Origin of the sequence: Prevotella sp. CAG:255 (genome assembly GCF_000431195.1) — a bacterium.
Lineage (GTDB): Bacteria > Bacteroidota > Bacteroidia > Bacteroidales > Bacteroidaceae > Prevotella > Prevotella rara.
This window is the reverse complement of the sequence record NZ_HF986815.1, coordinates 58,563-102,734: the sequence shown is the minus strand read 5'-3', so window position 1 is coordinate 102,734 and position 44,172 is coordinate 58,563. Positions and strand designations below refer to the sequence as shown.

The 44,172-nt window shown below is 40.3% G+C and carries 41 protein-coding genes; 30 read left to right on the top strand and 11 right to left on the bottom strand.

Annotated features, from left to right (window positions below):
• Positions 1 to 356: 356 nt before the first annotated feature.
• Positions 357 to 617, bottom strand: coding sequence for a hypothetical protein (locus QVO66_RS08180; protein WP_288172742.1), 261 nt, complete (start codon positions 615 to 617; stop codon positions 357 to 359).
• Between the two features lie 882 nt (positions 618 to 1,499).
• Positions 1,500 to 2,534, bottom strand: a complete 1,035-nt coding sequence (gene hisC / locus QVO66_RS08175; RefSeq protein WP_021854980.1) for a histidinol-phosphate transaminase — start codon at positions 2,532 to 2,534, stop codon at positions 1,500 to 1,502.
• 271 nt (positions 2,535 to 2,805) lie between these two features.
• On the opposite strand from hisC, the gene QVO66_RS08170 reads away from it, so the two are divergent.
• Positions 2,806 to 4,026 (top strand): transglycosylase SLT domain-containing protein, encoded by a 1,221-nt coding sequence (locus QVO66_RS08170; protein ID WP_418874797.1) that lies wholly within the window; start codon positions 2,806 to 2,808, stop codon positions 4,024 to 4,026.
• Positions 4,027 to 4,352: 326 nt separating this feature from the next.
• Here the strand turns inward: QVO66_RS08170 and QVO66_RS08165 are convergent, their stop codons facing one another.
• The 5 genes from QVO66_RS08165 to ileS are packed head-to-tail and all read right to left on the bottom strand — an operon-like array spanning position 4,353 to position 10,067.
• Positions 4,353 to 4,574, bottom strand: a complete 222-nt coding sequence (locus QVO66_RS08165; protein ID WP_021854978.1) for a hypothetical protein — start codon at positions 4,572 to 4,574, stop codon at positions 4,353 to 4,355.
• Positions 4,575 to 4,607: 33 nt separating this feature from the next.
• Complete coding sequence (locus tag QVO66_RS08160; protein ID WP_021854977.1) at positions 4,608 to 5,594, bottom strand: DUF4296 domain-containing protein; 987 nt, start codon at positions 5,592 to 5,594, stop codon at positions 4,608 to 4,610.
• Positions 5,591 to 6,223, bottom strand: coding sequence for a lipoprotein signal peptidase (locus QVO66_RS08155; RefSeq protein WP_021854976.1), 633 nt, complete (start codon positions 6,221 to 6,223; stop codon positions 5,591 to 5,593). The genes QVO66_RS08160 and QVO66_RS08155 overlap by 4 nt, the downstream gene beginning before the upstream one ends.
• Positions 6,224 to 6,604, bottom strand: coding sequence for a TraR/DksA family transcriptional regulator (locus QVO66_RS08150; RefSeq protein ID WP_021854975.1), 381 nt, complete (start codon positions 6,602 to 6,604; stop codon positions 6,224 to 6,226).
• A gap of 31 nt (positions 6,605 to 6,635) precedes the next feature.
• Positions 6,636 to 10,067: an isoleucine--tRNA ligase gene (ileS, locus tag QVO66_RS08145; RefSeq protein WP_021854974.1), complete on the bottom strand. Its 3,432-nt coding sequence runs from the start codon at positions 10,065 to 10,067 to the stop codon at positions 6,636 to 6,638.
• Between the two features lie 235 nt (positions 10,068 to 10,302).
• Here ileS and QVO66_RS08140 point away from each other — a divergent pair, with 235 nt between their 5' ends.
• The gene (locus tag QVO66_RS08140; RefSeq protein WP_288172741.1) at positions 10,303 to 11,325 is read left to right on the top strand and encodes an esterase-like activity of phytase family protein; all 1,023 of its coding nucleotides are present in this window, start codon (positions 10,303 to 10,305) and stop codon (positions 11,323 to 11,325) included.
• A 690-nt stretch (positions 11,326 to 12,015) separates the two neighbouring features.
• On the opposite strand, the gene QVO66_RS08135 is transcribed toward QVO66_RS08140, so the two are convergent.
• Together QVO66_RS08135 and QVO66_RS08130 are read right to left on the bottom strand one after the other, a co-directional pair.
• Positions 12,016 to 12,882: a glycoside hydrolase family 25 protein gene (locus tag QVO66_RS08135; RefSeq protein ID WP_288172744.1), complete on the bottom strand. Its 867-nt coding sequence runs from the start codon at positions 12,880 to 12,882 to the stop codon at positions 12,016 to 12,018.
• Positions 12,883 to 12,976: 94 nt separating this feature from the next.
• The gene (locus QVO66_RS08130; RefSeq protein ID WP_021854968.1) at positions 12,977 to 14,617 is read right to left on the bottom strand and encodes a diphosphate--fructose-6-phosphate 1-phosphotransferase; all 1,641 of its coding nucleotides are present in this window, start codon (positions 14,615 to 14,617) and stop codon (positions 12,977 to 12,979) included.
• Between the two features lie 203 nt (positions 14,618 to 14,820).
• Between QVO66_RS08130 and QVO66_RS08125 the strand changes: the two genes are divergently transcribed.
• The 6 genes from QVO66_RS08125 (at position 14,821) to QVO66_RS08105 (ending at position 21,364) form a co-directional block, all read left to right on the top strand.
• The gene (locus QVO66_RS08125; protein WP_021854967.1) at positions 14,821 to 15,090 is read left to right on the top strand and encodes a hypothetical protein; all 270 of its coding nucleotides are present in this window, start codon (positions 14,821 to 14,823) and stop codon (positions 15,088 to 15,090) included.
• A 16-nt stretch (positions 15,091 to 15,106) separates the two neighbouring features.
• Positions 15,107 to 15,658 (top strand): 1-acyl-sn-glycerol-3-phosphate acyltransferase, encoded by a 552-nt coding sequence (locus QVO66_RS08120; RefSeq protein ID WP_021854966.1) that lies wholly within the window; start codon positions 15,107 to 15,109, stop codon positions 15,656 to 15,658.
• 3 nt (positions 15,659 to 15,661) lie between these two features.
• On the top strand, positions 15,662 to 18,319 hold the full coding sequence (locus QVO66_RS13715; protein ID WP_021854965.1) for a golvesin C-terminal-like domain-containing protein: 2,658 nt from the start codon (positions 15,662 to 15,664) through the stop codon (positions 18,317 to 18,319).
• Between the two features lie 8 nt (positions 18,320 to 18,327).
• On the top strand, positions 18,328 to 18,666 hold the full coding sequence (locus tag QVO66_RS08115; protein WP_021854964.1) for a hypothetical protein: 339 nt from the start codon (positions 18,328 to 18,330) through the stop codon (positions 18,664 to 18,666).
• On the top strand, positions 18,659 to 20,584 hold the full coding sequence (locus tag QVO66_RS08110) for a YgiQ family radical SAM protein (protein ID WP_021854963.1): 1,926 nt from the start codon (positions 18,659 to 18,661) through the stop codon (positions 20,582 to 20,584). The genes QVO66_RS08115 and QVO66_RS08110 overlap by 8 nt, the downstream gene beginning before the upstream one ends.
• 237 nt (positions 20,585 to 20,821) lie before the next feature.
• Positions 20,822 to 21,364, top strand: a complete 543-nt coding sequence (locus tag QVO66_RS08105) for a hypothetical protein (protein ID WP_021854962.1) — start codon at positions 20,822 to 20,824, stop codon at positions 21,362 to 21,364.
• A gap of 140 nt (positions 21,365 to 21,504) precedes the next feature.
• Here QVO66_RS08105 and prmA read toward each other — a convergent pair whose 3' ends face one another.
• On the bottom strand, positions 21,505 to 22,395 hold the full coding sequence (gene prmA, locus QVO66_RS08100) for a 50S ribosomal protein L11 methyltransferase (protein WP_021854961.1): 891 nt from the start codon (positions 22,393 to 22,395) through the stop codon (positions 21,505 to 21,507).
• A gap of 192 nt (positions 22,396 to 22,587) precedes the next feature.
• On the opposite strand from prmA, the gene QVO66_RS08095 reads away from it, so the two are divergent.
• Entirely contained in the window at positions 22,588 to 23,460 is an 873-nt protein-coding gene (locus QVO66_RS08095; RefSeq protein WP_288172740.1) for a hypothetical protein, read from the top strand.
• 44 nt (positions 23,461 to 23,504) lie between these two features.
• Positions 23,505 to 25,079 carry an OmpP1/FadL family transporter gene (locus QVO66_RS08090; RefSeq protein ID WP_021854959.1) on the top strand — a complete coding sequence of 525 codons (1,575 nt, stop codon included), beginning with the start codon at positions 23,505 to 23,507 and terminating at the stop codon, positions 25,077 to 25,079.
• A gap of 444 nt (positions 25,080 to 25,523) precedes the next feature.
• On the opposite strand, the gene QVO66_RS08085 is transcribed toward QVO66_RS08090, so the two are convergent.
• Positions 25,524 to 26,774 (bottom strand): DUF5103 domain-containing protein, encoded by a 1,251-nt coding sequence (locus QVO66_RS08085; RefSeq protein WP_021854957.1) that lies wholly within the window; start codon positions 26,772 to 26,774, stop codon positions 25,524 to 25,526.
• Between the two features lie 816 nt (positions 26,775 to 27,590).
• On the opposite strand from QVO66_RS08085, the gene QVO66_RS08080 reads away from it, so the two are divergent.
• The 20 genes from QVO66_RS08080 to QVO66_RS07985 all read left to right on the top strand — a co-directional run.
• The gene (locus QVO66_RS08080; RefSeq protein ID WP_021854956.1) at positions 27,591 to 28,097 is read left to right on the top strand and encodes a DMP19 family protein; all 507 of its coding nucleotides are present in this window, start codon (positions 27,591 to 27,593) and stop codon (positions 28,095 to 28,097) included.
• 13 nt (positions 28,098 to 28,110) lie between these two features.
• Entirely contained in the window at positions 28,111 to 28,590 is a 480-nt protein-coding gene (gene smpB, locus QVO66_RS08075; RefSeq protein ID WP_021854955.1) for an SsrA-binding protein SmpB, read from the top strand.
• 20 nt (positions 28,591 to 28,610) lie between these two features.
• Positions 28,611 to 29,243 carry an HAD family hydrolase gene (locus tag QVO66_RS08070; RefSeq protein ID WP_021854954.1) on the top strand — a complete coding sequence of 211 codons (633 nt, stop codon included), beginning with the start codon at positions 28,611 to 28,613 and terminating at the stop codon, positions 29,241 to 29,243.
• Positions 29,244 to 29,336: 93 nt separating this feature from the next.
• Positions 29,337 to 30,200, top strand: coding sequence for a type I methionyl aminopeptidase (gene map / locus QVO66_RS08065; protein ID WP_021854953.1), 864 nt, complete (start codon positions 29,337 to 29,339; stop codon positions 30,198 to 30,200).
• Positions 30,201 to 30,209: 9 nt separating this feature from the next.
• On the top strand, positions 30,210 to 31,235 hold the full coding sequence (gene tsaD / locus QVO66_RS08060; protein ID WP_021854952.1) for a tRNA (adenosine(37)-N6)-threonylcarbamoyltransferase complex transferase subunit TsaD: 1,026 nt from the start codon (positions 30,210 to 30,212) through the stop codon (positions 31,233 to 31,235).
• An 11-nt stretch (positions 31,236 to 31,246) separates the two neighbouring features.
• On the top strand, positions 31,247 to 31,771 hold the full coding sequence (locus tag QVO66_RS08055) for a CinA family protein (RefSeq protein ID WP_021854951.1): 525 nt from the start codon (positions 31,247 to 31,249) through the stop codon (positions 31,769 to 31,771).
• 199 nt (positions 31,772 to 31,970) lie between these two features.
• Positions 31,971 to 32,234 carry a 50S ribosomal protein L28 gene (gene rpmB, locus QVO66_RS08050; protein ID WP_021854950.1) on the top strand — a complete coding sequence of 88 codons (264 nt, stop codon included), beginning with the start codon at positions 31,971 to 31,973 and terminating at the stop codon, positions 32,232 to 32,234.
• Positions 32,235 to 32,239: 5 nt separating this feature from the next.
• A complete protein-coding gene (gene rpmG, locus QVO66_RS08045) occupies positions 32,240 to 32,428 on the top strand; it encodes a 50S ribosomal protein L33 (protein ID WP_021851691.1) in 189 nt (62 codons plus the stop codon).
• A 25-nt stretch (positions 32,429 to 32,453) separates the two neighbouring features.
• Positions 32,454 to 32,612, top strand: coding sequence for a DUF4295 domain-containing protein (locus QVO66_RS08040; protein WP_006950479.1), 159 nt, complete (start codon positions 32,454 to 32,456; stop codon positions 32,610 to 32,612).
• Between the two features lie 102 nt (positions 32,613 to 32,714).
• The gene (gene ftsY / locus QVO66_RS08035; protein ID WP_021854949.1) at positions 32,715 to 33,674 is read left to right on the top strand and encodes a signal recognition particle-docking protein FtsY; all 960 of its coding nucleotides are present in this window, start codon (positions 32,715 to 32,717) and stop codon (positions 33,672 to 33,674) included.
• On the top strand, positions 33,671 to 34,972 hold the full coding sequence (gene rimO, locus QVO66_RS08030) for a 30S ribosomal protein S12 methylthiotransferase RimO (protein ID WP_021854948.1): 1,302 nt from the start codon (positions 33,671 to 33,673) through the stop codon (positions 34,970 to 34,972). The genes ftsY and rimO overlap by 4 nt, the downstream gene beginning before the upstream one ends.
• 93 nt (positions 34,973 to 35,065) lie before the next feature.
• Positions 35,066 to 35,353, top strand: coding sequence for an HU family DNA-binding protein (locus QVO66_RS08025; protein ID WP_021854947.1), 288 nt, complete (start codon positions 35,066 to 35,068; stop codon positions 35,351 to 35,353).
• Positions 35,353 to 36,813 carry an HU family DNA-binding protein gene (locus QVO66_RS08020; RefSeq protein ID WP_021854946.1) on the top strand — a complete coding sequence of 487 codons (1,461 nt, stop codon included), beginning with the start codon at positions 35,353 to 35,355 and terminating at the stop codon, positions 36,811 to 36,813. The genes QVO66_RS08025 and QVO66_RS08020 overlap by 1 nt, the downstream gene beginning before the upstream one ends.
• A gap of 417 nt (positions 36,814 to 37,230) precedes the next feature.
• A complete protein-coding gene (locus QVO66_RS08015) occupies positions 37,231 to 38,226 on the top strand; it encodes an AAA family ATPase (RefSeq protein ID WP_021854945.1) in 996 nt (331 codons plus the stop codon).
• Positions 38,226 to 39,095: a DUF58 domain-containing protein gene (locus QVO66_RS08010; protein ID WP_021854944.1), complete on the top strand. Its 870-nt coding sequence runs from the start codon at positions 38,226 to 38,228 to the stop codon at positions 39,093 to 39,095. The genes QVO66_RS08015 and QVO66_RS08010 overlap by 1 nt, the downstream gene beginning before the upstream one ends.
• Before the next feature lie 40 nt (positions 39,096 to 39,135).
• The gene (locus tag QVO66_RS08005) at positions 39,136 to 40,203 is read left to right on the top strand and encodes a BatD family protein (protein WP_021854943.1); all 1,068 of its coding nucleotides are present in this window, start codon (positions 39,136 to 39,138) and stop codon (positions 40,201 to 40,203) included.
• 13 nt (positions 40,204 to 40,216) lie between these two features.
• Positions 40,217 to 41,215 carry a vWA domain-containing protein gene (locus QVO66_RS08000; RefSeq protein WP_021854942.1) on the top strand — a complete coding sequence of 333 codons (999 nt, stop codon included), beginning with the start codon at positions 40,217 to 40,219 and terminating at the stop codon, positions 41,213 to 41,215.
• A gap of 18 nt (positions 41,216 to 41,233) precedes the next feature.
• Positions 41,234 to 42,250, top strand: coding sequence for a vWA domain-containing protein (locus QVO66_RS07995; RefSeq protein ID WP_021854941.1), 1,017 nt, complete (start codon positions 41,234 to 41,236; stop codon positions 42,248 to 42,250).
• A gap of 29 nt (positions 42,251 to 42,279) precedes the next feature.
• Positions 42,280 to 42,966 (top strand): tetratricopeptide repeat protein, encoded by a 687-nt coding sequence (locus QVO66_RS07990; protein ID WP_021854940.1) that lies wholly within the window; start codon positions 42,280 to 42,282, stop codon positions 42,964 to 42,966.
• Between the two features lie 26 nt (positions 42,967 to 42,992).
• A partial coding sequence (locus QVO66_RS07985) for a BatD family protein (protein WP_288172739.1) occupies positions 42,993 to 44,172 on the top strand: 1,180 nt, incomplete at its 3' end.

The following is a 44,172-nucleotide window of genomic DNA, read 5'->3' as shown; positions in this document are numbered from 1 at the left end:
TCTGCCGGAATTAAGTATAAGGATTTTAATCCGCTTGCTTCCTATTTTGATTAATAGGTATGAATTTCTAATCAAAAAAATAGCTATTAAGGTATGAATCTCGGATCACAGATCCTGATACTTAATGCTGTCGGATAGCATATCCGACAGAACAATAGTCTTGTTGCTTCTTTTCGTCCTGTGCAACCGATATGAACCAACAAAGCTAATGTGCCGGCAGATTTGTAATCTGCCGGAATTTAATATAAGGATTTTCAATCCGCTTGCTTTTGCTTCCTATTTTGATTAATAGGTATGAATTTCTAATCAAAAAAATAGCTATTAAGGTATGAATCTCGGATCACATATCCTGATACTTAATGCTGCCGGATAGCATATCCGACAGAACAATAGTCTTGTTGCTTCTTTTCGTTCCAAGCCGCAAATTCTTTGGATTTCCTTTTATCAGCAGTCCTTGCTTTAAGTAAAAACTTAGGACAAAATATTTTTTCAATCTGGAAAACAAAAAGATAACGGATGTTAATTGCATGGCGCGAAAACGCTAAATGGTTAACATTCGTTTGCTTATCAGGATGGATAATGAGGCAAAAAACATGGATTTTGAGCTGTAAAAGCATGGTTTTAGAGTGATTAAAGGGTGCTTTTGAGAGTATAAGTCGGCCACTTTGGGAGCGTAAACGGCAGAGTAATATTTTTTAACTATTGAAGTTTTGAGCCCGGAACGGCATAAGACATTGAATGACAGAGACTTAACCATAAAGTCTGATTTTTGCCGTTTTTCACGCCAAATCACAACATTGCGATGAACATCGCTATTCTGAGAGCGTCAAACGGACAGAAAATGTCAGAAATATTTACAAATAAAGAAATGTTATTAAGTGAAAAACGAAAAGGGAAAAAGTGAAAAATCTGATACTCTTGAGGATTTTTGTTTGGGATTAAAGTGGTTAAAGCCAAATCTGTCATTAGACAGCACATTGCTTTAACAATTTAGTGCCTTTATACTTTGAGCCGTATTTTGGTTTTCTATTGGCGCAAGGAGCTAAGAGAAATTAAAAATTAAAAGTTAAAAATTAAAGATGAAAAACGCCTGACGGAAGTGAAGAGAAGGCGCAAAAGCGCAACTAAAAATGAGAAATTAAAAATTAAAAGTTAAAAATTAAAGATGAAAAACGCCTGACGGAAGTGAAGAGAAGGCGCAAAAGCGCAACTAAAAATGAAAACTTAAAAATTAATAGTTCCGTAAGCATCCGTATTAAATTGGTAAATTGTTATTCGTCTTTAAGAATAAAAAAAGCAGGATGGTATAAGAGTTGGAAGCTGTAGGGCGTCTGAGGCCATGTATCTATTCGTGAAATAAAAGCGGACAGGCATCGGCTAAATGCAGCCTGACGCCTGTCCGTATTATCTGTAGTTGTTATGCCTATTTAATAAAAATCATTGTTCATTTAAGCGATGTTGCATATTGATTGACGCGTACATCAGGCCTGAGTATCCGGTTAATATTGTCTCAGGGCCGACAGCAGTTCGTTGTTTTCGCTCTTGCTGCCTATGGTTATGCGCAGGCAGTTGTTGCAAAGATGCACGTTGGCTCTGTTTCTTACAATCACGCCATTGCTTTTGAGATAGTCGTAAATGGCCTGCGCATCGTTCATCTTGGCAAGGAAGAAGTTGGCATCAGTAGGGTATATCCGTTCGCAGAAGGGCAGCAGTCTGAATGCCTCAATCATTCTGCCCCTTTCAAGCAGTATGGTCTTCACCCATTTGTCTACCTCGTAAGGCTCTTTGAGTGCTTCGATGGCCTGCCTCTGCGTCAGTGTGCTTATGTTGTAAGGATGTTTCACCTTGTTGAAGATGTCTATTATATCCTTTTGCGCAAAAGCCATGCCGAGCCTTATTGCCGCACATCCCCATGCGTTGCTGAAGGTGTTGAGCACAACAAGGTTAGGATACTTGGCAATATCGAGCCGCAGCGGCCGCTCTGAAGAGAAATCAGAGTAAGCCTCGTCGACCACTACAATGCCCTGAAACTCATTTATCACTTTGACAACCTCATCGCGCATGATGTTGTTGCCGGTAGGATTGTTGGGCGAGCATATCCATATAAGCTTAGTGGTGTCGCTGCATGCATGGAGCAGCCTGTCGGCTGTAGTCTGATAATTTTGGTCAAGTTCAACCGTGCGGTATTCAACATCGTTGATGTCGGCGCAGACTTTATACATGCCGTATGTAGGTTCTATGGCCACAACGTTGTCTCTGCCAGGGCATGTAAAGCAGCGATAGAGCAAGTCGATGGCCTCGTCGGAGCCGTTGCCGAGAAAAATCTGCTCGGGCCTTACGCCTTTTATTTTAGACAGTCGGGCTTTGACTTCGGACTGCTGCGGATCAGGATATCTGTTGTAAGGCGAGTTATAAGGATTTTCGTTGGCATCGAGAAATACCTTTGCTGCTGTTGCGCCGCATTCGTTGTGTGCGCTGCTGTAAGGTTTCAGGTTCCATATATTTGGCCGAGTTAATTCTTTTAATGGCTTCATGGCTAATTTTGTCTTATGTTCTTTATTATTATTGTGATGGCATCATGTGTGCGTTTGTTTGAGCTTATCCTGGTGTATGATAGGTCAGGCAGATTTATAGTATCGTCAAACAGGCGGCTTTAGACAATGCTGCAACTCACAATATAATTTATAAATTAATTAAAAATACATGGCAAAATTACTTCTTTTTAAGCATATCTGCAAAAATCGTTGTACTTTTGTATCCGATTTGCTGCAGATTGAATTTTATCTGCGTTTTTATTATGAAAATATGTACCAACCGTTAAGATTATTACTGACAGCCTTGCTTGTGGCGGTGATGCTATCGTGCGCAGAAAAGAAGAAAGAACCCCTTGTTACGCCATGGGGCGAGGTGCAGACAGACACAATATTGCCTAATGACAACTTTACTGTAAGCGACATTGTCGGCAACGGTGAACTTATAGCACTGACGCTGACCGGTCCGGAGACATACTATGATTATCGTGGCAGAGGTATGGGCGCGCAATATCTTTTGTGTGAGAAGTTTGCACAAAAGCTTGGAGTGTCGCTGAGAGTTGAGGTGTGTAAGGATACGGCAGAGATGGTTAAGCGTCTGCTTGCTGGCGACGCAGACCTTATAGCTTTTCCGTTGCCTAAGAAGCTGGCACAGAAAAACAGGCTTATTGCCTGTGGCGCCGGTGTTGACTCTCTCGGTGTTCAGTGGGCGGTAGACACGGGAAACAAGGAGCTGGCAGACAGTCTGAACAGCTGGTACAAGCCAAACATGCTTGCCGACATAAAGAAGGAAGAAAGCTATCTGCTGTCGTCAAAAAGCGTAAAGCGACATGTATATGCCCCCTTCCTTAACAGGGCCGGCGGCGTGATATCTCATTATGACCCGTTGTTCAAGAAATATGCTCCTGTTGCAAGATGGGACTGGCGCCTGATGGCTGCACAGTGTTATCAGGAGTCGTGCTTCGATCCTCAGGCCAGGTCGTGGGCCGGTGCCCGAGGACTGATGCAGATAATGCCCGGTACGGCTTCGCATCTCGGACTGGCAATGTCGGATATTCATGATCCGGAGAAAAACATAAGTGCGGCAGCGCGCTATATAAGCGAGCTAAACGGATATTTCAGAAATATCCCGAGCGCAGCAGAGCGGCAGTTGTTTGTACTGGCTTCATATAATGGCGGATATTTCCATGTTCAGGATGCTATGGCTCTTGCACGCAAGAACGGGAAGAGTCCTCACAGATGGCGCGACGTGGCGTATTATATTCTGGCCCTCGAGCAGCCACAGTATTATAACGATCCTGTGGTGAAGCATGGATATATGCGAGGCTCGGAGACGGTTGATTATGTCGACCGCATCCGCCAGCGTTATGCACAATATAGAGGAGTGCCTTATGGAGGAGCTTCTGTCAAGGGGTGGAGTGGCGGATCTTCGGCTCCGTCATTCAGTCCGATGACTCCACGTAAGGCAAAGAAACGCCATCGGTTTCATATCTGATGCAGTAGAAGTGAAGCAATGCTAAGCCGTAATTATACGGCAAAGGCTTGCCTTTGCCTGTTCTTTTGCCGAAAACAGTTATCAGGCAGCATGCGGATCAATGACTGATTGGGGGTAAATCCAGTGTGAGGATATCTATGGTTGAAAGTCTGATTTACTGATATCTGCTGTTATCAGAATGGTTTCATGATATCTGTAAATCCTTGGGAATGAGAGATAATGGTTTTATAAGAATTTGTGTGGCAAATGACGTCAATGATTATTTGTCTGCAAGTGATAAAGCTAGTCAATCATATAGCCTGCAATAAATATATTTCATCTATGGTTCAGTAGCTGTCTTGTGTCAGCAGTTTTCCGTCCTTGTACGCCCTTATACATCCTTCAGCGTCGTTAGACAATGTTATTGTGCCTCCGAGCCATTCGGTAAACGGCAGTTCTTCTGTGAGCGGGTAATAGTCTTTTACAATGCAGCCTTCAATCTCGATGGCATATTGTATAAATTCCTTGCTGCCGAATATAATTCTGTTTGCTGCTATTCGCCTTGGCATATATGTAAGGATGTAAATTGTTTTGTTCTACAACTATTGTGCTTTAAGCTTTTGCGGTGTAGGTGCAATGCGTCTCATTTGCACAGGCTCGTTGGAAATTGAGCGTACAGGGATTGCCGGTTGGTTGGCCGGCTGTTTCGGCTTGCTTACAGAGTCGGCGCGTTTTACCGTATTAGTTCCATTTACTCTTTTTAGAGTGTCTCTGTCTGTTACGCTATTGTTGCTTGTACTTTGCGGTTTAGTGCGTCCGTTGTTGCGCATGCGTATGAGTCTTATTCTGTCTATAGCCAATAGGTTAAGGGCATTTTTGTTCTGATCAGATAAAGATTTGTTCAGATACACAAATCCCCTTATGGCTTTAATTCCGTTATTCTCAGTATCAGCAATGCTGATGCTGTAATTGTTGTTTGATGACAGATGAATAACGCTACTTGCTATGCTGTCGTTCTTGAACTGTACGGCAAGCATGGCAACTCCGTCTCTGACACCTTCTTTAAAGATAAAGTTGCTGTTGAAGCTGAAAATGAGCTTGTCGCCTTCATGATACGTGCTGTCTGCCGTAATCTCGAACGACATCGTGTTGTACGGAGCGTTAGGCATCAGAACGCACGACGACACACCTCTCCACATGTTAGATGTATCTTTTACAGATGTCAGGTCTCCATATTTGCTGATGTCGTTAGCTGACGCTCCTAGTGCCAGGGCTTCATCGCTTAGGCGCTTAGACAGATTTTCGTATATTTTGTGCAGTCTGTCAGCATGCCGTACATAATAGACAAGCGAAGAATCGAACTCGGCCTGAGTTATTCCGTATTTCTTTAATACAGCCTGACGGTATAATGTCACTTCATACTTTTTCTCGTCTGAACCGTCATTGTTGACCATTGCATCCGCTAAATGGTAATCATACAATATATCCTCGAACTCGTCTGGCTGAAGGTATTTCCCAGGTACTTGAGGCTTGCATGAAAAAATTATCAGCAAGAGAGATATCAGCAGGAAACTTGTATTGATTTTCATTTTCGGCTAAATGATATTTGTGAGAGTTCTGTACGGCAAAACAGCAGAAGCAGAATTACGCCAACGCTGATGCAGGCGTCTGCAAAGTTAAAGACAGGACTGAAAAAGATAAATTCGTCTCCACCCCAAAATGGAACCCATTCGGGCCATGTCGTTACTATCAGGGGGAAATAGAACATATCAACCACCTTACCCATAAGGAATGGAGCATAGCCATGGCCAAACGGAACCATGTATGATACATAATAGGGTGACGAGGCGTTGAATATCAGCCCATAAAACATGCAGTCGATAAGATTGCCTATGGCACCGGCAAGCACCAATACCAAGCAGGCAAGATAAAATGTCCTGACATTCTTTTTTATCTGCCTGTAGATGTAGACGCCCAATACGCTAATTGCTACAATACGAAAAAGGCTGAGAACCAATTTGTTTATTATAGTCATCCCATAAGCCATACCGTTGTTTTCGATAAAGCTTATATAAAACCAATCAGTAATCCTGATGCTTTCATGCAGGCACATACTGGTTTTGACCTCAATTTTGATTATTTGGTCAATAACGAGAAGTATAATAACTGCAAATATGGCTATCAGCCCTTTTCTCTTATGTGTACTAATACTTTTCATTTAGTGATTTCTGGCATTCTTTGATGCAACGCTTAACGTCGCATGAGGAACGGCACGCAGGCGTTCTTTCGGTATAAGCTCGCCTGTTATACGGTCTATGCCATACGTTTTATTTTCTATTCTTATCAGTGCTGCTTCAAGTCCCTGGATGAACTTCTGCAGGCGACTGGCTTGCTGAATAAGCTCTTCCTTGGTCTGTGTGGCACTTCCTTCTTCCAATATCTTGTAAGTAGGAGATGTGTCCTCAACGTCATTACCGTCGGCATTCATCAGCGTTTTCATCATTTTGCTGTAGTCGCGGCGTGCCAATTTGAGCTTATCGTTAATTATGCTTCTGAACTCTTCGAGCTCTTCATCGCTATAACGTGTCTTTTCTGCCATAATATATAAATTTTAAAGTTAATATTTGAGGTTAAACTTTCTCAACCTTGATGTTTGCGTCAAAGTCATCGAAGTTAGTGTTCACACCGTCATTATCAGCCAATGTTATTGAATCGGCCAGTACTTGTCCCTTGATGTAGTCGGCAAAAGCCTTGACTGCTGTCTCGATTTGGGCGTTTGGAGCAATAGTGACGTTAATTCTGTCAGTTATCTCCAAACCGCAGTCTTTGCGCAAGTTCTGAATGCGGTTGATCAGTTCGCGGGCCATACCCTCGTTCTTAAGCTCTTCGTTAAGTTCTATTTCAAGAGCTACAGTGAGGTTGCCTTCGTTTGCGACAAGCCATCCCGGAATGTCCTCACTTATAATCTCAACGTCAGTAGCTTCAACAACAACCTCCTGCTCGTCGACATTTAATGTGATTTTTCCTTCTTTCTCAAGAGATAAAATTTCTTCCTGGCTCAGATTTCCCATTTGGGCTGCAATGCCTTTCATGAGTTTACCGAATTTCTTTCCCATTGTACGGAAGTTGCACTTAACTTTCTTGACCAGAACGTCTGAGCTTTCTACAAACTTGAGCTCTTTTACGTTTACCTCATTGATTACAAGGTCTTTAATTGCCTCGATGTGTCTTCTTTGACTTTCATCTGTTGCAGGTATCATTACAGACTGTAGCGGCTGGCGAACCTTTATGTTGACCTTACGACGGAGAGCCAAAACCATAGAGGTTATCTTTTGTGCCATCTCCATTCTAGCCTCGAGGTCTTTGTCAATAAGACTTTCGTCAGCAACAGGGAAGTCTGTAAGATGTACTGACTCGGCTTTATCACGTCCGGTAGCATTCTCAAGATCTTTAAACAGCTGGTCTGAGTAGAAGGGTGAGAATGGTGCCAGAAGCTTGGCTATTGTTTCCAGACAGGTATATAATGTCTGGTAAGCAGACAGCTTGTCGCTGTCCATCTCCTTGCCCCAGAAACGTTTGCGGTTAAGACGAACGTACCAGTTGCTCAAATCATCATTTACGAACTCGTCAATCATACGGCCTGCCTTTGTCGGCTCATAGTCAGCCAATGAGGCGTCTACGCCTTTTATGAGAGAGTTGAGCTCAGACAATATCCAGCGGTCTATCTCCGGACGTTCTGCAACCGGAATTTCTGCCTGTGAATAGTCGAAGCCGTCAACGTTGGCATACAGGCTGAAGAATGAATATGTGTTATATAATGTTCCGAAGAACTTTCTGCGCACTTCGTCTACGCCATTGGGATCGAACTTAAGGTTGTCCCATGGAGCTGAATTGGTCAACATATAGAAACGTACTGCATCAGTGCCATATTTCTCGAGTGTTTCAAATGGGTCAACAGCATTACCGAGACGCTTGCTCATCTTGTTGCCCTTAGCGTCGAGCACAAGACCGCTTGAAATGACGTTCTTAAATGCAACGTTGTCAAACACCATAGTAGCTATTGCGTGCAGAGTGAAGAACCATCCACGTGTCTGGTCTACACCTTCATTGATAAAGTCGGCAGGGAATGCCTGATTCTTGTCTATCATGTCTGCGTTTTCAAACGGATAGTGAATCTGTGCATAAGGCATACTTCCTGAGTCAAACCAAACGTCTATAAGGTCGGTTTCGCGCTTCATAGGCTTGTTGGTCTTACTGCAAAGTATAATGTTGTCGACATAAGGCCTGTGCATGTCTATCTTGTCATAGTTGTCCTGTGAATAATCACCGGGAACAAAACCTTTGTCCTTTAACGGGTTGCTTGCCATGAATCCTGCTGCAACGCTCTTTTCTATTTCGTCATAAAGCTCCTGCAATGAGCCTATGCATATCTCGTTTCCGTCCTCATCGCGCCATATTGGGAGCGGGGTACCCCAGAAACGGCTGCGGCTCAGGTTCCAGTCGTTAAGGTTCTCAAGCCAGTTGCCGAAACGTCCTGTACCGGTGCTTTCGGGTTTCCAGTTGATAGTTTTGTTCTTTTCAACCATGCTCTCCTTGCATGCAGTTGAACGTATGAACCAGCTGTCAAGAGGATAATACAGCACGGGTTTGTCTGTACGCCAGCAATGCGGATAGCTGTGTACGTGCTTTTCTATCTTGAACGCCTTGTTGGCAGCCTTTAAGTCCATGCAGATAGATATGTCGAGAGTCTCGTCTTTATCTGTAAGATTCTCGTCATAAGCATTCTTTACATATCTTCCGGCGTATTTGCTCCATGAATCCTTGTTGACAAATTTCTCAACGAAGTCAGTGTCTAAGTCGTCAATAACGTAGTATTTGCCTTCGAGGTCTACGATAGGGCGATGTTCGCCTTTCTTTGTTATTAGCACTATTGGCGGCACACCGGCTTTTTTAGCTACATTAGCATCGTCGGCACCAAAGTTAGGAGCAATATGAACGATACCTGTACCGTCTTCAGTTGTTACGTAGTCACCAGGGATTACACGGAATGCACCATCAGTCATAGGCTTGATCATGGGCAGAAGCTGTTCGTATTTCATGCCGACGAGATCAGAACCTTTGTAATGGGCAACTATCTTATAAGGTATAACTTTGTCACCTTTTTTGTAGCTTGCCAAATCGTTGTTCTCGTTCTTTGTATTGAAGTATGAAGGAACAAGAACCTCTGCCAATACAACTGTCTCCGGTTCACCCGTGTATCCGTTGTATGTCTGTACGGCAACGTAGTCGATATTCGGGCCTACGCACAATGCTGAGTTTGCGGCAAGTGTCCATGGAGTAGTAGTCCATGCCAAGAAATACGGCTTACCCCATTCTGTCATTTCAGGCTTCGGGTCAATGATAGCAAACTGAGCTGTTACTGTGGTGTCCTTAACATCGCGGTAGCATCCTGGCTGATTGAGCTCGTGACTTGACAGACCGGTGCCCGCAGCCGGTGAATAAGGCTGAATGGTGTATCCCTTATATAGAAGGTCTTTGTCATAAAGCTGTTTCAGAAGCCACCAAAGAGTTTCTATATATTTGTTGTCGTATGTGATATAAGGATTGTCAAGGTCAACCCAATAACCCATCTTCTCTGTAAGTTCTCTCCATTCTGCCGTGAACTTCATGACGTTCTCACGGCATTTCTTGTTGTAATCTTCAACAGAGATGTATTTCTCAGATTCCTTGTTGTCGATGTCTGCTTTGGTTATGCCAAGTTCTTTTTCAACTCCAAGCTCTACTGGAAGTCCGTGGGTGTCCCATCCGGCCTTGCGGTGAACCTGAAATCCTTTCATGGTCTTATAGCGGTTGAAAGTGTCCTTTATAGTACGTGCAAGGACATGATGTATACCCGGATGTCCGTTTGCCGAAGGGGGACCTTCAAAGAATACAAATTGTGGACATCCCTCACGCTCTGTTATAGATTTTTGAAATACGTTATTCTTGTTCCAACTATCAAGCACAACCTTGTTCGTTTCTGTCAGATTCAGACCGTTGTGCTCGGCAAATTTTTTGGCCATATTGATTCTGTTATATAGTTTACTATTTGAGGCGCAAAGTTATATAAAAAAATTGTCATAACAAAGAATTATTTTAAAGTTTCATTTTATTTATAGTGCTTTTATACAAGATTTTAATATAGCATTTTGTCAACTTAAAGAATTTTTCTTGTTACATTTGCACTTGATTATAGTCTTCTTGAATTGATTGACTAATTGGCATTGTGCCGTGTGGTAAATATAATTAAGATTAAAGATGATGAGTAGAAGATTGATTTCAGTAATACTGATGACTTTGTGTCCGGCATTGTTTTGGGCTCAGACAGAGTTTGTTAAAGACTGTGGGCAGAAAGCTTTTCCGATGAAGGTCCCTGCCGGAAATTACAGCGGAATAACACCTGTGGGCGGCAATGAATATGCTGTCGTTTCGGATAAGTCTGCAACAGACGGATTCTTTGTATTTCGAATAGATGTTGATTCTGTATCTGGAGAAATTAAGGATGTTACGAATTTGGGCTTCAAAGGCGACTCTTTACGTAATGCTGACTGTGAGGCTATTGCGTATGTTCCTTCAACGGGAACGTTTTTCATTAGCAGAGAGTCTGATAATGTTATTGGTGAATATACGGCTGACGGCAAGGCTACAGGCCGCAGTCTGAATATTCCGGATGATTATAAAAAATGTGTAGGCAACTATGGCTTTGAGTCATTGGCGTATGATGAGGAGGCACACTTGTTTTGGACCATAAATGAGAGCACAATGAATGGTGACGGTGAGTGTGCCACTTCGCTGAATAAGGTACGTAACGTGTTGAGACTTCAGGCGTTTGATGAAAAACTTCAGCCGGTGAAGCAGTACGCTTATCGTATGGATGAACCTATGGCAAATAAAAAATCGAGCAATTATGCAATGGGAGTAAGTGAATTGACTGCACTTGGTGACGGACGTCTGTTGGTCCTTGAGCGTGAATTCTTTGTTCCAATGCTAAAGATTGGGGCTTTTGCTCAATGTAAATTATATGAGATTGTTCCTGAAGATGCAGAACCATTGTCCTCGGGCGAAGCGATTGGGGCTGATACAAAGTTTCTGAACAAACGGCTGGTATATTCCTTCGTTACCCGCCTTTCTCTCTTAGACTGGTCAGTTGCTAATTATGAAGGAATGTGTTTAGGTCCTAAGTTGGCTGATGGCAGCAGGACGCTTATTCTCGTCAGTGATTCGCAGGACAATTATGGAGGTGTCCTGAAAGACTGGTTTAAGACTATAGTAATACGTTGACGGGTAGGGCGCTTTTATGAACGTTATTTAGAAAACTTTTTGATTTTGACGCATTCAGACTTGCCATGTTCCGATTTTTTTGTGTATTGCCCTTCAGAAAAAGAATAAAATGACACGTAAAATGCAATGCATTGTCTGTCAGTGCCTTATGCTGTTCTGTTGCAGTAAATGTATTCTCCGATAGCCGGAATGTTATGATTTTTTTGAGCCAAACCTATGGTTTTAAAGGTGAAAAGCATAGGTTTTGCTTATTAATTGCATAGATTTTGTCGCGTTAAAGTGCCTGTTTCGATGATATTTTCAGGCTTATTTGTCAATAAATGCATGGATCTAGGCAGGTTTGTGCTAAAATTTCTCTCATTTTTATAATGATTAAATTCTATTTTAGAGAAAACTTTGAACATAAATTAGTAATATTTATTGACATTATTTCTTTGCCGTCCTTTATTTAGACAGCTACGTTTTATATCTAATATTATGGTTTGCAGGTGCGCATGATGACTTGTATATTTAAGTAAAATCATTTTCATTATAACGCATATTGTTCTAATTATACAAGTTTATTTATTCTTTTCCGGCCGTCTCGGTATAAGCTTTTTTGACATAGTCTGCTGGGCATATGAAAAATCAAATGCCAATATGTTCAAAATTAAACAGCAATTCAGCTAAATCTTAATATAAGATTTCTGTTTAATCTTGTTCGTATCCAATGGTCAGTTTGCGCAAGTCGTAGTAACTTCCGTTATAAATATTGAAATCAACATATCCTTTTATGCCCGGCAGACGTCCGGCGTCAGTATGCTGCCAAAATTTCCATTCGCCTGTATATTCAATTTTGTCGACATAATAATGCGCAATCCAGTAAGGGTAGTCGTTGAATACCGGTTCATTGAGATATGTCGTCTTAAATTTATAATATGTGTAAATAATCGGCTTGACATGGTATTTGTCTTCAACAATGTGAAGCCATGTAAGTACATCGCGCTGAAAATCCTCAAGGCTTACATCCTTTGGCTTGTGCTCAATGTCTAATACGGGAGGAAGGTCTCCGTCTTGCAGATATACATTGTTTAGAAAGAAATATGCCTGTGTGCGTGCTGAAGACTTGTTGCTCCAGAAATGATATGCTCCGCGTATGAAGCCATATTCTTTGGCCTGCCTGAAGTTTTCTTTGAATTTCGGGTCAATGCGGTCTGTGCCTTCTGTTGCTTTTATCAATATAAATCGTATCGGGCACTTCTCAATCATTGCATTCTGCAAAAGTTCCCAGTCAATGTCTCCCTGATAATGGCTGATGTCAATACCTCTGATTTCGTAGCCCTCGGGATATTTCGCATCACCGTATATGGCTCTCCATCTGAACCCGAATGGCCCGACGAAAAAGTAATAGAAAAAACATACGTATAATGCTACGACGCCAAGTCCGCCCAACCACCATGCCCATCTGGGATATCTGTGAAAAAATGATGCCCTGGTATGAGAACGCCTTTTTTTGCCACATCTGTTAGTTGATGTAGTGTGCCGATTGTAGGTGTTTTTGTTTCTTGTACCAGTCATCATCTAAAAATAAAAAGAATGTGTAAAGGCCATGCCTTGTCAGCATTTACAGGCAAAACCGACCTTTACACATCTTTTTCGTATTATTGTAATATTATTCTTGTTCTAACTCAAGAGTCTTTGTTGTGCAGTCGCAAACTTCAGAAGGACCCCAATACTGGATAGGACCAGGGTATATGAAGCTTGTCTCGCGTGCCCATTTGTCACGTATCTTCTCGAATGCCTTGAACGGTTTGCCGTCAAGTTCAACGAGAGCTTTGCGGATTACAGGCTTCATCTCGCCATTTCTGCGCTCCATGTTCATCATCATGGTGATTGGCACACCTCCGGCTCTCCACTCGTTTGTGGGCTTTGTTGTGTTCTTGATTATAGCCATGTATCCTGTCTTTCCGTTTGCAATCAGCTGAGCAGCGCTTGTTCCGAGTGCATAGCAGTAATTTGTGTCATAGTTAGAAGGAGCTGCGCAACGTCCCTCGTATCCGAAGAAGTGGTGCAGACATGCGAATTTGCCCTTGTATTTACCTTCTTCTTTCCACTGCTCAAGTTTTGCTTCGCACATATCAGAAAGAAGTCTTTCTGTTTCTATGAGAGAAACTTGAACGTTTCCGTGAGGATCACGGTCGAGTGAAAGTTGGCGGGCAACGTTAGCAGGCAGTGTGGCAAATGTCTGCTTGTTCTCTTCGCTCAGGTGAGCGAGTATGTATTCGCGTTGTGCCTCTTCGTCAAGTCCTTTGTAGTCATTGCCGTGAGCAGCCAAGAGGTCGTTCAGCTCTTCGATAAGTTTTCCGATTGAAGGAATAAATTCGATAAGACCTTCAGGTATGAGGATAACTCCGAAGTTGAGGCCTTGCTCTGCACGGTAGGCTATTACATTACAGATGTTCTCAACAATTTGGTTAAGAGTCATGTTCTTAGCCTTAACCTCTTCAGAGATGATACAGATGTTAGGCTGGCACTGCAGGGCGCATTCCAGTGCAATGTGGCTAGCAGAACGTCCCATCAGTTTAATGAAGTGCCAATATTTCTTAGACGAATTACAGTCGCGCTCGATATTTCCGATAAGTTCAGAGTAAGTCTTTGTTGCGGTGTCAAAACCGAATGATGTTTCAATCTGGTCATTCTTCAAGTCACCGTCAATGGTCTTGGGGCATCCTATAACCTGTACGCCATATTTCTTTGCTGCATAATATTCGGCAAGGACACATGCATTTGTGTTAGAGTCGTCACCGCCAATTATAACAAGAGCTTTAATGTTGAGTTCGCGTACAATTTCAAGACCTTTTTCAAATTGCTCAATCTTTTCAAGCTTGGTGCGGCCTGAACCGATCATATCGAAACCGCCAGTGTTGCGATAATCGTTGATATAGTCTTCTGTGATTTCAATATACTTGTGGTCAACCAATCCGCCAGGGCCGAGGATGAATCCGTACAGCTTGTTGTTGGGGTTGAGACGCTTGATAGTGTCAAACAGACCTGTTATGACGTTGTGTCCGCCGGGAGCCTGACCTCCACTAAGAATAACGCCCACATTCATTTCGCAAGTCTGTGTCTCGTTGCTGGGTTCAAATTCCACAACCGGCATACCGTAAGTGTTGGGGAATAATTTTTTGATGTCTTCCTGATCGTCCACACTTTGTGTTGGAGCACCCTCTTTTACTTTTACAGAACCTTGAAGTGATGTCGGCAATTTTGGCGCGTAGTCAATTCTGGCTTTCTGTAATGCACTTTTTTCCATAATACCAAAATTAAATTAATATAGTTAGTTATAAATATAGCTTTTAGACCTGTGCAAATTTACGAATTTTTGTCAATATAGAAAAATAAATAAAATATTTTGAATAAAATAATGTTTTTTTTCATTAAACGGCTTGTGATTATTAATTTATTTATTACATTTGTTGTGTAAAGTTTTAGATAAACATAAAAAATAAGAATAATATGGCAAGCAAAAGAAATTTAAAGAAAATGATTAATTATATCTGTAGTGATGTTTTTTCTGAGTGTATGGCAGCATCATTATATAGTGGTAAGAAGGATACGGAAGACGTTAAGGCGATATTGTCGTCAATCTTAATAGTACACGACAATTCTATTAGAAGAGTTTCGCATCCGGAACCAGGAATGTCAAAGAAATCATATTATAAAGATCTAAAGGACAAATTTAATGCTCAGATTTGCGAAATTGTTGATCATATAGTTAACATCTAAATAATTTATTCACGTCATGCTGCAAACACTTTGCAAGTGGCTTTTGTATAAAAAAGGTGGTTGGAAGAAAGATGTTACCGTGTCTCATCCGGATAAGTATATTATCTGTCTGGCGCCTCATACCAGTAATTGGGACTTTGTAATAGGACAGCTATACATGAGAGCCGAAGGCCTGAGAATTAATTTCATGATGAAAAAGGAATGGTTCGTATGGCCTCTCGGGTTTTTCTTTAAGAAAATAGGAGGTATACCGGTCAGTAGGTCTAAGCATACAAAGATGACCGACCAGTTGGCTGACGCCGCAAAGTCTAGAGACACATTCTATCTTTGTATAACGCCGGAAGGAACGAGATCTCGCAATCCTAATTGGAAAAAAGGTTTTTATTATATTGCTTTGAAGGCAGGTATACCAATACTGTTGTATGGATTGGACTACAAAAGACATCTCATTCAATGTAATAAAAGTCTTGTTCCGTCAGGGGATATTGATGTGGATATGAAAATAATAAAAGACTATTTCAAGGAATATTCAGGATTACATCCGGATTTGTTTACTACTGGAGACTGATTTATGCAAAAGAAATTTTTTTTGTTCTTATTTAGTATACTCCTTGTCTCATGCGGGACACATCGTAAAATAGTGTCTTCACAAGGCAAGAAGGACAAAAAGGAGACTTCAGAAAAGAAAAGAGAAATAAAGGAGGATATCGAGTACAAGGGAATACCATGGGTTTATAATGGTTCGAGACCGATAAGTATAACAAAGGGACTGCAAAATCGACATCTCTCTGTTTATGCCAGCCATGGCAGATATTATAATAAGAATAAAAATAGGTGGCAATGGCAGAGGCCAAACCTATTCTGCACGAATGAGGATCTGTACACACAAACAATAGTCGTGCCGTATTTAATTCCCATGCTTGAGAAGGCAGGGGCTGTGGTCTTTACACCACGCGAACGTGACTGGCAAAAGAACGAGATAATTATTGATAATGATAATAAGACGCTTTTGCCTTATTATACAGAGATAAATGTCGGCACAGAATGGAAAGATGCGGGAATAAAGGGCTTTGCCAATACAGAAAAGTATTATGATGATGGCGAGAATCCTTTTGAAAAAGGAACAACCAGGGCGGCTAAGGCTTCTGCCGTGAGGAATTGTGAGATATCATACCAGCCGAATTTCCCGGAAAGAGGTCAATATGCTGTTTATGTCAGTTATCCCACACATAAGAAAAGCGTTCCGGATGCTCAGTATATAGTGTATCATCAAGGACGTAAGACTGTCTTTTATGTTAATCAGCAGATGGGAGGAGGCACATGGGTTTATCTTGGCACCTTTGATTTTGATTCAGGATGTAATTCCGGTAATCGTGTTGTTCTGACGAATGAGAGTGCGTATAATGGATTTGTAACAGCCGATGCGGTTAGATTTGGCGGAGGGGTGGNNNCCGATGCGGTTAGATTTGGCGGCGGTATGGGTAATGTTAAGCGAAATAACATTATAAGCGGTTTGCCCAGATGCCTTGAAGGGGCTCGTTACTATGCTCAGTGGGCTGGTGCTCCAGACAGTGTATACCGGTCGAAAAATGGTGAAGACGATTATAAGGAAGATATATACACCAGGCCGTTCATGGCAAATTGGCTTGCGGGAGGTTCTTGTTTCGCCCCTACAATGAATGGATTGAATGTCCCTATAGAATTGTCTTTGGCAATCCATAGTGATGCTGGAGTTGCTAGTGATTATTCGTCTATAATAGGTACGTTGGCTATTAGTACGACATTCCCTAATGACGGTATTTTTTATTCAGGACTTTCACGCTCAAATTCTAAAAAGTTTGCAGGAATGTTGCTTGACGGCGTGAATAAAGATATTAAGTCTCAATATAAAAAATGGACGAAACGGGAAGTATATGATAAAAATTATGCAGAGACTCGGTGTCCGCAGGTTACATCAGCTATATTGGAAACACTGTCGCATCAGAATTTCCCAGACATGATTTATGGTCAGGATCCCAATTTTAGATTTACGTTAGCCCGTAGTATATATAAGTCTATATTACGCTTTTCTTCTGAAATGCATAAAAAGCCTTATGTTGTTACACCTTTGACTCCTGTTGACTTTAGGGCTGAATTTTACGCAAACGATACGATCCTGTTGAAATGGGATGCTCAGATTGATAAGACAGAACCAACGGCTGTGCCAAGTTCATATATACTTTATACGTCCGCAGGCAACGCCGGGTTTGATAATGGCATTAAGATAACAGGTACAGCATGTAAAATAAAGTTGCAGCCTGGTTTGTTGTATAATTTCAAGGTTTCTGCAGCGAATGATGGCGGTGAAAGTTTTACTTCTGAAGTTATATCTGCTGTATATCATTCTAATGCCGCGAAAGACGTTCTTATTGTCAATGGATTTCAGCGTCTTTCTGCACCGGCTGTAATTGATGATGAATTTCAGCAGGGTTTTGACCTGAATAAGGATTTAGGGGTAACTGAAGGTAAAACTTTAGGCCTTTGCGGTAGCCAGATATGTTTTGACAAGACAAAGCTGGGAATTGAGGGGCCGGGTGGACTCGGTTACAGCGGAAGTGAACTTGAAGGATTTATAATAAAAGGTAATGAATTTAACTACATACCAGAACATGCTAAGGCTATTATGGCATCAAATAAGTATAATATTGTAAGTTGCTCAAAATCTTCAATTGAAAATGGTAAGGTCGTGCTTGGCAATTATGACTGCGTTGATGTCATTTTAGGATTGGAAAAGGATGATGGCTATTCTTTAAATTATTATAAGACGTTTTCTTCTTCTTTCCAAAAGAAACTTACGGAATACAATGGAAATCTTATAGTCAGTGGAGCTTATATAGGAAGCGACATGAAAAGTAATAAAGAACAGAAATTTTTAAATGATGTTTTGCACGTTACACATAACGGAATAATTGATATGCGGACGAATAATAAGGTAGAAGGAATGAATACCTCATTTGAAATTTTTAGTATGTACAATGATGTACATTATGCTTCTCCTTATATTGATGTGTTGAGCCCTGTTAGTCCGGCTTTTTGTGCATTAACAGATGGGACAGGAAATTCTATATGTGTAGCTTATGACGGTAAGGAGCGTCGTTCTTTTACAATGGGTTTCCCCTTCGAGTGTATAACGTCAGAAAAGAAACGTGCGGCAGTAATGACAGGAATTCTTAATTTTATTTTTAAATAGATTATAATATGGAAACTTACAAAATTCAAGCAAACGCATCTGGAACAAGAAATATAGCAGTGACGGAAGAGCATCTGAATACAATAAAGAAGTATTCTCTTTTGAAGAATCTTATTGACAGTAACGGCATTATTGATGAACCGGTGCTTGATAAACTTAAACTTAATGTCAGGTCTATGTTGGAGTCTTCTGCCGAGGTTGATAAGGAACTTCTTGATTTGTGCCTTGATGTGATTTATAATAATAACATGAAGGCTTTTGGCTTGTATCAGCTCGTGTTGTTGTTTATCAAATGGGAAAATGAAAACAAGTCATCTGACGATAACGAAAATAAAGTAAATGACTGATTATAGGCTTTCAGACTGGATACCTACAACTAAAAAGGAGGTTGAACTTAGAGGATGGGATGAACTTGATGTTATCTTGTTCTCTGGAGACGCTTATGTAGATCATCCTTCTTTTGGCTGTGCTGTTATTGCGAGAACTTTGGAGGCACAGGGCTTACGTGTCGCAATTGTTCCGCAACCTGACTGGCATGGTGATTTCCGTGACTTTAAAAAGCTGGGACGTCCGAGGCTGTTTTTTGGTATAGCGCCAGGATGTATGGACTCTATGGTTAATAAATATACGGCCAATCGCCGTCTTCGTTCTGAAGATGCATATAGTCCGGATGGCAGGCATGATTGCAGACCTGAGTACCCGACAGTTGTTTACAGTCATATCCTACGTAAATTATATCCTGATGTTCCGATTATATTAGGTGGTATTGAGGCTTCTTTGCGCAGGCTTACTCATTATGATTATTGGAAAGATGAACTGAAGAAATGTATTCTGTGTGATTCTGGAGCGGACATGATTATTTATGGAATGGGGGAGAAACCGATTACTGCACTTTGTAAAGAGTTGCTGGAGAGACGCAACATTCATGAAATACATGATATACCGCAAACTGTGTATCTCATAAAGAAGAAAGATTTTGCCAATGACATTAAATCCGATGATCTTATCTTGCATTCTCATGAGGAATGTCTTGTAAATAAGAAGTTTCAGGCAGAGAATTTCAGGCATATAGAGGAAGAGTCAAACATGTTACATGCGCACAGACTTCTGCAAGAAGTTGACGGGTATTATGCTGTCGTAAATCCTCCTTATCCCCCCATGACAACAGAGGAACTTGACAGTTGTTATGATTTGCCGTATACCAGACTTCCTCATCCGAAATATAAAAATAAGCGTATTCCTGCTTATGAGATGATAAAACATTCTGTAAACATTCATCGTGGATGTTTTGGCGGGTGTGCTTTTTGTACGATAAGTGCCCATCAAGGTAAGTTTATCGTTTCAAGAAGTAAGCAAAGCATACTTAAAGAGGTTAAGAAGGTTATCGAAATGCCTGACTTTAAAGGATACATAAGTGATTTGGGAGGCCCGTCTGCAAACATGTATGCCATGTCAGGAAAGAATAAATCTATTTGTGAAAAATGCAAACGGCCGTCATGTATAAATCCTAATATATGTAAGAATCTTAATACAGACCATCGCCCATTGCTGGATGTATATAAGGCCGTAGACTCACTACCCGGCATAAAGAAGAGTTTTATCGGAAGCGGTGTCCGTTACGATTTGTTACTTCATAGAAGTGATGATGAGAATATTAATAAAGCTGCAAAAGAGTATACACGCGAACTGATTTGCAGGCATGTTAGCGGCAGATTGAAAGTTGCGCCTGAACATACATCTGATAGGGTGTTAAAGTTAATGCGTAAGCCTCCATTCTCTCAGTTTGAGTCTTTTAAAAAGATATTTGACGATATAAACACAAAGGAGAATTTAAGGCAGCAGATTATACCTTATTTTATAAGCAGCCATCCCGGATGTAAGGAAGAAGATATGGCAGAACTTGCTGTAAAGACAAAAAACTTAAATTTTCATCTGGAACAGGTGCAGGATTTTACACCAACTCCAATGACCGTAAGTACAGAGGCTTGGTACACCGGTTTTGATCCTTATACATTGGAACCTGTATTTTCGGCTAAAACTCAACGTGAGAAACTTGCCCAAAGGCAATTCTTCTTTTGGTATAAGCCGGAGGAGAGAAGAAATATCGAACATGAGTTGATGAGGCTTGGACGACCGGATTTGATCAGGCAACTATATCCAAGACCATTGCAGAATTACGCAAACAAGTCGAAGAATGAAAATAATAGAACAACTGGTAGTAGGAAAGAAAAGCCAAGAGGAGTGCGAAGACGGAATAATCGTTAATGAGAATTTCGCTGCTGTTATAGATGGAAGTACAAGCAAGACACCTATCCGTATGAACGGCTTGTGTTCTAACGGCAGATATTGCATGGAACTCATAAAGAATTGTATAAATTCTATTTCTAGTGACATTGATGTATATGGATTTTGTCAATATATGACAAAATCCATATATTCGAAATACCTAGATTTAAAAATAGATGTTGAAAGGTTGAAGTTGCATCCGGAAGAAAAATAGATGTGGAGAGGTTGAAGTTGCATCCGGAAGAGCGTCTTACGGCTAGTGCGATTGTTTATTCTTCCAAGTTGAGGCAAGTATGGATGATTGGAGATTGTCAGTGTCTTGTTGGTGGTTGCTTTTATGATAATCCTAAGCCTTATGAACAGGAATTAGCCGAACAAAGAGCTTTATTTTTACGTGAAGCAATTAATAATGGTATAACACCGGAAAGTGTAAGTATAAAAGATTGTGGAAGAGAAAGTATACTTCCGGAATTGGTAAAATGCTGCAGATATCAGAATGTTTCTTATGCTGTTATTGACGGTTTTGATATACCTATGGATAAAGTTCGTGTGATAAATGTTGACGAAGGGATAAATGAGCTTGTTTTGGCGAGTGACGGTTATCCGTTTTTAAAACCGACTTTAGACGAAAGTGAGGCTATGCTGGCAAGCCAGTTGGGGAACGATCCGCTTTGTATGAATACATTTAAAGCAACAAAAGGACTTATGGCAGGAAATAAGTCTTTTGACGACAGAAGCTATTTGCGTGTCGGTATATAGTTAATATGTAAAACAAAATATTTCAACCGGCCAACAGTTATAAATTTAAATCTAAGACTGTTATTTGTCGATGGATATACTTGTTGGCCGATTGAAATAAATATAAAGACTAAGTAAGATGCTCTTCTTTTAATTCATTATTAATCCAGATTTTTAAATTTGAGCATGCACCAATCGTTTTTGCTGTTATTGTCAATAATGGTCAGTTTAAGCGATTTAGCCTTTTCTACTAATATTTCAGTGTCACTTGTATAGAATCCGCTTAATATCAGCACAGCTCCCGCAGACATTTTCTGTTTGAACATATGCATGTCGGCAAGTAGAATATTTCTGTTTATGTTGGCTGTTATTACATCGTATTTGTCTTTTATATCTTTCAATACATTTGAATCGCCCAATAGTACAGACACATTCTCAACGTTGTTAAGAGTGCAGTTGTGCGTAGTGTTTCTTACGCTCCATTCGTCTATGTCATAAGCAGTTACGGCTTTGGCGCCAAGTTTAGATGCAACTATCGACAGAATGCCTGTTCCACATCCGCAATCTAAAAATAATTTATCTTTCAGTTCTGTGTTAAAAAGCTCGTTGATTATCATGTATGTCGTTTCATGATTGCCTGTGCCAAATGCCTGTTCTGTGTCAATTGTTATATTGAGCAGGTTTTCGTCTTCAACAAGTTGCGGTACATTGTTCTTATCGTGTATTATACATTTATTTTCAATGAGTATAGGTTTAAAACCTTGCTCCTCCCATGCGGCATTCCAGTTTTTGTCCTCAGCATCTTCAACGTTATAGGTTATCTGGATATCGTCTATAGGAACGTTGTTAAGACATTCATCTAAAACTTCTTTGTTGAAGTTTTGTGTCTGAACGTAACCGGTTACAGTCGACATGACATCCTCGAATGACTCAAAGCCGGCATTGCCTGCAAAATCACATAGAATGTCTTTTGCTGCTTGCAGAAGCATTTCGTCATCGATATTTCGTCCTTGATTGTCTGTAATGCAGAATTTTACTTCAAGATATTTCATACTACGTGTTAAATTTTTATGCAAATGTATAAAAAATAGGGGAAAACCTATTATGGTTTAGGGTTTTTCCCTAATTTTGCATTACAAGAAATTTTATTTTTGCATACAAGAAAATCTGCTTATTAAATTAAGAAGTGTAGAGAATATGAAGACAAAGGTATTATTTTATAATAATATTAGGAGGTGGGGTTTATGAAAAGAAATATTTTAGCATTATTTTTATTTGGTCTGATATCGTCAGGAGCATATGCTCAGGATGATATGTATTTTACGCCCAAGAAGACAGAAAAAGTTGTGAAGGAAGTGGCTCCTGTTGCGTCATATCATGAAAATCATATGGATGTAGACGAATACAACAGGCGTGGCTTTTGGGGTAATGAGGGATACGTCCAGGCCTCAGACACAACAGCTAGTGATGTTATTGACTTCAGCCCATCTGATTCGTTGCAGACAACTGCATATGCAGGGGCGGAAGGTGAGTATGATGAAAGTTATAATCCCGAGGACGACTATGTGTATAGCCGCCGTATGAGCCGGTTTGATGATTTTTATTGGTACGATCCTTGGTATTATGGGTGGTATGGACTTTATTGGTATGGCAGTCCATATTGGTATGCTTATTCAGGTTGGTATGGTCCTTGGTATGATCCATGGTATTATGGATGGTACAGGCCTTGGGGCTATGGATGGTATCATTCGTGGTATTGGCCAGTTTCATATTACAGACCCTATAGGGGCATAACCGGAACGAGCAATCACGGGCGTGTGAACTATGGCCACTCAGGAGGAGTAAACAAGAATTTCAGAGGTTATCGTGGCACAAATAACCGTGCTAACGCCAACCGTGGTTCTTATAACGACCGAAACAATAACTCGAATACAAATTATAACCGATTTAACGGTAACCGCAGAAATAATTACAATAATCAAAACACGATGCCTCGTCCGTCGTACAACAATGGCAGCTCATTCGGCGGTAGCCGTGGCGGCGGATCTTTCGGTGGCGGTTCGTTTGGCGGTAGCCGCGGAGGAGGTGGCGGTGGACACTTCGGCGGTCGTAGATAGTTTGTTAGGTGAGATAAATTTTGTTACATAAAAATATTTTGACTATGAGACGTTTACTAATTATATTCGCGTCAACTCTTTTTGCATCATATATGTCGGCGCAAGAGACTTATGAAAATGCCAATATTGCAGGCGAAGATCTCAACGGCACAGCCCGTTATGTAGGTATGGGAGGTGCGCTTGATGCTTTAGGTGCAGATATTTCGACTATTGGTACAAACCCTGCCGGTATAGGTCTGTTCCGCCATTCGATGGCAAATGTTTCGTTTGGCTTCGTGTCACAGCAGGACGGTAAAAGTTTTGCAAACGGTAATACAACGAACATGAGCTTTGATCAGGCCGGTTTTGTGTATTCAAAGCGTACGGGACGAAACTCTTTTCTGAACCTTGCGTTCAATTATCATAAGAGCCGTAATTTCAATTACATACTTTCTGCTGCCGGTGCTCTTAAGGGCGCGTCACAGAATAAATTGTCTTACATGAAGGGAGCTGAAGGTGTGTTTAATATTTATAACGATAATGGTACATTCCTTGCAGATGATAATTCATTTAGCCAAGTTGACTATTTGTACTACAATGCCTTGCTTTCTGATGCAGACGGTGCATTCTATTATAACAATGCAACCAATTATATGTTCAACCGCGCCAATACCGGTTATATAGGCGAGTATGACTTTAACATCAGCGGTAATATAAACGATCGTGTATACCTTGGTCTTACCGTAGGAATAAGCGATGTAAACTATAAGGGCTATAGTGAATATACCGAGGCTCTTGTAGATGCTGACGGCGGGTCTGTGGGAAATGTTACTCTTGCTGATGAACGTCGTATAAGTGGAAGTGGAGTTAATGTTAAGGCCGGTGTCATTATACGTCCTATAGAGACATCACCTTTCCGTATAGGCCTTTCTGTTGCAACGCCTACATGGTATGATTTGACAACGTCAAACTATACAACCTTGGCAAACAACTCAAGTGTAGGCATGTATGATTCTGGCGAAATAGGCGAGAGCTATGACTTTAAACTTTATACACCTTGGAAGTTTGGCGTGAGTCTTGGTACCACAGTGGGCAATTATCTGGCCATCGGTGCAGGATATGAGTATGCCGATTATGGATGTATTGATTCAAGGGTAAACACTGGCGGAGGATATGACTGGTATTATGATGAATATTGGGAGAGCAGTGCAAGCGATAACGCAATGAACAATCATACAGAAAACACTCTGAAAGGTGTCAGCACGCTGAAACTTGGTGTTGAGTTTAAGCCGGATGCAAAATTGTCTTTACGACTTGGATATAATTATGTTTCGCCGATGTATGAGAAATATGGATATAAAGACGGAACAATAAACTCTCCCGGTTCGTATTACAGTTCTTCGACAGATTATACAAACTGGAAGGCAACTAACCGTATAACATGTGGTCTGGGATATAACATAGGCAAGATGTCTTTAGACCTTGCATATCAGTATACTGTTCAGGACGGTGATTTCAGCCCGTTTACTAATTATTATGCAGGACCTCAGGATACGCCTGAAAATAATAACATTTGCGATGCTGTGAACGTTTCAAACAAACGCCATCAGCTTTTGCTCACGTTAGGTTATCACTTCTAGGCAATTATGGCTGCAACACCTACATGAAGTATGTAGGAAAAACGATTATACAGCCAGATAATCAGTCTCGATTTGCTTAGGTATAAATATAATTATGGCAGATATTTACACTCATAAGGTGAAAATATCTGCCATGTTATTTTTCTTGACATGCAGGCTGTCCCTTCTTGTCTTTAGCGTTTCCCGCGTCTTGTTCTGATGTTTTCTTTTGTGTGGCGGTTGCCATTTCTTTAATCTTTTATTATGACAAATGGGTGTATTTGCGTGGTATTGTTTGTTTGGGCTAACTTATGATTCTGCGAAATAATCTTATGGTTAATTGCAAGTTGATGTGTGAGACGATGTCAGACATTTCAATACACATGAGCAGAATGTTGGTTTGGCATAAAAACAGGGCGGTTTAAAATAAAGCCGCCCTGTTTTTATAAAAGTATTCTCGTGTTACTATTTAATCTGAACCTCCTGATATGCCACAAGTCTGTCTGTACGTTCTCCCTGACCTCTGTAGTAGACTAAGGCCTGATATTTATTTTCTGTTTGATAGAAACTTCCCTCAGTAGGCATTATCTGCACAGTACCGGAGTTGTCGAGCATCACAATTTGATATGAGTAGTAACCCTGTTTCTGCATTATTGTTGCTTCATAGCACAGAGTGGCATCGTTGTATGTCATTTGGTAGTCCGGCGTAAACCAGTCGTTGGTCCATGTGGCATTCAGATATACTGTGCCGTTGACTTTCTGAGGGCATTTCAGCCTGTAGTGCACGAATACGTATTCTGATGAAATGTCGTTCTCTATATTGTCACTGTTGCGTATGTAGAATGCTCCGTTGGCATCTTCATCGTAGACATAATTCAGCCGCGGCTCGCACATGAACGGATATACATTATAGTTCTTGCCGTCCCAGTCAATGCGGTCGATGCCCATTGTCGGGTGGCTGACGTCAAGAACTTCAAATTTGTGATATTCGTTTCCGGCAGGAAATATCAGGTCTCTGTTGTGGTCCCATTTAAGACCATTGGGCATGATGTATTGCGGTTTTGCATTCAGCTTGGCGTTATACCATCTTCCGTTTTGCATTACGGCAGTTTTAATTTGTGATGTCGGGTCGGTTACGTTGATGTTGCCATAGCTCAGCTGCATCGACACCTGCTGATGAGCCTTGTTAAAGTCGAGGTCTGTGTTTGTCGTAACGCTTAGCTGCAATCCCATTTGAGGCTCGAGTACCATGAAGCACGCCGTAAACACACGCCGGTTGTTGTCGTTTTCGTCATAAACAGTAAGTTTGTAGTTGCCGCTCATCTTCAGTTGGCAGTCTTCGTTCGGTATGCGCAGCTTGTAGTGTGTGTAAAGTACGTTTGTGTTTATCGACTCTTCATTATCGTCTATGGTGCTTCCGTCTGCAAATCCTTCGATGTAGTCGCTGGTAAAAAGCCCGTCTGACACCGTCCAGTCTGCATTGCAGTGCTCAATTTTGTATACATATCTGTGATAAGAATGCGTGAGATCGTCGAACCCGATGTTTATAATGTCGTTAGGACTGTTTCCTCTTAGTTTTATCACAGGCAGCGACATCCAGTTTTGTCCGGCCACCACTTGCAGCGACTTTATGTTTGGGTCATAAATTTCATGCCTTTGTGCATTGGCGCACGTGATGAGTGATGTCAGCAATGTTAAAAGTATAGTTTTCTTCATAAGGTCTTTTTTTATAATATATAACGCAAAGAAATTCTGTTTATTGCTTTTGGTTATCCCTGCAGGCGGCCTGCCTATTTTGTGTAGTTTCAGCATTCTTTTTTATTTTAAATAATGTTCTTGTCATAATTCTGTTGCCCTTATAAATGATTTGGGCTTCTATTTATAGCTTTTGTCGCATGTATAATTGTTTTATTTCGGAACAAGCCGTTTGTTGCTGTTGTGACATTTAACGCTCCTGAAATGCCTGTCGCGTTTTGGAATTTGTGGTCTAATGGGAAAATGCGCTAAAATACTCATTTGCTGCAAGTGCTTGATTATAAGTATGTTACTTCATTTTAGCTAAAAACTGCAGCACTCCGCATATGTAAAATACGGCTTTTGCAGTCTGATATGCCATGTTTTGTGGTCTAACTCATTGCTTTTTGCTTCGGATTTAAGTGCTTTTTGTATTTGAAATCACTTAAAATGATTATAAATACACGTCTAATAGTGAACGTGTGTTAACAATCGGCCGGTATGATATTCATATTTTTAATCTTGATTAACGTTGTATTTTCTAAAACAAAAAATAATAATGTCCTGATTTTTTACTTTTGAAGCGTTCGCGTTTTGTCCTTTTTGAGAACAATAACCGTTTTTGTCTTAGTGTCATTGTGGCATGTTCCGGCTATGGTGCCGTTGCGTTGTGTCATATAATTTTTTGATTTTGACATGCTCCGATAGTCTACAATGTCAATAAAATCAGATATTTATTTTGTGTTGTTTTTATTTTGCGTTATCTTTGCATGATAATTACCGGTAAACGAAAGATATATGAATATAGCCAAAGTTAAAGATTCTGATTTGCGCAATGCTGCTTCGGCAGGTATGGATGAGTTCTTGAAAGTGTTTACAGACGCAATAATGGCGAGCGTGGGCGGAGAACTTACAGCCGACACAATGGCAGAACTCAATTCGGATCAGATAACGCTTCTTGCATATGACATACTGCATAATGAGGTGATGGATGGAGGTTTTGTTCAGCTGATTTATAACGGATATGGAAGTTTCCTGTTCCGCAACCCTTTTGCAAAAGCAATAAAAGGGTGGGGCATAGACGAGCTGGCAAGTCTTGTAAAAAAGGCCGGAAAGCTTTATTTCAAATATAAGAATGAAATAGAGCGCGAGTGCACCGACGATGAGTTTATGGCTATGTTTGAGCAATATCCCGAATTTGACGACCTCGATGACTTGTTCGTTGAGAACGAAGAGACCTGGACAGGGATGGTGGCCTGTTACGTGGATGAGCATATCGAACGTTTTGTAACGGTTGAGGAATAAAACAGATTGAAAAATGAACAAAGAAGAAGAACTGCTTAGAAAGAAAAGTCCGGTAAGCATCCGTAACAAGAAAGCCTCTTTCGAGTATTTTTTTGTTGATACATACACAGCCGGTATTGTGCTTACCGGTACAGAGATAAAGTCGATTCGGCTTGGCAAGGCTTCGCTTGTTGACAGCTTCTGCTATATACACAATGGCGAGATATGGGTCAAGGGAATGAACATTTCGCCTTATTTCTTCGGCTCATATAACAACCATGAGGCAAAACGCGACCGTAAGCTGCTTCTGAATAAACGCGAGATTCATAAACTTCAGGAAGCCACCAAGCAAGTTGGTTTCACCATAGTGCCCATATTGGTGTTTATTGACGATCATGGACGGGCAAAGATGGATATAGCCTTGGCTAAAGGTAAGAAGGAATTTGACAAGCGTCAGACGATGAAGGAGAAAGAAGACCGGCGCGAGATGGACAGGGCTATGAAGCATTATTAAGTTAAAACGTTGGCTTTATTATGGAACGTGTCATAAAGAATATAGTTTTTGATTTGGGCGGCGTCATTATGACCCTTGACCCTGCAGAGGCTTTGCGCCGTTTCAAGGCTCTCGGTCTGTCTGATGCCGAGCGCTATCTTGATTCTTACACGCAGTCAGGCATCTTCGGAAATCTCGAGGAAGGAAAGATTACTGCGGAGGATTTTCGCAGTAAACTCAGCAGCCTGACAGGGCACGAACTTACGTTCGATGAGTGTAAGCATGCATGGCTTGGCTATCGTAAAGATGTTCCGCAGCGCAATCTTGACTTGCTGAAAGAGCTTCGTGCCAAGGACTATCGTCTTATTCTGCTGTCTAACACCAATCCGTTTATGATGGATTGGGCGTTGAGCAGTGAATTCGACGGAAAAGGCTCATCTCTCAACGACTATTTCGATGCTTTATATTTGAGCTATCGTCTTGGCATAATGAAACCTGCGCCTGATTTTTTCAGACAAGTGCTTGACAACGAAAATATCCTGCCGGAAGAGACACTCTTTGTCGATGACGGCCCGCGCAATGTTGAGGCTGCAGGCAAATTGGGGTTCATGACAATGTGCCCGGATAACGGTTCTGACTGGACCGGTGAGCTTCGCTCACTTCTTCATTTATGAAATCATTCGGCATGTTTGTGCGGAATTTCAGACATATACAGATAAGATGTTGTAATAAATTGCTACTTTTGTAGGCGTTTAAAATAATATAAAATGGTTTTCAAGAAAAAAAGGAGATGGCATTGTCTCTCTGGTCAGCCGATTACTGACATGGATAAACAGGTTATGTATTGGGAAAACAAGGGTAAGCTTGTGCCTACGCGTGACCTGATAAAAACTCCCGAGCAGATTGAAGGAATAAGACGAAGCGGAGTTATCAACACAGAAGTGTTAGACGAAGTGGCCAAGAATATTCATGAAGGAATGAATACTCTTGAGATAGACAAAATCTGTTATGACTATTGTGTAAGCCATGGCGGCACACCGGCTTGCCTTAATTATGAGGGATATCCTAAGAGTGTATGTACAAGCATAAACGAAGTCGTATGTCATGGCATACCTAAGGAAGAAGATGTGCTTAAGGAAGGAGATATTATTAACGTCGACTTTACTACAATACTTGACGGATATTATGCCGACGCTTCCAGAATGTTCATTATCGGCAAGACCACACCTGAGAAGGAGCAACTGGTCCGTGTTGCCAAGGAATGTCTTGAGATTGGAGCAGAGGCCGCTAAGCCATATTGCTTTGTAGGCGATATCGGACATGCAATACAGAAGCATGCCGAGAAATATCATTATGGTGTCGTGCGTGATCTTTGTGGCCACGGAGTGGGACTTAAGTTCCATGAAGAGCCTGAGGTCCTGCATTTTGGTCACCGCGGAACGGGCATGCTTATTGTGCCTGGCATGGTGTTTACTATTGAGCCGATGATAAATATGGGAACATGGCAGGTGTTCATTGATGCTGATGACAAGTATGGCTGGGAAGTGATAACCGGTGATGAGAAGCCGAGTGCACAATGGGAACACACTTTCCTTATGACTGAACATGGTGTGGAAATTCTTTCAGAATGATTTTAGATTATGAATGACGTATATATATTAGGTATAGAAAGCAGCTGCGACGACACTTCTGCTGCTGTTCTTCGCAACGGCGTGCTGTTGAGCAATGTGACGGCTTCTCAGGAAGTGCATAAGGCTTATGGAGGCGTTGTGCCAGAGCTTGCTTCGCGTGCGCATCAGCAAAATGTCGTTCCGGTTGTTGATCAGGCTTTGAAGCGTGCCGGTATTGAGAAAGAACAGCTGTCTGCCATTGCCTTCACGCGCGGTCCGGGACTTATGGGCTCGTTGCTTGTTGGAGTCAGCTTTGCAAAGGGTATGGCCCGTTCGTTAGGCATTCCTCTTATTGATGTCAATCACTTGCAGGGGCATGTCATGGCTCACTTTATTAAAGAGAGCGACGACGACCATTCTGCTCCTCCATTGCCGTTTATCTGCCTGCTCGTTAGTGGCGGCAATTCGCAGATTGTGAAGGTTAATGCCTATAATGACATGCAGGTGCTCGGACAGACTATTGATGATGCTGCAGGTGAGGCTATCGATAAGTGTTCAAAGGTAATGGGGCTGGGTTATCCCGGTGGTCCGATTATAGACAGGCTGGCCCGTCAGGGTAATCCTCATGCCTATAAGTTTGCCGAGCCGCATATACCAGGATTGAATTATAGCTTCAGCGGACTAAAGACGTCTTTCCTTTATAGTTTGCGTGAGTGGATAAAGGACGATCCTGATTTTATAGAGCATCATAAGGAAGACTTGGCTGCCAGCCTTGAGTATACTATTGTTGATATATTGATGAAGAAACTCCGTCTTGCCGTAAAGCAGACAAATATCAAGCATGTGGCTGTTGCCGGAGGTGTCAGTGCAAATAACGGATTGCGCAATGCCTTCTATGAGCATGCGGAGAAGTATGGTTGGACAATTTATATACCGAAGTTCAGCTATACCACCGATAATGCAGCTATGATTGGCATAACGGGCTATTATAAATATCTTGACAATGACTATTGCTCAATAGATAAACCGGCATTTTCAAAAGTAACTTTTCAATAAATAAATTAAATATGGATTTCGAAAACAAAATACTCAGCAGAGAGATAAGTCAGTTTATTTGGGAAAAAGGCAAGACATTAGGTACGGCAGAGAGCTGCACGGGTGGCCGTATAGCTGAAGCAATAGTCCTTATGCCCGGAGCGTCAAACTATTTTAAGGGCAGCATAGTCTCATATACCAATGAAGTTAAGGAAAAGGTGTTGGGAGTAAGTCATGAGGTTCTTGAAGAAAAGACAGCTGTATGTGAGGAAGTTGCCATTGAGATGGTTAAAGGAGCAATAAAATTGCTTAACGTTGACTATGCAATCTCTGCAACAGGAATAGCTGGACCGTCAGGAGGCACACACGAGAACCCCGTTGGAACTATTTGGATAGCATGCGGAAGTGCTGATGACATCGTGACTTTAAAACTTGAGGAAGATAAAGGCCGCGACCTGAACTTGGCTAATGCCACAAGCAAGGCTTTGCAGTTGTTCTTGCAGTATCTGACAGACAGACTTGCAGAGGACGCGCCAACAGATGCTGAAAAGCATTGATGGATGCCTTGAGCCGTTTGATTGTCTTCTTGTGCGATTAAGAACTCTCAAGTATCAGTCTTGACTTTCTTTAATAGTGCTAAAAAAAGATAAATATTTGATTATTAGCAAAAATGTTTTGCTTATTCAGAAAAAGTTAGTAATTTTGCACTCTGTTTGGAATAAGTATCAAAAGATTAAACAAAAAACGTAGATTGCAATGTCGAAGATTTGTCAAATAACAGGGAAAAAAGCTCAGATTGGAAATAACGTTTCACACTCAAAGCATCGTACAAAACGCAGCTTTGACGTGAATCTTTTCAGCAAGAAATTCTATTACGTAGAAGAGCAGTGCTGGATAAGCTTGAAGATAAGTGCGGCTGGCTTGCGCTTGATTAATAAGGTTGGCTTGGACGCAGCTCTTAAGCAGGCTGTTTCTAAAGGCTACTGCGATTGGAAGGATATTAAAGTTATAGGAGAATAAGCACAATGGCAAAGAAAGCTAAGGGTAATAGAGTTCAGGTTGTATTGGAGTGCACCGAAATGAAAAATAGCGGTCTTCCTGGTACAAGCCGTTATGTTACAACAAAGAACCGCAAGAACACTCCTGAGAGAATGGAGTTGATGAAGTATAATCCTATCTTGAAGAAGATGACTCTTCACAAGGAGATTAAGTAATAACAATTAAAAACAGTTTTAGAAAATGGCAAAGAAAACCGTCGCTACCCTCCACGAAGGTTCAAAGGATGGTCGCGCTTATACTAAGGTTATTAAGATGGTGAAAAGTCCTAAGACAGGTGCCTATATCTTTGACGAGCAGATGGTACCTAATGAGGCTGTTAAAGACTTTTTTAAGAACTAATCTTTGAATATGAGATATTTTAAAAAGGCTGCAAATAATTTTGCAGCCTTTTTTGTTGTGGATGTGAGTTCATTTTACTAATTTTGTAGCAAAATATTTATTATGGGGTTATTTGGTATTTTTAATAAGAACAAAAAAGAAACTTTAGATAAGGGCTTGGAGAAAACAAAGCAGAGTGTTTTTTCAAAAATAGCCCGTGCCGTTGCAGGAAAGTCTAAAGTTGATGATGATGTGCTCGACAATTTGGAAGAAGTCTTGATCACGTCTGATGTCGGTGTTGATACAACATTAAAAATAATTCGCAGAATTGAGGAAAGAGTTGCACGTGACAAATATGTCTCAGTGTCAGAACTTAACGGCATACTTCGTGATGAGATTGCTGCCTTGTTGGCTGAAAATAACTCCGAGGACAATGATGATTGGGGACTGCCGCAAGACCATTCTCCTTATGTGATACTTGTTGTAGGTGTTAACGGTGTCGGAAAGACGACAACAATAGGCAAGCTCGCTTACCAATTTAAGAAAGCCGGCAAGAAAGTTTACCTTGGCGCAGCAGATACGTTCCGTGCAGCTGCTGTAGAGCAACTGTCTATATGGGGAGAACGTGTCGGAGTTCCGGTGGTCAAACAGCAGATGGGTGCTGATCCCGCAAGTGTTGCATTTGATACGCTAAGTTCTGCAAAGGCTAACGGAGCTGATGTAGTGTTGATTGACACTGCAGGGCGTTTGCATAACAAGGTCGGTCTTATGAATGAGCTTAAGAAGATAAAGGATGTGATGAAAAAGGTCATTCCTCAGGCTCCGGATGAGGTTATGCTCGTGCTTGATGGTTCAACCGGACAAAATGCTTTTGAACAGGCTAAGCAGTTCTCTGCTGTAACTCAAATAACAAGTCTCGCCATAACGAAACTTGACGGAACAGCCAAGGGAGGTGTCGTGATCGGAATATCAGACCAGTTGAAAGTTCCTGTTAAATATATTGGATTGGGTGAGGGAATGGAAGACCTTCAGCTGTTTAATAAGAAACAATTTGTAGATTCACTCTTTAAGGTAGAAAAGTGAGAAAGAATCAGATAGATTTTATAACCATGGGATGCTCTAAGAATCTTGTTGACAGTGAGATTCTTATGCGCCAGTTTGAGCTAAATGGATATAAATGTGTACATGACAGCAAAAATCCACAAGGAGAAATTGCTGTCATTAATACATGTGGCTTTATCGGTGATGCAAAGGAAGAAAGTATAAATACTATTCTTGAATTTGCACAGGCAAAGGAAGAGGGACGTATAAACAAACTTTATGTCATGGGATGCCTGTCCCAAAGATATAAAGCAGAACTGGAAAAGGAAATACCTCAGGTAGATAAATATTACGGGAAGTTTGACTTCAAACAGTTGCTTACCGATTTAGGTAAGGCCGAAGTGTTGGATTGCAGAAATAAGAGATTCCTTACAACTCCGAATCATTACGCATACATAAAGATTAGTGAAGGATGCGACCGTCATTGCGCTTATTGTGCCATACCGCTGATTACCGGACGGCACGTCAGCAGGCCTAAGGAAGAGATTCTTGAGGAAGTAAAGGCTTTTGTGGCATCTGGCGTAAAGGAATTTCAGATTATTGCTCAGGAATTAACATATTATGGCATTGATATAGACGGTAAACGTCATATCGCTGATTTAATATCTGCAATTGCAGACGTTCCCGGTGTAGAGTGGGTACGTTTGCATTATGCCTATCCAACACATTTTCCTTATGAACTTTTAGATGTCATAAGGGAAAAACCAAATGTATGTAAGTATTTGGATATTGCATTACAGCATATTTCTGACAATATGCTTCAGGCAATGAAACGAAATATAACTAAGGAAGAAACTTATGCGTTGATAGAACGTATAAGGAAGGAGGTTCCAGGCATTCATTTGCGTACAACGCTTATGGTTGGCTTTCCTGGTGAAACCGACGAGGATTTTGAAGAACTGATGGAGTTCACCAAATGGGCGCGGTTTGAGCGTATGGGAGCTTTTGCCTATTCAGAGGAAGAAGGTACTTATAGTGAAATTCATTATAATGATGATATTGCTGATGATATTAAACAAAAACGTTTGGACCGTTTAATGGATTTACAGCAGAATATAAGTGGTGAGATTGCTTCTGAGAAAATAGGAAAGGTGTTTAAGGTCATTATAGATAGAAAAGAAGGTGATTATTATATTGGTAGAACTGAATTTAGTTCTCCTGAAGTAGATCCGGAGGTTCTCATACCTGTAAGTGAAAAACGTCTTCGTACAGGTTGTTTCTATAATGTGAAAATAACTGATGCAGAAGAGTTTGACCTGTATGGTACAGTAAACTATTGATTGCCTTATAGTATAAAATACCATAATTAGGCTGTTGGTAATGTTTGGCATCGTGTTTTTACGCTATGCTTGATTTAATATGAATGTTTTTGTATGAACAATAAAAGTTTTATTTCTGAGTTGTCTCAGAGAATGGGATATACGCAGGATGATACCCAAAAAATGGTGAACACAATAATAGATTCCATGAATGATTGTTTTCAGAAAGGGGATGTTGTGTCTATTCCTAAATTTGGTACTTTTGAAGTAAAAAAACGTCTTGAGAGAATAGTCGTAAATCCGGGAACTAAACAACGCATGCTTGTTCCTCCAAAACTTGTTCTTGGTTTTAAGCCAATAGCATCTCTTAAAGAAAAGGTTAAAAATGGAGGGCAGGGATAATGGCAAAGAATTCGGTACAGGAAATAGCCGCTGTGATAGCAGGCAAGCATGGGTTGTCGCAGCAGGATGCTGAGGCTTTTGTCTCTTCGTTTTTTGATTTGATAAATGAAGGTCTGCACAGCGAAAAAGCAGTTAAAGTAAAAGGATTAGGCACATTTAAAGTTATTGATGTTCGTGAGAGAGAAAGTGTAAATGTAAATACAGGAGAGCGTGTATTGATAGAGAGTCACGCCAAAATAACTTTTACTGCAGATCCTGTTATGCGCGATTTGGTGAATAAGCCTTTTGCGCAGTTTGAAACTGTTGTGTTGAATGACGGGGTTGAACTTGAGGATATGGCAAAGGTACAGACCCCTGATGATTCTGATTTGAAAGATGACGGCATTGATGATGTTGATTCTGAAAATATAAGTGATGAGGTTGATGAGACTAATTCTCAGGAAAGTTATACGGAATCTTTTAATATCATTAATAGCAACTACGATTTGCCTCAATTTGAGCAAGATCGGTCGGATAACCAGGATTGTATTAGTGGCAAAGATTTAGAAGAAGAGACTGCATCTGGAAATACAGAAAATTCTGCTAGACCTATAAGTGGGCAAAATGACGACAAGGATTATTCGGAGCAGAATGCAGGTGGTCTGAATGATGATGATATTGCTACTGATTCAAAGCATGTAGATTTAGTTGTTGAGGATAAAAATGAAGAGGAGGCAGGGACGTCAATTATTTGTGATAATGAAGATGAAGTAGGTTCGCAAAATTGTGTACAAGATTCTGAAAATGTACCTGAAGGAGAAATTCAAGTAGGACAGACGGAAAATGTTGAACCTGAAAGGTTTGCTAATAAAACCATAGAACAATTTGTCGCAACCGGTCGTATAGACGAAGTTCACGATGATTCTGATGTACAAAAAATACACAGCAAATCAGGCATGGCCTGGTATTATTGGATCTTTTTAATGTTGGTTGTTGCAACTTTGGCTTTTTGGGGCGGTATCTATTGGAATGAAAGTAATACTAAGCCTGTGATAAAATATGTTACAATAAAGCAACCTCTTGCGTCTGCCAATACAAGTGTTGCCGATACGATGGCAAATAATGATTCTGTTAAATCTGCTGATAATAAGTTGAAGCAGAATTTACAGGATTCGATAAACGTAAATAAAAATACGATAGAGAAGTCTGAAAGAGAAGGGAATGTGCCAACAAAACCATCTTCAGCTGCTGTTGAAAGAGCGGATTTGAAAAATGCAGCTACTGCAGTCAGAACCGGCGCTTATCGTATTGTGGGCACAGACAGAGTGGTTACGGTAAAGAAAGGCGAGACTTTGAGCAAAATTTCAAGGTTCTATCTTGGTGAAGGTATGGAATGCTATATAATGGTTCATAATGGAACTTCTGATATAAGGGAAGGTATGCGACTGAAAATACCAAAATTGGTGAGCAAAAAGAAGTAATAGTCACGATAACTTGTCTTAGTATTTTTATTCAAAAATAACGATATTGGCAGTTTGGGAGCTGATATGAGTTTTTATAAGATAAGAAGCATTTCTCAATCTGTGTAAATAGTTTTACATTTGTATGAATAGTTAATATTGATTTCTGTCTTGAATCAGTTTTTATCCGTATGGGATATTCTGGGAAAGACAGAAATCAATCTGTTTTGTTGTAATGATATGGTTTAATATTGTCATTATGAATAATATTGAAGTAGTCTCGTTTGTGCTATTGATATGGATAAAGCGCTTTATATTATAGGCATAATAAAGTAATAAGAAACTTTTTTAATATTATTTAGTCCCAAATTTTCGCACATCAATTCATAATGTAGTATTTTTGCGGGTAAAATAAGTGTAACAATAAAATTTGGAATTATGGCAGAATCTATAGATATCCGCGAGTTGAATATCTTGATAGAACAAAAAAGCTCTTTTGTAGCTAACATCACAGCGGGTATGAACCGTGTTATTGTAGGACAAAAACATTTGGTTGATACACTTTTAATAGGACTACTTAGCGATGGACATATATTGTTAGAAGGTGTACCTGGATTGGCTAAAACACTGGCTATTAAAACATTGTCTCAACTTATCGATTCAGAATACAGCCGTATACAGTTTACTCCCGATCTTTTGCCGGCCGATGTAATCGGTACAATGATTTATTCTCAGAAAGATGAGAAATTTCAGGTAAAGAAAGGTCCCGTATTTGCGAACTTTGTATTGGCGGATGAAATAAACCGAGCTCCAGCAAAGGTACAGAGTGCTTTACTTGAAGCAATGCAGGAGCATCAGGTAACAATTGGAAGTACGACTTTCAGTTTGCCGAATCCTTTTTTGGTAATGGCAACACAGAACCCGATAGAGCAGGAAGGTACTTATCCTCTGCCAGAGGCTCAGGTTGACCGTTTTATGCTTAAAGTAATAATAGATTATCCTACACTTGAAGAGGAAAAACTTATTATACGAGAAAATCTTGCAGGTTCGCTTCCGAAGGTAACTCCGGTTATTACTGCCGATGATATTGTTGAGGCACGTAAGGTCGTTGAAAAGGTGTATATTGATGAAAAGATAGAACAATATATTGCTGATATTGTATTTGCCTCAAGATATCCTGACAGATACGGACTATCACAATTGAAGGATTTGATCATTTTCGGTGGCAGTCCACGTGCAAGTATTAATTTGGCTAGAGCATCACGTGCATATGCTTTTATCAAGAGACGCGGATATGTTATTCCTGAAGACGTACGAGCAATAGCCCATGATGTTTTACGTCATAGAATCGGTTTGTCTTATGAAGCAGAGGCTACTAATGTTACAAGTGAAGAAATTATAAGTGATATAATTAATAAGGTGGAGGTTCCTTGATGGATACCCAGGACATTCTCAAAAAAGTTAGAAAAATCGAGATAAAGGCTCGCGGACTCAGCAATAATATATTTGCCGGGCAATATCATTCTGCCTTTAAAGGGCGTGGTATGGCCTTTAGTGAGGTGCGTGATTATCAGTATGGTGATGATATACGTGATATAGATTGGAATGTTTCTGCGCGTTTTCATAAACCTTATGTCAAAGTATATGAGGAAGAGCGTGAACTTACGGTAATGCTTTTGATAGATGTCAGTGGCTCCTTAGATTTCGGGACACAGAAAACAACGAAAAAGGAGATGGTGGCAGAAATCGCAGCAACACTTGCTTTCAGTGCCATACAGAACAACGATAAAATAGGAGTTGTATTCTTTTCTGATAAAATAGAAAAATATATCCCTCCGAAAAAGGGTCGTAAGCATATACTTTTTATAATTCGTGAGATGCTGGATTTTCATCCTGAAAGTAAAAAGACGGATTTGAAAAAGGCTGTTGAGTTTCTCACAAGTGTGTTAAAACGTAGATGTACAGCATTTATTATGAGTGACTTCTACACGCACACCGATTTTGAAAACGCATTGACAATATGCAACCGTAAGCATGATGTAGTTGCTTTGCAAGTATATGACCCACGTGCCAAGTCTCTTCCTGATGTAGGTTTGATAAAAGTTTGTGATGCTGAGACCGGACATGAGATGTATATAGATACGAGCGACAAACGATTGCGTGATGCTCATTATTCGTATTGGCTCAATAGACAAAAGGAACTAAGTTCTATATTTAATAAAAGCAATGTAGATAATATATCTATTGCGACTGACCAGGATTATGTAAAATCATTGATGCAACTGTTTGCCATGCGTAGTTAATAAAACATGTGCTGCGGTTAAATTGATTATTCATGATTAAATGAAACGTATTATTTGTATTATATCATTAGTGGCTTGTGTCTTAGGCCTGTATGCTCAGGTGTCTGTCGAGTCAAAAATAGATTCGATAGAGATTCTTATTGGTGAACAGACAGATGTTGTATTGACAGTAACAGCCAAGGAAGGAGCTGTTATTAAAATGCCCGTATTTAAGCCTTCACAGTATATAACGCCAGGCGTTGAAGTGTTGTCTGATTCAAAGGCTGATACTTCACAATTGGATAATAATATTATTAAAGTAACAAAGCGTTATACTTTGACTTCTTTTGACGAGAATCTGTATTATATTCCGCCAATGAAGGTGACCGTTGATGGTAAAAAATATCAGAGCAAAAGTCTTGCCCTTAAGGTGTTGACTGTTCCTGTTGATACATTGCATCCTGAAAAGTTCTTTCCGCCAAAGGATGTACAGAATAATCCGTTTCAGTGGGAAGATTGGGCTTCTCCTTTTTGGTTTAGTGTGTTGTTTGTTCTTATGGGAGTGCTCGCATATTATTTGTGGACACGCCTTAAGGAAAATAAACCGGTCATTGCGCGTGTGAGAATAGTGAAAAAAGTATTGCCTCACCAAAAGGCTTTAAGTGAGATAGAGCATATTAAGTCTGATCGTCGATTGATGTCTGAAGATCAAAAAGCTTACTACACACTTCTTACGGATGTGTTGCGTAAGTACATCAAAGAGCGTTTTGGATTTAATGCAATGGAGATGACAAGTTCTGAGATTATAACAAGACTGCAAAACGAGAACGACAAGAAAATGGTAGACGAATTGAAGGAACTTTTCGTTACGGCAGACCTTGTTAAATTTGCCAAATATTCGACACTTATTAATGAGAATGACGCCAACTTGGTAAATGCAATAGAATTTATTAATACAACTAAGGTAGAAAATCAGCCTGTTGTAGAGCGAATAGAACCTAAACTTACAGAAACAGATAAACGTAATATGCGTTCAAGGACCATCTTGAAGGTTTCGATAATAGCTCTTGTGGTAGTAAGTATTTCGCTTTTGGCTCTTGCAATATATCAAGTTAGTTTGTTGATATAGGAGACTATAAATTATGGAATTTGTCAATAAAGAATATTTCTTGTTGTTGCTGTTGCTCATACCTTATTTAATTTGGTATTTGCTTCATAGAAAGACGAGTGAGCCTACGATGCGCATGAGTGATACACATGCATATCAGTATGCTCCGAAAAGCCTGCGTGTGCGCTTGATGTGGCTACCTATGTTATTGCGCATTATTGTTTTTGTGCTTGTTGTTGTAATTTTAGCTCGTCCTCAAACTCATAGTAATTGGGGTAGTCGTACAGTAGAAGGTATTGATATAATGTTGGCTATGGACGTCTCCACAAGTATGCTTGCTGAAGATTTGAAGCCAAATCGTATTGAAGCGGCTAAGAGTGTCGCATCAGAGTTTATCTCTGGGCGTCCTGATGATAATATAGGTCTTACCATTTTTGCCGGTGAGGCATTTACACAATGCCCAATGACAACAGATCATACGTCATTGATAAATTTATTGCAGAATGTGCGTACAGATATAGCTGCAAGGGGATTGATAGAGGATGGTACTGCAATAGGCATGGGTTTGGCAAATGCAGTAAGTCGCTTAAAAGACAGTAAAACAAAAAGTAAGGTTGTTATTTTGTTGACAGACGGAAGTAATAATCGTGGAGATATTTCTCCGTTGACAGCTGCTAATATTGCTAAGAGTTTAGGAATACGTGTATATACAATAGCAATTGGAAGCAAGACAATGGCTCCATACCCTATGCAGGTTGCCGGTACGATTCAGTATGTCAATATGAGGGCAGATGTTGATGTGAAAACCTTAAGCGAGATAGCTTCTACTGCAGACGGACAATTTTATCGTGCAACAAATACAGCTGAATTGAAAAAGATATATAAGGATATTGATAAGTTGGAAAAGACAAAGATGGACGTAAAAAAGTTTTCCAAAAGGTATGATGTATATCAGCCATTTGCATTGGCTGCTTTAATCGTATTTTTCTTGGAAATACTGTTGAGATTGACAGTCTTTCGTCGTATTCCATAATAAATTAAATATAAGGTTATGTTCAGATTTGAAAATCCTGCCTTTCTATATTTGCTTATAATTATTCCGGTTATTATCGTAATACGATTGCTGGAGATGCGTAAACGTAAGCTTAAGCTGAAAAAGTTTGGTGATTTGTCCTTACTAAAGCAGCTCATGCCTGACGTTTCGTCATCCCGTAAGTCGTTGAAATTCTGGCTGATGATAGCGGCTTTGGCGTTGTTGATAGTTATGTTGGCACGTCCGCAGATGGGAACAAAGATAAGTCAAGAAAAACGTAAAGGTATAGAAGTTATAATCTCATTGGATATTAGTAACTCAATGAGAGCTGAAGATGTTGTTCCGTCAAGATTGGATAAGAGTAAGATGCTTGTAGAAAACATGGTTGACAATTTTACAAATGATAAAGTTGGGCTTGTTGTTTTTGCAGGTGACGCTTTTATTCAATTACCTATTACAAGTGATTATGTGTCTGCAAAGATGTTTTTACAGAATACAGATCCCTCATTGATAGCAACTCAGGGTACAGATTTGGCTGGAGCTATAGAGTTGAGCTCAAAAAGTTTTACCCAGCAAGATAAGGTCGGACGTGCAATATTGATTATAACTGATGGTGAAGATCACGAAGGAGGAGCTATTGAGGCAGCAGAAAAGGCACGTAAGAATGGCATTAGGGTTTTTGTCCTTGGAGTTGGTTCAACAAAAGGTTCACCAGTGCCAGACGGTAATGGCGGTTATATGAAAGATAATTCAGGTCAGGAGGTGATATCTGTTCTTAATGAAGAAATGTGTAAGCAGGTTGCTCAAGCTGGTGGAGGCGCATACATACATGTTGATAATACAAGTCTTGCACAGCGCCAGCTTAATGATGAATTAACGAAACTTCAGAAGGGTGATATTTCTAGTGTCGTTTATAGTGAATATGATGAACAGTTTCAGGCCGTAGGAATATTGGTGCTTATTCTTCTGATTATAGAAATGTTGATTCTTGAGCGCAAGAACCCTTTTTTCAAGAAGATAAAGCTGTTTAAATAAACAATAGATAAAATCTGCAATAAGTTAATATGATAAAACATCTTTTATTAATTATATTACTGGGGATATCCATAGATTCAATAGCACAGACAGATCGTCAGTTTGTGCGTGATGGAAATCGCTTGTATCACAAAAAGGCTTATGACAAGGCGGAAGTAATGTATAGAAAAGCTATTTCTAAAAATCCAGCCAATTCACAGGCTATTTATAATTTGGGATGTGCTCTTATGATGCAGAGTAAAGACTCTGCTGCTGTAGTGCAATATCTTAATGCGGCAAAAATAGAAAAAAATAAGCAAAGATTGGCTCTTGTATATCATAATATAGGAGTAATCTGTCAAAATCATAGAATGTATGGTGAGGCAATCAAAGCTTACGAACAGTCTTTGCGAAATAATCCGAAAGACAATGAAACACGCTATAATTTAGCTCTTTGTAAAAGATTGCAGAAGAAACAGGGCAATAAGAACAATCAGAACAAGAAGCAAGAAAAGGATAATAAAAATAAGCAAGACGGCAAGGATAAGCAGAACGATAAAGAAAAAGATAAAAATAAAGGTCAGGACAATCAGGCAAAGCCTAAAGAGGAGCAGATGAGTAAGGATAATGCAGAGCAGCTGCTTAATGCTGCAATGCAGAGTGAGAAGGCAACACAGCAGCGAATGAAGAAGGCTTTACAGAAGCCAAGTTCTCGTCGCTTGCAGAAAAACTGGTAATAATGATAAATTAGAAGTTTGTATTTATGAAAAGATATTTATTGATATTACAGCTATGTTTATTCTGTGTAATTGTATCAAATGCACAGAAACTTATAGTTAATGCACCTTCACGTGTTTCTGCAGGCGAAAATTTTAGGTTGACATATACAGTTAGTACCCAGAATGTTAGTGATTTTCGTTTGGGAAGTGTGCCTGAGGCTTTGGAAGTTATAACTGGTCCATACACATCTTCTCAATCAAGTTTTCAGATGATAAACGGTCATACAAGCAGTACTTCATCTGTTACTTATACTTTTATATTGTGCGCTTCAAAGAATGGTACTTTCACAATATCTCCTGCACATGTCGTTGCTAACGGAAGAAAGTTAGCATCTAAAGCAGTGAAGATCACTGTTTCAGGGGCAAGTCAAAGTGGTAATGGCTCGCCACGCATGCATGATGATTCTGATAATCAACCTCGTTTGAGAGAAGCCGGCACGCCTATTCAAGGTGGAGATTTGTTTATAAAAGTAAGTGCAAACAAGCGACGTGTACATGAGCAAGAGCCAGTCCTGCTTACATATAAGGTTTATACATTAGTTGATTTGACTGAACTTGAGGGTAAAATGCCTGACCTTACAGGTTTTCACACGCAAGAAATACCGCTTCCACAACAAAAGTCATATCATATAGAACGCGTAAATGGAAGAGCTTATAGGTGTGTGACTTGGAGTCAATATGTTATGTATCCGCAAATGACGGGTAAGCTTGAAATTCCGAGCATTACATTTACTGGTACCGTTATTCAGCAAAATCGTAATGTTGATCCTTTTGAAGCATTTCTGAATGGAGGTTCTGGATATATAGAGGTCAAGAAAAAAATTAAAGCACCAGGTGTGACCATACAGGTGGATCCTTTACCAAAACGTCCGGCTAATTTTTCCGGTGGTGTAGGTAAGTTTAACATTAGTGCACAGATAAGTAAGAAAGAGATAAAGGCTAATGAGCCTGTGACTATTCGTGTTGTTGTCGGCGGTATTGGAAACTTGAAGCTGATAAAGCAACCTGTTGTCAATTTCCCAAAGGATTTTGATAAATATGATGCAAAGATAACAGATAAGACAAAGTTGACTTCAAATGGAGTAGAAGGCAACATGATATATGATTTCTTGGCGGTTCCTCGTAATCAAGGTAAATATGAGATTCCTGCTGTAGAATTTTTTT

Excerpts from the sequence above, each read along its gene's own strand:
- QVO66_RS08180 (WP_288172742.1), bottom strand. The coding sequence starts at position 617 with ATGCTTTTACAGCTCAAAATCCATGTTTTTTGCCTCATTATCCATCCT.
- hisC (WP_021854980.1), bottom strand. The coding sequence starts at position 2,534 with ATGAAGCCATTAAAAGAATTAACTCGGCCAAATATATGGAACCTGAAA.
- QVO66_RS08170 (WP_418874797.1), top strand. The coding sequence starts at position 2,806 with ATGTACCAACCGTTAAGATTATTACTGACAGCCTTGCTTGTGGCGGTG.
- QVO66_RS08165 (WP_021854978.1), bottom strand. The coding sequence starts at position 4,574 with ATGCCAAGGCGAATAGCAGCAAACAGAATTATATTCGGCAGCAAGGAA.
- QVO66_RS08160 (WP_021854977.1), bottom strand. The coding sequence starts at position 5,594 with ATGAAAATCAATACAAGTTTCCTGCTGATATCTCTCTTGCTGATAATT.
- QVO66_RS08155 (WP_021854976.1), bottom strand. The coding sequence starts at position 6,223 with ATGAAAAGTATTAGTACACATAAGAGAAAAGGGCTGATAGCCATATTT.
- QVO66_RS08150 (WP_021854975.1), bottom strand. The coding sequence starts at position 6,604 with ATGGCAGAAAAGACACGTTATAGCGATGAAGAGCTCGAAGAGTTCAGA.
- ileS (WP_021854974.1), bottom strand. The coding sequence starts at position 10,067 with ATGGCCAAAAAATTTGCCGAGCACAACGGTCTGAATCTGACAGAAACG.
- QVO66_RS08140 (WP_288172741.1), top strand. The coding sequence starts at position 10,303 with ATGATGAGTAGAAGATTGATTTCAGTAATACTGATGACTTTGTGTCCG.
- QVO66_RS08135 (WP_288172744.1), bottom strand. The coding sequence starts at position 12,882 with ATGACTGGTACAAGAAACAAAAACACCTACAATCGGCACACTACATCA.
- QVO66_RS08130 (WP_021854968.1), bottom strand. The coding sequence starts at position 14,617 with ATGGAAAAAAGTGCATTACAGAAAGCCAGAATTGACTACGCGCCAAAA.
- QVO66_RS08125 (WP_021854967.1), top strand. The coding sequence starts at position 14,821 with ATGGCAAGCAAAAGAAATTTAAAGAAAATGATTAATTATATCTGTAGT.
- QVO66_RS08120 (WP_021854966.1), top strand. The coding sequence starts at position 15,107 with ATGCTGCAAACACTTTGCAAGTGGCTTTTGTATAAAAAAGGTGGTTGG.
- QVO66_RS08115 (WP_021854964.1), top strand. The coding sequence starts at position 18,328 with ATGGAAACTTACAAAATTCAAGCAAACGCATCTGGAACAAGAAATATA.
- QVO66_RS08110 (WP_021854963.1), top strand. The coding sequence starts at position 18,659 with ATGACTGATTATAGGCTTTCAGACTGGATACCTACAACTAAAAAGGAG.
- prmA (WP_021854961.1), bottom strand. The coding sequence starts at position 22,395 with ATGAAATATCTTGAAGTAAAATTCTGCATTACAGACAATCAAGGACGA.
- QVO66_RS08095 (WP_288172740.1), top strand. The coding sequence starts at position 22,588 with ATGAAAAGAAATATTTTAGCATTATTTTTATTTGGTCTGATATCGTCA.
- QVO66_RS08090 (WP_021854959.1), top strand. The coding sequence starts at position 23,505 with ATGAGACGTTTACTAATTATATTCGCGTCAACTCTTTTTGCATCATAT.
- QVO66_RS08085 (WP_021854957.1), bottom strand. The coding sequence starts at position 26,774 with ATGAAGAAAACTATACTTTTAACATTGCTGACATCACTCATCACGTGC.
- QVO66_RS08080 (WP_021854956.1), top strand. The coding sequence starts at position 27,591 with ATGAATATAGCCAAAGTTAAAGATTCTGATTTGCGCAATGCTGCTTCG.
- smpB (WP_021854955.1), top strand. The coding sequence starts at position 28,111 with ATGAACAAAGAAGAAGAACTGCTTAGAAAGAAAAGTCCGGTAAGCATC.
- QVO66_RS08070 (WP_021854954.1), top strand. The coding sequence starts at position 28,611 with ATGGAACGTGTCATAAAGAATATAGTTTTTGATTTGGGCGGCGTCATT.
- map (WP_021854953.1), top strand. The coding sequence starts at position 29,337 with ATGGTTTTCAAGAAAAAAAGGAGATGGCATTGTCTCTCTGGTCAGCCG.
- tsaD (WP_021854952.1), top strand. The coding sequence starts at position 30,210 with ATGAATGACGTATATATATTAGGTATAGAAAGCAGCTGCGACGACACT.
- QVO66_RS08055 (WP_021854951.1), top strand. The coding sequence starts at position 31,247 with ATGGATTTCGAAAACAAAATACTCAGCAGAGAGATAAGTCAGTTTATT.
- rpmB (WP_021854950.1), top strand. The coding sequence starts at position 31,971 with ATGTCGAAGATTTGTCAAATAACAGGGAAAAAAGCTCAGATTGGAAAT.
- rpmG (WP_021851691.1), top strand. The coding sequence starts at position 32,240 with ATGGCAAAGAAAGCTAAGGGTAATAGAGTTCAGGTTGTATTGGAGTGC.
- QVO66_RS08040 (WP_006950479.1), top strand. The coding sequence starts at position 32,454 with ATGGCAAAGAAAACCGTCGCTACCCTCCACGAAGGTTCAAAGGATGGT.
- ftsY (WP_021854949.1), top strand. The coding sequence starts at position 32,715 with ATGGGGTTATTTGGTATTTTTAATAAGAACAAAAAAGAAACTTTAGAT.
- QVO66_RS08025 (WP_021854947.1), top strand. The coding sequence starts at position 35,066 with ATGAACAATAAAAGTTTTATTTCTGAGTTGTCTCAGAGAATGGGATAT.
- QVO66_RS08020 (WP_021854946.1), top strand. The coding sequence starts at position 35,353 with ATGGCAAAGAATTCGGTACAGGAAATAGCCGCTGTGATAGCAGGCAAG.
- QVO66_RS08015 (WP_021854945.1), top strand. The coding sequence starts at position 37,231 with ATGGCAGAATCTATAGATATCCGCGAGTTGAATATCTTGATAGAACAA.
- QVO66_RS08010 (WP_021854944.1), top strand. The coding sequence starts at position 38,226 with ATGGATACCCAGGACATTCTCAAAAAAGTTAGAAAAATCGAGATAAAG.
- QVO66_RS08005 (WP_021854943.1), top strand. The coding sequence starts at position 39,136 with ATGAAACGTATTATTTGTATTATATCATTAGTGGCTTGTGTCTTAGGC.
- QVO66_RS08000 (WP_021854942.1), top strand. The coding sequence starts at position 40,217 with ATGGAATTTGTCAATAAAGAATATTTCTTGTTGTTGCTGTTGCTCATA.
- QVO66_RS07995 (WP_021854941.1), top strand. The coding sequence starts at position 41,234 with ATGTTCAGATTTGAAAATCCTGCCTTTCTATATTTGCTTATAATTATT.
- QVO66_RS07990 (WP_021854940.1), top strand. The coding sequence starts at position 42,280 with ATGATAAAACATCTTTTATTAATTATATTACTGGGGATATCCATAGAT.